The 57,671-nt window shown below is 73.3% G+C and carries 45 protein-coding genes and 1 riboswitch (1 of these 46 cut by a window edge); of the genes, 16 read left to right on the top strand and 29 right to left on the bottom strand.

Annotated elements, in window-relative coordinates:
- The 8 genes from ACIA6B_RS18575 to ACIA6B_RS18540 all read right to left on the bottom strand — a co-directional run.
- Positions 1 to 615 carry the 5' portion of an FAD-dependent monooxygenase gene (locus ACIA6B_RS18575; protein ID WP_396774770.1) on the bottom strand. It extends 1,653 nt beyond the left edge of the window, so 615 of the gene's 2,268 nt are visible here — the first part of the coding sequence; its start codon is at positions 613 to 615; the stop codon falls past the left edge of the window.
- 162 nt (positions 616 to 777) lie between these two features.
- Complete coding sequence (locus ACIA6B_RS18570; protein WP_396775065.1) at positions 778 to 1,908, bottom strand: glycoside hydrolase family 26 protein; 1,131 nt, start codon at positions 1,906 to 1,908, stop codon at positions 778 to 780.
- 2 nt (positions 1,909 to 1,910) lie between these two features.
- Complete coding sequence (locus ACIA6B_RS18565; RefSeq protein WP_396774769.1) at positions 1,911 to 3,770, bottom strand: glycosyltransferase family 2 protein; 1,860 nt, start codon at positions 3,768 to 3,770, stop codon at positions 1,911 to 1,913.
- A gap of 79 nt (positions 3,771 to 3,849) precedes the next feature.
- Complete coding sequence (locus ACIA6B_RS18560; RefSeq protein WP_396774767.1) at positions 3,850 to 5,379, bottom strand: glycosyltransferase family 39 protein; 1,530 nt, start codon at positions 5,377 to 5,379, stop codon at positions 3,850 to 3,852.
- Between the two features lie 182 nt (positions 5,380 to 5,561).
- Entirely contained in the window at positions 5,562 to 7,871 is a 2,310-nt protein-coding gene (locus ACIA6B_RS18555; RefSeq protein ID WP_396774765.1) for a glycoside hydrolase family 3 N-terminal domain-containing protein, read from the bottom strand.
- 39 nt (positions 7,872 to 7,910) lie between these two features.
- Positions 7,911 to 8,777: a carbohydrate ABC transporter permease gene (locus tag ACIA6B_RS18550; protein WP_396775063.1), complete on the bottom strand. Its 867-nt coding sequence runs from the start codon at positions 8,775 to 8,777 to the stop codon at positions 7,911 to 7,913.
- Positions 8,774 to 9,772 (bottom strand): carbohydrate ABC transporter permease, encoded by a 999-nt coding sequence (locus ACIA6B_RS18545; protein ID WP_107157348.1) that lies wholly within the window; start codon positions 9,770 to 9,772, stop codon positions 8,774 to 8,776. The genes ACIA6B_RS18550 and ACIA6B_RS18545 overlap by 4 nt, the downstream gene beginning before the upstream one ends.
- Entirely contained in the window at positions 9,769 to 11,040 is a 1,272-nt protein-coding gene (locus ACIA6B_RS18540) for an extracellular solute-binding protein (protein WP_396774764.1), read from the bottom strand. Before ACIA6B_RS18540 ends, ACIA6B_RS18545 begins: the two co-directional genes overlap by 4 nt.
- Before the next feature lie 176 nt (positions 11,041 to 11,216).
- Here ACIA6B_RS18540 and ACIA6B_RS18535 point away from each other — a divergent pair, with 176 nt between their 5' ends.
- Positions 11,217 to 12,221 (top strand): LacI family DNA-binding transcriptional regulator, encoded by a 1,005-nt coding sequence (locus tag ACIA6B_RS18535; RefSeq protein WP_107157346.1) that lies wholly within the window; start codon positions 11,217 to 11,219, stop codon positions 12,219 to 12,221.
- A 7-nt stretch (positions 12,222 to 12,228) separates the two neighbouring features.
- Here the strand turns inward: ACIA6B_RS18535 and ACIA6B_RS18530 are convergent, their stop codons facing one another.
- Complete coding sequence (locus ACIA6B_RS18530; RefSeq protein ID WP_396774761.1) at positions 12,229 to 13,710, bottom strand: RICIN domain-containing protein; 1,482 nt, start codon at positions 13,708 to 13,710, stop codon at positions 12,229 to 12,231.
- 165 nt (positions 13,711 to 13,875) lie between these two features.
- Here ACIA6B_RS18530 and ACIA6B_RS18525 point away from each other — a divergent pair, with 165 nt between their 5' ends.
- Positions 13,876 to 15,069, top strand: a complete 1,194-nt coding sequence (locus ACIA6B_RS18525; protein WP_396774759.1) for an endo-1,4-beta-xylanase — start codon at positions 13,876 to 13,878, stop codon at positions 15,067 to 15,069.
- Positions 15,070 to 15,076: 7 nt separating this feature from the next.
- Here ACIA6B_RS18525 and ACIA6B_RS18520 read toward each other — a convergent pair whose 3' ends face one another.
- The 4 genes from ACIA6B_RS18520 to ACIA6B_RS18505 all read right to left on the bottom strand — a co-directional run bounded on the left by ACIA6B_RS18520 (position 15,077) and on the right by ACIA6B_RS18505 (position 17,590).
- Positions 15,077 to 15,634 carry a DUF5872 domain-containing protein gene (locus tag ACIA6B_RS18520; protein WP_396774757.1) on the bottom strand — a complete coding sequence of 186 codons (558 nt, stop codon included), beginning with the start codon at positions 15,632 to 15,634 and terminating at the stop codon, positions 15,077 to 15,079.
- A 72-nt stretch (positions 15,635 to 15,706) separates the two neighbouring features.
- Positions 15,707 to 16,213: a hypothetical protein gene (locus ACIA6B_RS18515; protein WP_396774755.1), complete on the bottom strand. Its 507-nt coding sequence runs from the start codon at positions 16,211 to 16,213 to the stop codon at positions 15,707 to 15,709.
- An 83-nt stretch (positions 16,214 to 16,296) separates the two neighbouring features.
- Positions 16,297 to 17,010: a hypothetical protein gene (locus ACIA6B_RS18510; RefSeq protein WP_396774753.1), complete on the bottom strand. Its 714-nt coding sequence runs from the start codon at positions 17,008 to 17,010 to the stop codon at positions 16,297 to 16,299.
- Entirely contained in the window at positions 17,003 to 17,590 is a 588-nt protein-coding gene (locus ACIA6B_RS18505; RefSeq protein WP_396774752.1) for an RNA polymerase sigma factor, read from the bottom strand. The genes ACIA6B_RS18510 and ACIA6B_RS18505 overlap by 8 nt, the downstream gene beginning before the upstream one ends.
- 63 nt (positions 17,591 to 17,653) lie before the next feature.
- On the opposite strand from ACIA6B_RS18505, the gene ACIA6B_RS18500 reads away from it, so the two are divergent.
- Complete coding sequence (locus ACIA6B_RS18500; protein ID WP_396774750.1) at positions 17,654 to 19,228, top strand: glutamate synthase-related protein; 1,575 nt, start codon at positions 17,654 to 17,656, stop codon at positions 19,226 to 19,228.
- A gap of 16 nt (positions 19,229 to 19,244) precedes the next feature.
- Here the strand turns inward: ACIA6B_RS18500 and ACIA6B_RS18495 are convergent, their stop codons facing one another.
- Together ACIA6B_RS18495 and ACIA6B_RS18490 are read right to left on the bottom strand one after the other, a co-directional pair.
- The gene (locus ACIA6B_RS18495) at positions 19,245 to 20,486 is read right to left on the bottom strand and encodes a DUF1501 domain-containing protein (protein WP_396774748.1); all 1,242 of its coding nucleotides are present in this window, start codon (positions 20,484 to 20,486) and stop codon (positions 19,245 to 19,247) included.
- 12 nt (positions 20,487 to 20,498) lie between these two features.
- The gene (locus ACIA6B_RS18490) at positions 20,499 to 21,800 is read right to left on the bottom strand and encodes a DUF1800 family protein (RefSeq protein ID WP_396774746.1); all 1,302 of its coding nucleotides are present in this window, start codon (positions 21,798 to 21,800) and stop codon (positions 20,499 to 20,501) included.
- An 88-nt stretch (positions 21,801 to 21,888) separates the two neighbouring features.
- Here ACIA6B_RS18490 and ACIA6B_RS18485 point away from each other — a divergent pair, with 88 nt between their 5' ends.
- Entirely contained in the window at positions 21,889 to 23,127 is a 1,239-nt protein-coding gene (locus ACIA6B_RS18485) for a sugar efflux transporter (RefSeq protein ID WP_396774745.1), read from the top strand.
- Here ACIA6B_RS18485 and ACIA6B_RS18480 read toward each other — a convergent pair.
- Complete coding sequence (locus ACIA6B_RS18480) at positions 23,079 to 23,738, bottom strand: SAM-dependent methyltransferase (RefSeq protein WP_396774743.1); 660 nt, start codon at positions 23,736 to 23,738, stop codon at positions 23,079 to 23,081. The genes ACIA6B_RS18485 and ACIA6B_RS18480 overlap by 49 nt on opposite strands.
- 153 nt (positions 23,739 to 23,891) lie before the next feature.
- Positions 23,892 to 24,944, bottom strand: coding sequence for a S1 family peptidase (locus tag ACIA6B_RS18475; RefSeq protein ID WP_396774741.1), 1,053 nt, complete (start codon positions 24,942 to 24,944; stop codon positions 23,892 to 23,894).
- 592 nt (positions 24,945 to 25,536) lie between these two features.
- Here ACIA6B_RS18475 and ACIA6B_RS18470 point away from each other — a divergent pair.
- From ACIA6B_RS18470 to ACIA6B_RS18460, 3 genes are all read left to right on the top strand, one after another.
- Positions 25,537 to 25,767: a DUF2188 domain-containing protein gene (locus ACIA6B_RS18470; protein WP_089154306.1), complete on the top strand. Its 231-nt coding sequence runs from the start codon at positions 25,537 to 25,539 to the stop codon at positions 25,765 to 25,767.
- A 219-nt stretch (positions 25,768 to 25,986) separates the two neighbouring features.
- Positions 25,987 to 31,446, top strand: a complete 5,460-nt coding sequence (locus ACIA6B_RS18465; protein ID WP_396774739.1) for a carboxyl transferase domain-containing protein — start codon at positions 25,987 to 25,989, stop codon at positions 31,444 to 31,446.
- A gap of 147 nt (positions 31,447 to 31,593) precedes the next feature.
- Positions 31,594 to 31,986, top strand: a complete 393-nt coding sequence (locus ACIA6B_RS18460; protein WP_396774737.1) for an SCO5389 family protein — start codon at positions 31,594 to 31,596, stop codon at positions 31,984 to 31,986.
- A 63-nt stretch (positions 31,987 to 32,049) separates the two neighbouring features.
- Here ACIA6B_RS18460 and ACIA6B_RS18455 read toward each other — a convergent pair whose 3' ends face one another.
- Positions 32,050 to 32,631 carry a TetR/AcrR family transcriptional regulator gene (locus ACIA6B_RS18455; RefSeq protein ID WP_281942027.1) on the bottom strand — a complete coding sequence of 194 codons (582 nt, stop codon included), beginning with the start codon at positions 32,629 to 32,631 and terminating at the stop codon, positions 32,050 to 32,052.
- Between the two features lie 68 nt (positions 32,632 to 32,699).
- On the opposite strand from ACIA6B_RS18455, the gene ACIA6B_RS18450 reads away from it, so the two are divergent.
- The 3 genes from ACIA6B_RS18450 to ACIA6B_RS18440 are packed head-to-tail and all read left to right on the top strand — an operon-like array spanning position 32,700 to position 34,992.
- Positions 32,700 to 33,713, top strand: a complete 1,014-nt coding sequence (locus ACIA6B_RS18450; protein WP_396774735.1) for a hypothetical protein — start codon at positions 32,700 to 32,702, stop codon at positions 33,711 to 33,713.
- A 56-nt stretch (positions 33,714 to 33,769) separates the two neighbouring features.
- Positions 33,770 to 34,312, top strand: coding sequence for a hypothetical protein (locus ACIA6B_RS18445; RefSeq protein WP_396774733.1), 543 nt, complete (start codon positions 33,770 to 33,772; stop codon positions 34,310 to 34,312).
- The gene (locus ACIA6B_RS18440; protein WP_396774731.1) at positions 34,264 to 34,992 is read left to right on the top strand and encodes a cytochrome P450; all 729 of its coding nucleotides are present in this window, start codon (positions 34,264 to 34,266) and stop codon (positions 34,990 to 34,992) included. Before ACIA6B_RS18445 ends, ACIA6B_RS18440 begins: the two co-directional genes overlap by 49 nt.
- Here the strand turns inward: ACIA6B_RS18440 and ACIA6B_RS18435 are convergent.
- Positions 34,982 to 35,812, bottom strand: a complete 831-nt coding sequence (locus ACIA6B_RS18435) for a PrsW family glutamic-type intramembrane protease (RefSeq protein WP_396774729.1) — start codon at positions 35,810 to 35,812, stop codon at positions 34,982 to 34,984. The genes ACIA6B_RS18440 and ACIA6B_RS18435 overlap by 11 nt on opposite strands.
- A gap of 132 nt (positions 35,813 to 35,944) precedes the next feature.
- Positions 35,945 to 36,154, top strand: a riboswitch (cobalamin riboswitch).
- A 121-nt stretch (positions 36,155 to 36,275) separates the two neighbouring features.
- Between ACIA6B_RS18435 and ACIA6B_RS18430 the strand changes: the two genes are divergently transcribed.
- The 4 genes from ACIA6B_RS18430 to ACIA6B_RS18415 all read left to right on the top strand — a co-directional run bounded on the left by ACIA6B_RS18430 (position 36,276) and on the right by ACIA6B_RS18415 (position 42,583).
- Complete coding sequence (locus ACIA6B_RS18430; protein ID WP_396774727.1) at positions 36,276 to 38,657, top strand: ribonucleoside-diphosphate reductase subunit alpha; 2,382 nt, start codon at positions 36,276 to 36,278, stop codon at positions 38,655 to 38,657.
- A gap of 5 nt (positions 38,658 to 38,662) precedes the next feature.
- Positions 38,663 to 39,676: a ribonucleotide-diphosphate reductase subunit beta gene (locus ACIA6B_RS18425; RefSeq protein WP_396774726.1), complete on the top strand. Its 1,014-nt coding sequence runs from the start codon at positions 38,663 to 38,665 to the stop codon at positions 39,674 to 39,676.
- Between the two features lie 151 nt (positions 39,677 to 39,827).
- Complete coding sequence (locus ACIA6B_RS18420) at positions 39,828 to 42,062, top strand: hypothetical protein (RefSeq protein WP_396774724.1); 2,235 nt, start codon at positions 39,828 to 39,830, stop codon at positions 42,060 to 42,062.
- Positions 42,056 to 42,583: a hypothetical protein gene (locus ACIA6B_RS18415; protein WP_396774722.1), complete on the top strand. Its 528-nt coding sequence runs from the start codon at positions 42,056 to 42,058 to the stop codon at positions 42,581 to 42,583. The genes ACIA6B_RS18420 and ACIA6B_RS18415 overlap by 7 nt, the downstream gene beginning before the upstream one ends.
- On the opposite strand, the gene ACIA6B_RS18410 is transcribed toward ACIA6B_RS18415, so the two are convergent.
- From ACIA6B_RS18410 to ACIA6B_RS18365, 10 genes are all read right to left on the bottom strand, one after another.
- On the bottom strand, positions 42,580 to 43,344 hold the full coding sequence (locus ACIA6B_RS18410; RefSeq protein WP_396774721.1) for a response regulator transcription factor: 765 nt from the start codon (positions 43,342 to 43,344) through the stop codon (positions 42,580 to 42,582). The genes ACIA6B_RS18415 and ACIA6B_RS18410 overlap by 4 nt on opposite strands.
- Before the next feature lie 127 nt (positions 43,345 to 43,471).
- A complete protein-coding gene (locus ACIA6B_RS18405; protein WP_396774720.1) occupies positions 43,472 to 44,473 on the bottom strand; it encodes a hypothetical protein in 1,002 nt (333 codons plus the stop codon).
- A gap of 265 nt (positions 44,474 to 44,738) precedes the next feature.
- Positions 44,739 to 45,659 carry an ROK family protein gene (locus ACIA6B_RS18400; protein WP_396774718.1) on the bottom strand — a complete coding sequence of 307 codons (921 nt, stop codon included), beginning with the start codon at positions 45,657 to 45,659 and terminating at the stop codon, positions 44,739 to 44,741.
- Positions 45,656 to 47,107, bottom strand: a complete 1,452-nt coding sequence (locus tag ACIA6B_RS18395; RefSeq protein ID WP_396774716.1) for a lyase family protein — start codon at positions 47,105 to 47,107, stop codon at positions 45,656 to 45,658. Before ACIA6B_RS18395 ends, ACIA6B_RS18400 begins: the two co-directional genes overlap by 4 nt.
- Positions 47,104 to 48,075: an amidohydrolase family protein gene (locus tag ACIA6B_RS18390; RefSeq protein ID WP_396774714.1), complete on the bottom strand. Its 972-nt coding sequence runs from the start codon at positions 48,073 to 48,075 to the stop codon at positions 47,104 to 47,106. Before ACIA6B_RS18390 ends, ACIA6B_RS18395 begins: the two co-directional genes overlap by 4 nt.
- Entirely contained in the window at positions 48,072 to 48,899 is an 828-nt protein-coding gene (locus ACIA6B_RS18385) for a creatininase family protein (protein ID WP_396774712.1), read from the bottom strand. Before ACIA6B_RS18385 ends, ACIA6B_RS18390 begins: the two co-directional genes overlap by 4 nt.
- The gene (locus tag ACIA6B_RS18380) at positions 48,887 to 50,668 is read right to left on the bottom strand and encodes an ABC transporter permease (RefSeq protein WP_396774710.1); all 1,782 of its coding nucleotides are present in this window, start codon (positions 50,666 to 50,668) and stop codon (positions 48,887 to 48,889) included. Before ACIA6B_RS18380 ends, ACIA6B_RS18385 begins: the two co-directional genes overlap by 13 nt.
- 55 nt (positions 50,669 to 50,723) lie before the next feature.
- On the bottom strand, positions 50,724 to 51,797 hold the full coding sequence (locus ACIA6B_RS18375; RefSeq protein WP_396774709.1) for an ABC transporter ATP-binding protein: 1,074 nt from the start codon (positions 51,795 to 51,797) through the stop codon (positions 50,724 to 50,726).
- A gap of 109 nt (positions 51,798 to 51,906) precedes the next feature.
- Positions 51,907 to 52,956 carry an extracellular solute-binding protein gene (locus tag ACIA6B_RS18370; RefSeq protein WP_396774707.1) on the bottom strand — a complete coding sequence of 350 codons (1,050 nt, stop codon included), beginning with the start codon at positions 52,954 to 52,956 and terminating at the stop codon, positions 51,907 to 51,909.
- A 37-nt stretch (positions 52,957 to 52,993) separates the two neighbouring features.
- Entirely contained in the window at positions 52,994 to 54,157 is a 1,164-nt protein-coding gene (locus tag ACIA6B_RS18365; protein ID WP_396774705.1) for an ROK family protein, read from the bottom strand.
- A 438-nt stretch (positions 54,158 to 54,595) separates the two neighbouring features.
- Between ACIA6B_RS18365 and coaD the strand changes: the two genes are divergently transcribed.
- Complete coding sequence (gene coaD / locus ACIA6B_RS18360) at positions 54,596 to 55,027, top strand: pantetheine-phosphate adenylyltransferase (protein WP_396775061.1); 432 nt, start codon at positions 54,596 to 54,598, stop codon at positions 55,025 to 55,027.
- A 270-nt stretch (positions 55,028 to 55,297) separates the two neighbouring features.
- Complete coding sequence (locus tag ACIA6B_RS18355) at positions 55,298 to 57,532, top strand: ricin-type beta-trefoil lectin domain protein (RefSeq protein ID WP_396775059.1); 2,235 nt, start codon at positions 55,298 to 55,300, stop codon at positions 57,530 to 57,532.
- Positions 57,533 to 57,671: the final 139 nt, after the last annotated feature.

Below are 57,671 nucleotides of genomic sequence, written 5' to 3'. Positions count from 1 at the left end.
GGCCTCCCTGCCCGTGGTGTGGTGTCGCCGGTCGTCCGCGTCGGGCACGACGTGGAAGAGGCGGCGTCGGATGTCGAGGAGGAACGGGGCGATCGGCCCGGCCTGCGCCGAGGCGTGCGCCGGGTCGGCGATCCAGTCGAGGAACTCGGCCGCGCCGTCCCATTCGGCGAAGATGTGGTGCACGTCCGACCCGGGTTCGCGGAGCAGCCGTTCCCGCCGGTAGCCCGGCACGGCAGCCATCCGCCGCACCACCTCGGGGTAGCCCCGGTGGAACTCGGCGAGGCGGGCGCTCGGCACGATCAGCTCCACGTCGACGTAGACCGGCCCGGCCCCGTCGACGTCCTCGGTCATCGTCGGGTAGGCGGGCGGGCCGGCCGGCTCGGTCAGCGGCCGGAGCAGCTCGGTCAGGCGCGCCGCCACCGGCCCGTCCCGGTACGCGCGCAGCGCCGCCTCGTCGACCCACTCGGTGACCACGACGAAGCCGTACGGGTCGAGGGCGTCGCGCAGCAGCTCGTGCCGGAGGCTGCCGGGCAGCGCGCTGACCTGGCCGGCGACGGTCTCCCAGGCCGGCCCGACGGCGGGTTCGCAGCCGGGGCGCGCGCGTCTGAAGAGCATCGTCCTGACCATGCCGCCCCCTCGCGCCGTGCCGCCTCGTGCCGCGACCCTGCCGGAGCCGGCGTCACCCGGTCGTCACCGGCGCACCGGGTGGTGTCTGCGTGCGGTGACGCCGCCGGGACGCCACCCGTTCCGGGCTTGTTGCACTGCCTCGGGCCGGGCTCAGGGCCCGGCGCGGGGCCGCGACGAGGGTGACCAGGTCACGTCGTACCGGTCGGTGGCGACCGCCTCGGCGAACGCCGCCGCCGCAGCCGGCGAACCAGCGATCCGCCAGTCCTGCTCCTTGTCCACCTCGAACCAGATCAGCCCGATCAGGTTCGGGTAGCGCGGCAGCGAGGCGAACGTCTCCCGGATCCACCGGGCCTTGTGGCCGCTGCTCTCGGCGGCAGCGGTCTCGGTGACGACGAGCGGCTTGCGGGTCATCGCGCGGATCTCCGCGACGGTCGGCCCGAAGATCTGGTCGAAGGGCGAGTAGGTCTTCGTGAAGGCGCCCATGCCGTAGTAGCCGGTGACACCCACCCAGTCGACGTAGTCGTCGCCGGGGTAGAGACCGGTCAGCCCGGCGGTCGTCTTGTCCCACCTGGCGTTCGGGCTCCACACCCAGGTGACGTTCGTGGCGCCGGCCGCGGCGAAGACGTCGTGCACGTGCCGCCAGGCGCGCACGTAGTCGCCGGGGTGGTTGCCGTTGGCCCGCTCGCTCCACGGGTACCAGTCGCCGTTCATCTCGTGCGCGAACCGGATGGCGATCGGGTAGCCCAGCGTCCGCACCCCCTCGGCCCAGGAGCGCAGATAGCCGTCGAAGTCGCCGGCGGTGACGCGGGCCAGCCGGTAGTCCGGTTGGGTGGACCGCAGCCGGTCGACCTGGCGGGCCGGCAGGCCGGTGTCCCGGGCCGCCTCGTCGACGGCGTGGTCCCAGGGCTCCCAGCCCAGCATCGGCATCATGCCCCGCTCGGCGATCCGGTCGAACAGGGCGCGGTCGAAGGTGGCCGACGCCCAGGACGCGCCGAAGAGCATCACCTGCGGCGCCCGACCGGCGGCGGCGGCGAACCGGTCCACGGCGCCCAGCTCGTAGGGGCCGGTGTCGGTCATCACCCCGACGAACGCCCGGCCGACCGGCGGAAACGCGACACCGGCGACGGCCGCCGGGGCGTCCGCGGTCGCCGGCGCCCCCGACGCCGCCGGCCGCGCCGGGTGGCCGGGATCCGGAGCGCGCCACACGCCGGGCGCCACCACGAAGGCGTACGCCAGCAGCAGCGCACCGGCCAGCGCCAGGCCGACCCGGGGCACGGTCATCCTCAGCACGGCGCTCCCTCGCGGACCGGCCTCGGCCGCTCGGGCGCGGGCGCCGGCTCGTCCCGGCGGGCACGCGCGTTCTCCGCCCAGGCGATCAGCGGCGGCGCGAGCCCGGTGACCAGCGTCAACGCCGGCCAGACCCGCAGCAGCGGGTGGTCGTGGTCCAGCACGAAGCTGGCCCCGAGCAGGCCGGCGGCGCCCGCCGCCCAGCAGAGGTGCAGCCGGAAGGTACGCGGCGACTCGGCGGTGCGCAGCGTCCCCTTGGCGGTCACCACGAAGCCGAGTCGACGGCGCAGCACCGTGCTGACCGCCGCGGCCAGGTAGACCGGCCCGGCGAACAACGCGAGCGCCATGCCGGCCATGCCCACCTCCTCCCGCTCGTGCGGGGCGATGTTGAAGCGGCGCAGCCAGAGCCAGAGCAGGAACCAGGTGCCGATCGTCGAGCCCCACAGCGAGCCCCACACCTGCGGGTCGAGCCGGCCCGCGTCGACGCCGGTGAGCAGGTACAGCGCGGTGGCCGCGTTGCCCAGCAGCAGGCTGACCGCCACGCTCGGGTAGTAGAACTGGAGCAGGCGGTACTGCCAGCGACGGCGCGACGGCAGCTCGCGCGGCGCGCGCAGCTCGCGGCGGAGCAGGATCTCGCAGATGCCGGCCGCCCAGCGGCGCTGCTGGTTGAAGTAGTCGGCCCAGGAGGTCGGCCCCTCCCCCAGCGCCACCACGTCCGGGGTGTAGACGCCCTTCCACCGGCGGCCGGTGGCCGGGTTGACGGCGGCGTGGATCCGGATGCTGGTGAGGTGGTCCTCGATGATCGAGTCCTGGTAGCCGCCGATGGTCCGCCACGCCGCCGGCCGGTAGAGGTGCCCGGTGCCGGTGAGCAGCGGCGCGTCCAGCCCGTTGCCGCCCCGGGCGATCAGGCCGTTGTAGAGGTACTGCTGCACCGACGCGCCGTGGGCGACGAAGTTCTGGTGCATGTTGCCGTACACCTGGGGGGTCACCACGAACGCGACGTCGGGGTCGCGGAAGTAGCCGAGCGTCCGTTCCAGGAAGTGCGGCAGCGGCACGTGGTCCGGGTCCACGTTGGCCACCACGTCGTAGCGGTGCTCGTGTTCGGCCCGCCAGGCGTTGTGGTTGCCGGACTTGGTCCGGGCCCGGAACTCGCCGCGCGGCTGGTTGTACTCCGGCCGCCCCCGGCGGGTGAAGTGCCGGACGCCCAGCCGCGCCGCCATCGCCCGCACCGCCGGGTCGTCGCCCTCGTCGAGGATCCACACGTCGACCCGCCCGCAGTAGACGATCTCCCGGAGCCGACGCAGCGTCCGCTCCGCGACGTCGAGCGGCTCCTTGCTCGGCACGATCGTGGTGAGCAGCGCCACCCGCAGGCCGACCGGCGGATCGACCGGCACCGGATCCTTGGCGTGGAAGGCGAACACCCACACCACCACGTTCTGCGCCAGCCGGATCAGCTCGACGCCGACGACCACGCAGAACGCGAGCCGGGCGGCGAGCGTCGACCAGCCGCCCGGCCCGACGACGCCCGGTCCGGGCACGTGCTGCGGCAGCAGCAGCCAGCCGACGAGGAGCAGGCCGGCGGCGCTGTTGACGAGCACCAGCAGGGTGAGCACCGCCCGCGCGGCGACCGAGGCGGCGGGACGGAGCTCGACGGGCGCGTCGGGTCGTCGGGGCGGGCGCAGCGGTCCGGCGGTGGCGCCGCAGCGCGCGTACGCCAGGCGGGCGCGGATGTTGCGTTGCCGGCGGTCGGCTCCCGGCGGGACGGGCCGTCCGGGCGGGACGCCCGGCCGAGCACGGTCACCCGACGACGCCGGCGGGAGGGCGCGGGACAGGCGTGTATCGGCGGCGACAGCCACATTTCCCCCATGGTCTGCATCGGGTTCGCCAGGAACCCGGACCGATGCTAAGCGGACAACCAGGTGGGAAAGGCGTGAATCAGGGCGATGTCCGCCGTTGGTCGGTCAGCAGGACCACGGTGAACCCGGCCGGCCGCCAGACCTGCGCCGGCCGGTACCCGAGCCGCAGGGCCTGCGCCGCCGCGCCGTCGCCGTCCCCGGGCGCCCACGGGCCGGTCGGGTGACCGGGCTGGATCAGCCACAGCCGGCGCGGGGCCACGTCGCACCCGCCGCAGTCGGCCCCCGGCCGGGTGGTGAACACGTCGACCGACCGGGTGGTGGGCACGTCGACCGACCAGGTGGCGAGCACGTCGACCGGGCGGCGGTCGGCCGGCACGTACCGGGCCACCAGCGTCCGCGCCGCCGGGTCGCCGTAGAGCACGCCGTCCCCGCCCCGCCCCAACCCGTCGACGATCGCCGCGACCCGGCGGGGGTCCTGGCCGTGCCCGTCCGGCCCCCGCACGGCCACCTGGGCCGGCGCGCCCAGCAACGCCACCGCCGCCAGCCCGGCGACCGCCCCGTGGGCCCGCAGCCGGGACAGCGCCACCGCGGCGAGCACCGCCCAGGCCGGCACCGTGAAGAGCAGGCCGGCCGGCGACCAGACCGGGACCACCCGCGCCACCAGCAGCAGCCCGAGCGCCGGGACCAACGCCCACGCGGTGCAGATCGCGGCGGCGTACCGGAGCGGAAGACTGAACAGCGCCAACCCGGCCAGCACCGCGCCCAGCGCGGCGACGCCGAACAACTCCCGGGGCGTGGCCGCCAGCACGCCCGGATCGACGCGGACGCCGGGCGGCAGCAGCCCGCCGTCGACCCGCCCGCCGGACCGGAGCAACGCCGCGACGACGAGCAGGCCCGGCAGCGCGGCGGCCAGCCAGCGACCGGCCGTCGCGCGCCGGAACGCCAGCACCACCCAACCGTGGCCGGCGAGCAGCAGCACCGCCCCGGCCTGACACAGGCCGAGCAGGACCACCGCGCCGGCGTACGCCGCGAGCCGCCGCCCGGTCGGCCGGTCCAGGACCGGCAGCAGCAGCCAGGTGGCGAGCACGGCGGCGAACAGCGCCGACGCGTGCGGTTGGGCCTCCTGCGCGTACCGGGTCGCGGACGGCAGCACCGCGAACAGCGCGCCGGCCAGCACCCCCGTGCCGGGCGCGAACATCCGCGCGGCCAACGCGCCGACCAGCGCCGCGGCCGCGGTCATCGCCAGCAGCGACGGTACGCGCAGCGCGACGTCGCCCGCGCCGAACAGCTCCGCCCAGCCGCGCATCAACAGGTGGTACGGCGCCAGCGTCCGGTCCCTGGCCCACGCGTCACGCCACGGGGCGGTGGCGGCGCGCCAGGTGGCCAGTTCCTCGGTCCGCAGCCCCGGCGTCCCGAGCCCGGCCCCGCCGAGCCCGCCGGTCAGCAGCGCCGGCAGCAGCCAGGCGGCGATCCGCCACCGGGCGGCGCCGGTCGCGCCGCGGGCGACGGACCGGCGCGGGCGTGGTGACCGGTCCTCTCCCCACGGGTCCTCGACGCCGACGTCGGCCGGCCCGAGCCGGGGCAGGACCATGGTGTCCGCGTCCATCATCGTGACTCACGCATCCCCTGCGGCCCGGCACCAGGAGCCCACCTCGCGCGGGCTGAACGACGTCCGGAGCCTACGGAGCGGAAAACCGACGTCGGGCCGTTTTCCGGCGAATTACCCACCGCGGGGACATGCGGGTGGGCCGGGCCGCCGGTCGTCCCCGTGGACGACCGGCGGCCCGGAGGTCAGCTCAGTTCCGTGGTCGTCCAGCGCGCGGACGCGTTGGTCACCGGGACCGTGGGCCCGGTGAGCGTGGTGGACGCCGCCACCTCCCGCCGCACGCTCGTGCCGACCCACACCTCGACCTCGCCGGGCTCCACCACGCGGGTGAGCGTGCGGTCGGAGAACGCCAGGCGGGTGGTGGGCACCGTCAACGCGACGGTGGCCGACTCCCCCGGCTCCAGGCGGATCCGCCGGTAGCCCAGCAACTGCGCCACCGGCCGGGTCACCGAGGCCACCACGTCGTGGCCGTAGAGCTGGACCACGTCGTCGCCGGCGACCGCGCCGGTGTTGGTCACCCGCACCGTGACGCGCAGCGCGCCGTCGGTCGGCACGGTGGCCGGCACCGCGAGATCGGTGTACGCGAACGTGGTGTACGACAGGCCGTGGCCGAACGACGCCACCGGCGTCGCCGGCAGGTTGGTGCCGTTGCTGCCCTCGCCCAGCGTCGGGTGCAGATAGGAGTACGGCTGCGCGCCGGCCGAGCCGGGCAGGCTGACCGGGAGCCGGCCCGACGGGTTGACCCGCCCGGAGAGCACGGCGGCGATCGCGCCGGCGCCCTCCTCGCCGGGGAAGAACGCCTGCGCCACGGCCGCGCAGCGGGACAGCGCCCAGCCGACCGCGTACGGCCGGCCGGTGAGCAGCACCAGGACCACCGGCGTCCCGGTCGCCAGCACCGCCTCGACCAGCTCCCGCTGGACGCCGGGCAGCTCCAGGTCGTCCCGGTCGCAGCCCTCCCCGACCGTGCCGCGCCCGAAGAGACCGGCGTGGTCGCCGACGACCAGGACGGCGACGTCGGCCGCGGACGCGGTGGCGACCGCCTCGTCGAAGCCGGACCGGTCGTCGCTGTCCACGTCGCAACCGCCGGCCCAGGTCACGAGTTCCGGGCCGAACTCGCCGCGCACCGCGTCGAGGACGGTCGGCACCTCGATGCCGGTCTCCACACCGGCATGCTGGACGAGCACGTGGTTGAGGAAGGAGTAACACCCGAAGAGCGCGCCCTCCCGGTCCGCGTTCGGGCCCACGACCGCCACCCGCCGGCCCGGCGCCAACGGAAGCACGCCCTGGTTGGCGACCAGGACGACCGACTCCTCGGCGAGTCGGCGGGCGATCGACCGGTGCTCCGGCGGATCGAGGTCGATCACGCGGGGCGGCTCGTCGTCGAACGTCGCGTCGAGCAGCCCGAGGTCCCGCTTCTGGCGCAGCACGCGCAGCACCGCACGGTCGACGAGCGCCTCGTCGACGGCGCCGGCCCGCACCGACTCCCGCAGCGTCAGGTACGCGTCGCCGGTGGGCAGCTCGATGTCGAGGCCCGCGGCGAGCGCCTGCGCCGCCGCGTCGGCGTTGTCAGCCGCCACGTGGTGCAGCAGGTTCAGGAAGGCGACCGCGTAGTAGTCGGCGACCACGGTGCCGTCGAAGCCCCAGCGGTCCCGCAGCACGCCGGTCAGCATCGTCGGATCGGCGGCCACCGGCACGCCGTCGATCTCCGTGTAGGAGTGCATGACGCTGCGCGCGTCGCCGTCGAGGATCGCCATCTCGAACGGCGGCAGCAGCACGTCGGCCAGCTCTCGGGGACCGGCGTGCACCGGCGCGAAGTTCCGCCCGGCGCGCGACGCGGAATAGCCGGCGAAGTGTTTCAACGTGGCGTGCACACCCTGCGACTGCAACCCCCGCACGTACGACGTGCCGATGGTGCCGACCAGGTACGGGTCCTCGGCGATGCACTCGTCGACCCGCCCCCAGCGCGGGTCCCGGATCACGTCCAGCACCGGGGACAGGCCCTGGTGGATGCCGAGCGCCCGCATCGAGGCCCCGATCGCCGCCGCCATCTCCGCCACGAGCTCGGGATCCCACGCGGCGCCCCAGGCCAGCGGCGTCGGGAAGGTCGCCGCCTTCCACGCCGCCAGGCCGGTGAGGCACTCCTCGTGCACCAGCGCCGGGATGCCCAGCCGGGTGCCGGTCACCAGGTCCCGCTGGAACTTCCACAGCCAGGCCGCGCGGGCCGCCGCGTCGACCGGACGGGTGCCGTAGGCGCGGGTGAGGTGACCCAGCCCGTGCCGGGAGAAGTCCTCCAGCCGGCCGGAGTCGGCGAACTCGCCCTGTAGGGGCGCGACCGCCTCGCCGTCCTCCTTCTCCCAGAACCCGACGAGCTGCGCGATCTTCTCGTCGAGCGTCATCCGGCCGAGCAGCTCGCGTACGCGTGTCTCGCCGGCCTGCCCGTCCCGGCGCTGCTGGGCCGGTGCCGGCCCGTCCACCACCGCGTGGACCTCTGTCATGGTGTGCCTTTCCCTCGGTTGTGCCCGTACCGCTGCCGCTCAGCCCTTGACCGCACCCTGCAGGCCACCGACGATCTGCTTCTCGGCGAGCGTGAAGAAGAGCAGTGCCGGCAGCATCGCCAGCGAGGTGAAGGCGAGAACGCCCGCGGTGTCGGTGGTGTACTGGCTGGAGAAGTTCTGCACCCCCAGCGGCAGGGTGTGCAGGCTGACGTCGCCGAGGACGAGCAGCGGCAGCAGGAACGCGTTCCAACTCGCGACGAACGCGAGGATCCCGACGGTGACGAGCGCGGGCCGCGACAACGGCAGCACGATGCGCCAGAGGAAGCCGAGCCGGTCCGCGCCGTCGATCGCCGCCGCGTCCTCCAGCTCCCGGGGGATGGCCGCCAGGAAGGGCCGCAGGATGACGATCGTGATCGGCAGCGAGAAGGCGACCTGCGGGAGGATCACCGCGTAGTACGAGTTGATCAGGTTCAGGTCCCGCAACATCAGGTAGAGCGGCAGGATGGCCGCGCCGGCCGGAAAGAGCAGGCCGAGCGTGAAGAACGTGTTGAGCGCCTCCCGGCCGCGGAACGTGTAACGGGCGATCACGAACGCGGCGCACAGGCCGAGCACCACCACGCCGAGCGTGGTGCCGAACGCGATCACCGCGCTGTTGAACGCCTGCCGCCAGAAGTCGCTCTGGGTCAGCACCCGCGCGTAGTTGTCCCACACCCACGGGTCGGGCAACCCGGCCGGGTCGGCGACGATCTGCGGCGTGGTGCGGAAGCCGCCGACGATGACGTAGACGATCGGGGCGATCGACACGGCCGCGACCGCGAGCGCGAGCGCGTACGTCAGCGGCGTGCCCCACGAGATCGGCCGGCGTCCGGCGGACGGGGGCAGGACGGAGTTCGCGGTCACGGTCAGTTCGCCCTTCTGGTGATGGCGCCCTCGATGTCGCGGCGGAGCAGGAAGCGCTGGAACAGCAGCGCCGCCACGAAGGAGATGACGAACAGGATCACGGCCACCGCGTTGCCGTAGCCCCACAGCCGGGCGAAGAAGCCGTTGTCCACCATGTAGGTGGCCATGGTGGCCGACGCGCCGAGGGAGCGCACCGCGGGCACCGAGGTCACCCAGACCACGTCGAAGACCTGGAGCGAGCCGATCACCGACAGGAACATCCAGATCCGGATCGTCGGGCCGAGCAGCGGCAGCGTGATGTGGCGTTGGGTCTGCCACCAGCTCGCGCCGTCGATCGCGGCGGCCTCGGTCAGCTCCTCCGGCACGTTGGACAGGCCGGCGAGCAGCAGGATGATGGCGAAGCCGACGTACTTCCAGGTGAGGACGAACAGCAGGGTCCAGATGACCACGTCGAGGTCGGCGAGCCACGCCTGGACCAGGCCGCCCAGGCCCAGTGCCCGCAGCAGTTCGTCGGCCGTGCCGTCGCCGGTCAGGATCAGCTTCCACATGATGCCGACGGTGACCTCGGCGAGCACGTACGGCACGAACGCCAGCAGGCGGAACGCACCGCGCCCGCGGAAGCGGCGGTTGAGCAGCAGCGCGACGCCGAGCGCCAGCGGGCCCTGGACCAGCAGCGACCCGAACACGACGATCGCGTTGTTGCGCAGCGCGTCGAGGAAGATCGGGTCCTGGAAGGCGAGGACGTAGTTCTTGAAGCCGACGAACTCGGTGGGTGGGCCCACCCCGCGCCACCGGAACAGGCTGTAGTAGAACGCGAAGCCCATCGGCACCAGCACGAACGTCACGTAGACGACGAGCGCCGGCGTGGTGAGCCCGACGATCTCGTACCACTTGCGGCGGGTCTCGGCCCGGCGGGAGGAGGCGCGTCCGGTGGGCCGGGAGCCCGCCGGCGGCGCGGTGACGCCGCCGGCGGGGAACCGGGTCTGGTCGGTGGAGGTCACTTGCTCGCGGCCGCCTTCATGGCGGAGACGACCTTCTCCGGCGTGCCGTTGCCGGCGAAGATGGCGACGATGGCGTCGTTCATCGCGCTGCCGACGGTGCTGCCGTAGGCGGTGTCCAGCCAGAGCTGCACGTAGGTGGCCTCGGAGGTGGCCGTCAGGATGGACTTCAGCGCGGGGTCGGTCACGCCGTCCGCCGCGCCCTTGGCGACCGGGAGGCCGGTGCCGGTGGCGGCGTAGCCCTTCTGCACCTCGGGGCTCACGAGGTACTTGAGGAACTCGACGCACTCCGCCGGAGCCTGCTTGGCGCAGGCGAAGCCGTCGCCGCCGCCGAGGGCCGCCTTCGGGTCACCGGCGGACCCGGAGATCGCCGGCACCGGGAACCAGCCGAGGAACTTGCCGAGCTTCGCCTTGTCGGTGGCGACCGTGTCCAGGGTGCCCCGGTTCCAGTCGCCCATCAGCTCCATCGCGGCCTTGCCGTTGGCGAGCAGGCCGTTGGCGCTGGTCGGGTCGTTCTGGCCGGGCGTGGCGATGAAGTTGTTCTGGAACGGCTTGGTGTCGATGAAGGTCTTGAGGTCCTGGCCGGCCTTCACGAAGCACGGGTCGTCGAAGTTCCGGTCGGTGGAGGCCTTCTTCAGCGTGTCCACCGAGCAGGCGCGCAGCGCGAAGTTGTACCACCAGTGCGCGGCCGGCCACTTGTCACCGGCGCCGAGGGCGATCGGGATGACGTTGGTGGCCTTGAGCTTGGTGACCGCGGCGTTGAGTTCCTCGAAGGTGGTCGGCGGCCCCGAGATGCCCGCCTTGGCGAACATGTCCTTGTTGTACCAGACGCCCTCGATGCCCATCCGGTACGGCAGGCCGTACTGCTTGCCGTTGACCTGCCAGATCTCGGCCGCGGAGCCGATGTCGGCGACCTCGGTCTTGACCTGGTCGGTGATGTCCTTGAGGTAGTCGGCCTCCACCTGCTCCCGCATCTCGCCGCCGCCCCAGGCCTGGAAGACGTCCGGCGGGTCGTTGCTCAGCAGCGCGGCCGGGAGCCGGGTGCGCTGGAGCTGGTTGGTCTCGATCGCCTCGATCTCGATCTTGACGGTCGGGTGGGCGGTGGAGAAGTCCTTGGCGACCTTCTCCCAGTACGTCTTGCCGGGGCCGTCCTGGGAGGCGTTGTGCCACCAGGTCAGCGTCACCGGGTTCTTGTACAGCTCGCTCTCCGGAGCCGCCTTGTCGTCGTCGCCACCGCCGCTGCATCCGGCGGCGACGAGGGCGCTTGTCATCAACAGTGCCAGTACGGCACCGGCGCGGCGTTTCATCGCCATTAGATGTCTCCTCGACCACTCAGTCGGGTTGCCTGTCGGGGAGTGTTACAGCCACGTAACTCGATGTCAATCGGTATCGATAACGTTTTCGAACCGTCGCGCCGGAGCCCCACGAGACCTCTATCATCGTCGTCGTGACCTTCCCGCAGCGCGTCAAGATGTCGGACGTGGCCCGTACCGCCGGCGTCTCGGTGGCGACCGTATCAAAGGTCGTCAATGGGAGGTACGGCGTCGCGCAGGCCACCGTCGAGCGCGTGCGACAGGTCATCCACGACCTCGGGTACGAGGCCGACCTGGGCGCGCAGAGCCTGCGCAGCCACCGGACGAACGTGCTGGGCATCCTGGTCGCCGAGTTCGAGCCGTTCTCGACCGAGCTGCTCAAGGGCGCCTCGCGCGAGGTGGCCGGCAGCGGCTACCAGTTGCTGGCCTACTCCAGCGGCGACGGCGAGGGCGCCGCCATCGGGTGGGAGCGTCGGTCGCTGGCCCGCCTGTCCGGGACGCTCATCGACGGCGCGGTGATCGTGACGCCGACCGTGGTCGAGACCAAGCACGGCTTCCACGTCGTGGCCGTCGACCCGCACACCGGCCCGTCCGGGCTGCCCACCGTCGACTCGGACAACTTCGCCGGCGCGGTGCTCGCGACCAACTACCTGCTGTCGCTGGGCCACCGCCGGATCGGGCACATCAGCGGTCGGCCCGACCTGGAGTCGGCGCGCCTGCGGGAGGCCGGGTTCCGCCAGGCCATGGCCGACGCCGGCGTGGCGGTGGACGAGCGGCTGGTGCGCGTCGGCGGCTTCCGGATCGAGGGCGCGGCCGGCACGGCGGCGGAACTGCTCGCGCTCCCCGACCGGCCGACCGCGATCTTCGCCGGCAACGATCTCTCGGCGATCTCCACGCTGGACGTGGCCCGGAGCATGGGCATCCCGGTGCCGGACGACCTGTCGGTGATCGGCTTCGACAACGTCCCCGAGTCGGCGCTCGTCGACCCGCCGCTGACCACGATCCGGCAGCCGCTGCAACGGATGGGCGCGGAGTCGCTGCGCCTGCTGATCGACCTGATCGCCGGCGTCGAACGCGACGCGCACATCCGGCTGCCCACCGAGCTGGTGGTGCGGGCCTCCTGCCGCCCGCTCGACTAGACCACGGTCAGACGGGCGTGCGCGACCACTGCTGGTTGGCGCCGGTGTTGCAGGGATACTGCTTGAGGACCACGCCGTCGGCGGTCGACAGGGCCGGCACGTCCACGCACTTGCCGCTGTGCCGGGCCCGGAGCTGGAACCAGGTGCCGTTGGCCACCATCTGGAACTGCTGGTTCGTGCCGCTGCCGCAGGTGTACTGGATGAGTTCCGCGCCGTCGGCGGTCGACGCGCCCGTCACGTCGAGGCACTTGCCGCTGTGCCGGCTGACGAGGCGCCACCAGCCGCTGCCGGCGTCGACGAACTGCCACTGCTGCCACGGGTTGCCGCCGTACGTGTACTGGCCGACGCGCGCCCCGTTGTCGGTGTTCGGCGCCTGGACGTCCATCGCCTTGCCGCTGTGGCGCACCGTGACCCGGTAGAACGTCCCGGTCGACGGCGGCGGCGTGGTGGTCCCGCCGCCGACCGTGTCGCCCCACCCGTAGCGGATCCGGTCCGCGCCGGAGGGGTTGCGGACGGTCAGGTCGAGGTTCGTTCCGCTGCCGCTGAGCGAGAACATCGAGTACCAGTCGTACCCGATGGTGCCGGGCTTGCCGCCGAGGGCCGGCCAGTAGGTGCCGCCCATCCGGTTGTCGCGCATGACCTGGGCCATGGCGCGGATGTGGCGGACGAAGTTGTCGGTGCTGGCGGCGTCGGCGTAGTCGCGGCCGTCGTTCATCGGCGCGCCGAACTCGGTGGCCACCGCACGGGAGGCGCAGTTGCCGAGGCGGGTCTGGATGTGGCTCCGGAAGGCGTCGTAGCTCATCGCCTCGTAGAAGAACGCGTAGTGGTGGAAGGAGAACAGCGTCCCGGCGAAGCGGGGGTCGTTGCAGACGTCGCGCAGGTCCTGGCTGAAGCCGGTGCCGCCGACGAGCACCCGGCCGGGCACCGCCGAGTAGTGGTAGCTGAGCCAGTTGGCCGCGACGTCGCGCCACTCCGCCGAGCTGTAGCCGTGCGGCTCGTTCATCGGCTCGAAGTAGACGTTGGGGTTCGCGCCGTACGTGTTGGTCACCGTGGACCACATCGCGTTCCAGGCGGCGAGGTTCGTGATCCGGCCGCCGGAGGCGGCGCCGTCCTCCCAGTAGGCCAGGATGACCTTGAAGCCCCGCGCGGTGGCGGCGTCGATCGCGCCCCGGTACGCCTCCCACCACGCCGTGCCCACGGTGTGCGTGTTGATCGGCAGCCGGACGGTGTTGACGCCCATGGTGGCCGCCATGTCGTCGTAGAGGGCGTTGGCCTTGGCCCGCACGGTCGCGTTGCTGTCGGACATGCTCAGGCCCTGCACGACGAGCGGCCCGGTGCTGAAGTTGTCCCCCAGCACCGCCCAGTTCATGCCCCGGAACCCGTCGGTGGCGGCGGCGGCCGGCGTCGGGGCGAGCGCCACGCCACCCACCAGCGCGATCAGCGCGCCCACCAGCGCGATCAGCAACCGACTACGCCGCACGTCGTTCACGCGAGAACCTCCTATACAGACAACGATCTATGTTCACGTTCACAAAAGCGGGTGTCAAGACACCGGCGCACCAGGCGATTGACGACGCCGCATCGACGGCCGTAATGTTCCGGCCGAGTTTCGGAAAAGTTCCCGGAAGTTTCGCCCGCTGCCGGAAGGACACCTGTGAAGCCGAGCCGTTGGATCGCCGCCGGCCTGGTCGCCGTCGCGACCGCCGCCGCCCTCAACGCCGTACCCGCCACCGCCGGACGCCCCTACGACCCGACCGCGCAGAGCCTGCGTGCCCTGGCCCAACGGCACGGCCTGTACGTCGGCACCGCGGTCGACATGGCCGCGCTGGACAACACCGCCGAACCCCGCTACCGCGAGCTGGTCGGGTCCGAGTTCTCCACCGTCACCGCCGAGAACGTGATGAAGTGGGAGAGCCTGGAGCCCACCCGCGGCACCTACGACTGGGGGCCGGCCGACGAGCTGGTCGCGTTCGCCCGCCAGCACCACCAGCGGGTCCGCGGTCACGTGCTGGTCTGGCACAACCAGTTGCCGGCGTGGCTGACCAGCGGCGTCGAGGACGGCTCCATCGACACCGCCGAGCTGCGCCGCATCCTGCGGGACCACATCACCGCCGTGGTCCGCCACTTCAGGGGCCAGATCTGGCAGTGGGACGTGGTGAACGAGGCGGTCAGCGACCCCTGGGACACCCCGTCCACGCTGCACTACAAGGGCTTCTGGGCCGAGCACCTCGGCCCCGGCTACATCGCCGACGCGTTCCGCTGGGCGCGTGCCGCCGACCCGAACGCGCTGCTGTTCTACAACGACTACAACATCGAGGCGTTCGGCTCCGGCAACCCGGCCGACGACAAGACGCAGTTCGTCTACGAGATGGCGCGGGACCTGCGGGCCCGGGGCGTGCCGATCGACGGCGTCGGCAGCCAGGGCCACCTGGGCACCCAGTACGGCAACTACGACACGCTCCAGGTCGCCGCCGCGCTGCGGAAGTTCGCCGGCCTGGGCCTGGCCACCGCGTTCACCGAGGTGGACGTGCGCAGCCAGCTCACCGCCGGGGTGCAGGCCGGCGACTCCGCCGAGATCAACCCCCGGTTGCAGGCGTCCGCGGCCAACTTCAGCACGCTGCTGCGCGCCTGCCTGGCCGAGCGGCACTGCCTGTCGTTCACGCTCTGGGGCTTCACCGACAAGCACTCCTGGGTGCCGGGTGCGTTCTCGGACCCGCCGGAGGGCCTGGCCACCGTGTACGACGAGAACTACCAGCCGAAGCGGTCGTACCAGGAGTTGAAGGCCGACCTCATCTTCGCCGGGCCGCCGTTCGTGCTGCCCCGCGTCCCGCAGCAGCCGCGCCGGTAGTCGGTGCTCACGCGGTCCGACGGCGGAGTTCCGATTCCAGCCGCCGGATCAGCGTGCTGCGGGCCTTGCCGCCGCGTTCCCGACGCAACGCCGCGTCGAGCTGGCGCTTGTCGAGGTCGCGCACCAGCTTCGCCGCCTCCGCCACCGGCAGCTCGTTCACCTGCTCGGCCGCGGTCGCGTCCCGGCGGGCCCGCTTCGCCGGGCCGGTGTTCGGGACGTACTGCCGGCCGGTGCGCGACGCGCGCCGCTTGCGGCGGTCGGTTTCCCGCCGGTCCTGCTCCGACAGCTCCTCCCATGCCTGTTTCGGAAGGTAACGGTCGGTTTCACCGTTGTGTCGGGCACGGGTGTCACCGGACCGGGTCTGCCACTGCTCGCCGCCCCAGCGTTGCAGGGAACGCTGCCGCGCGTCCTTCGGCCCCTCGAAGCCCCCGCCGCGCTTCTTGTACTCGTTGGTCAGCAACTGCGACTTGCGGGCCGACCACTGCCCCGGCCGGCCGCCCTTGTCGGAGGCCCTGATCTCCTCCTTCAGCCGCTCCCGCAGTTCCGGCTTCGTGTACTTCGCCATGACCCGGCGTTACCCGGACCGCACCGGCCCATGCCCCGCCGCCGGGGCACGAACCCGTCGCCGACCCCGGTCTCAGCCGGCGGCCCGGTAGACCAGGTCCATCGTGTCGGACCGGCCGGACCAGGCCAGCCGCAGGTGCCAGCAGCCGGCCGCCGGCAGGTCGACGGTGGAGGGTCCGGGACCGCCGGCCACCTCCCGGGTGACCGCGGTGCCGACGCCGTCAGGCGTCGCGGTGATGACCAGCGTGGTCGACGCCGTCGGGTCCGGCGAGGTGGACGTCGGGCGACCCACCCAGAGGATCTTGTTGGTCGGTCCCTCGCTCCGGGCGTACGTCAGCGGGTGCCCGAACAGGATCGCGACGATCTCCCCCCGGTCGCCGAGGACGTGCGGCATCCGGGTGTCGCCGTGGAACCCGGCGTCCGCCCAGTCCGGCAACCGGCCGGTCGTCACCGCCGCGCGGCACCCCGTCGCGGCGGGCGCGGCGGCGGTCGTACCGGCCGGACCGGCGTCCGGCGGCGGGGCCGGGCGGCCCGCCCTCGTGCAGCCGGCCAGCAGCAGCACCGGCACCAGCAGAACCATGCCCGGACGGGACATCCGACACCCCCGATCGACGACGTACGCTCCACCAGCAGGACACCGCCCGCGCCGGCCGGGTTCCCGACTCAGTCCAGCGAGCCCGCCACGTCGAGCGCCTCGTCCCGGGTCAGGTCGCCCTCCAGCCGGTAGCTCACGCCGCCCTCCTGCCAGATCAGCGTCGCCGCGCTCAGACGCGCGGTGGCCATCCGCACGCTCCCCCGCCGGTCGATGTACGCCAACGCGTGCGGGCCGCCGACCCAGATCGCGAAGTTGCCGTGCACCGACGTGAACGTCACGTCCGCGCCGGCCGTCCGCTTGCGGAACACGGTGTCGAGCGCGCCGTCGAACGCGTCCAGCCGCAGCGTCCCGCCCCGGTAGAGCAGGCTGGCGACCCGGTGCGCGCCGGCGCCGTCCGGGTCGGCGACCAGCACCCGCTCGGGGGCGCCGAGCCGGGTCGGCACCCGGATCGGGAAGCGGACCTGCCGCTGGGCCTCGGTGAGCGCGACCGGACGCTGCGCCGGCCACGGCGCCGGGGTGCCGGTGGGCGGCGCGGACGCCGGCGCGGTGTCGATGACGACGCCGGAGAACCGCAGCAGCCCGGTCACCGCGTCGGCGAGCGCGGCCCGGCCCGGCGGCAGCGCCACCACCAGCAGGGCCGCGAGCGCGGCGGCCAGCCAGTAGCGCCACCGTCGACGCGGCGGCGCGGCGAGGCGGGCCCGGACCCGGGCGGTCACGTCCGGCGGCCCGCCCGGCTCCAGCCAGGCGCCCAGGTCGCGTAGTTCCCGCTCCAGGTCATCCACGGCGCACCGCCTCGTGGTCGAGCAGGCCACGCAGCTTGGCCAGGGCGCGGTGGGCCCGCGACTTCACGGTGCCCCGGGGCAGCCCCAGCACGGTGCCGGTCTCGTCCTCGGTGAGGTCGAGCAGGTACCGGCAGGCGATCACGTCACGGTCCCGGTCCGGCAACCGGCGCAGCGCCCCGACCAGCGCGGCGCGGCGTTCGGCGGCCAGGACCGCGTCGAGCCCGTCCCCGGCGGTGGCCTCCGTCGCCGGGTCGGCCGCCGCGGCCCGCAGCGCCAGCCCGTCCCGCCGGCCCCGGGAGCGGTGCAGGTTCCGGCTCTCGTTCGCCACGATGGCCAGCAGCCAGGACCGGAACGACGCCTCGCCCCGGTACCGGGACAACTTCCGGTACGCCTTCACGAACGCCTCCTGAATGACGTCCTCCGCGTCCGACCCGGCGCCGAGCAGCACCGCCGTCCGGTACGCGGACGCGGTGTGCCGGGCGACCAGGAGGTCGTACGCCCCCCGGTCACCGGCGCGTACGCGGGTGACGATCTCGTCGTCGTCCAGGGCTACCTCCACCTCGGTCCACTTTCCTGACACCGCTCGCGCCGCTCGGGTTCCCGCCCGAGTTTGATCGGCGGCCCGGGCGGAAAGAGTGGCGTGATGAGCTGGGCCAGAAGAGCCGTACCCGCCGCCGTCGCCGCCGTCGCCGCGCTCGCCGCACGGGACCTGCTGCAACGTGACCACGCGCTGCGCCGTAACTTTCCCGTCCTCGGCCGCGCCCGCTACCTGATCGAGTCGATCGGGCCCGAGCTGCGCCAGTACGTGGTGGCCGGCAACGACGAGGAGCGGCCGTTCACCCGCGACCAGCGGCGCTGGGTGTACGCCTCGGCGAAGCAGGAGAACAACTACTTCGGGTTCGGCACCGACAACGACATCGAGCACACCCGCGGCTACCCGATCATCAAGCACCGCACGTTCGGGCGGGCCGTGCCGCCGTCCGCGCCGGCCGCCGGGCACGACGTGGCGTTGCCCTGTGCCAAGGTGCTGGGCGCGGCGCGCGGTCGGGCGCGGGCGTTCCGGCCGGAGTCGGTGGTCAACATCTCCGGGATGAGCTTCGGCTCGCTCTCCGGCAACGCGATCGAGGCGTTGAACCGGGGCGCCGCGCTGGCCGGCTGCCTCCAGAACACCGGTGAGGGCGGCCTGTCGCCTTACCACCGCAAGGGCGGTGACCTGGTCTTCCAGCTCGGCACCGCGTACTTCGGCTGCCGCGACGCCCACGGCCGGTTCAGCCTGGACCGGCTCAAGGAGCTGGTGGCGGGCGCGCCGGTGCGGGCGTTGGAGATCAAACTCAGCCAGGGCGCCAAGCCCAGCCTGGGCGGTCTGCTGCCGGCGGCGAAGGTCTCCGCCGAGATCGCCGCCACCCGGGGCATCCCGGCCGGGCAGGACTGCGTCAGCCCGTCGCGGCACGCCGAGTTCTCCGACTGCGACAGCCTGCTGGACTGGGTGGAACTGCTCGCGGCCGAGACCGGCCTGCCGGTCGGCATCAAGTCGGCGGTCGGCGACCTGGGCTTCTGGGCGGACCTCGCCACGCTGATGCGGGACACCGGCCGGGGCGTCGACTTCGTCACCGTCGACGGCGGCGAGGGCGGCACCGGCGCCGCCCCGCTCATCTTCAGCGACTCGGTGTCGCTGCCGTTCCAGCAGGGCTTCTCCCGCGTCTACCGGACGTTCGCCGAGCGCGGCCTGCACGAGCAGGTGGTCTTCGTCGGCGCGGGCAAGCTCGGTCTGCCGGACAACGCGGTGGTCGCGTTCGCGCTCGGCGCCGACATGGTCAACGTCGGCCGGGAGGCGATGCTGGCGATCGGCTGCATCCAGGCGCAGAAGTGCCACACCGACACCTGCCCGACCGGCGTCGCGACCCAGAACGCCTGGCTGGCCCGGGGCCTGGACCCGGCCCGCAAGTCGGTGCGGGCCGCCAACTACGTGCGGACGCTGCGCCGGGACCTGGTCAAGGTCGCCGAGGCGTGCGGCGTGGAGCATCCCGGCCTGATCGGCACCGACTCGGTCGAGATCGTCGACGGCCGGACCGCCGCCACCCCGCTGGACGAGGTGTACGGCTACCGGCCGGAGTGGGGGCTGCCGTCGGAAGCCGACCGGGCGGAGATCATCCGGCTGATGACGGCCGAGGCTCCGCGCGGCGGCAGCGCGCCGCCGTCGGCCACCGCGGTCGGCTGAGGCCGGCGTCGCCGGCTCAGAGCGCGTCGGCGAGCCGCCCCCGCCAGCCCCCGAGGACCGCCCCGGCGTCGGTGTCCAGCACCCGCTCCAACAGCGTGGCGTAGACGTCCCGGAAGTCGGTGGTGAACTTCAGGTCGCCGTCGTCGAGGTCGGTGAGGCTGGGCGGCTCGCCGTACAGGCCACCGTCGACCGGCGCGCCCAGCAGCAGCACGTTCGAGGCGGTGCCGTGATCGGTGCCGTCGGAGGCGTTGGCCCGGACCCGGCGGCCGAACTCCGAGTAGACCGCCACCACCACCTTGCGGCCGGCCTCGGTGCGGGACATCCGGTCGGTGAAGCGGCTCACCGCGCCGTCGAGCTGCCCGAGCAGCACCTCCTGGAGCTGCTTCTCGTCGGCGTGCGTGTCGAAGCCGCCGAGCGAGACGGAGAAGACCCGGGTGACGACGCCCGCCTCGACACAGCGGGCGACCAGGTCGAGCTGCGCGTCCAGGGAGGCCCGGGCGCCGCCGGTCGCGGTGGCCGCCGGGGTCTCCCCGTCGTCCTCGGCGTCCTCGGCCGCCGGCGTGGCCCGAACCTGCCGGACCATCGCGTCCACCGCGCCCAGGTCGGCGAAGCAGGCCGCCGCGCGGGCCCGGGCCGGTGAGTCGTCCGGCGCCCCGGCCGCGAGCGCGGCAAGCGTCTCGGCGGCGAGCCGGGGCGGCCCCTCCCGCTCGGTCACCGGCACCGACGCCCCGGCCCCCCGTTCCCCGGCCAGCAGTGGCGGCAGCGCCGGTTCGAACGACACCGCCAGCCGGGGATCCGCGCCGGCCCGGTCGAGCCAGCGGCCCAGCCAACCCGTGGTGCCCGGCCGGTCCGGCTGGGCGGTGTGCCAGATGTCCATGGACCGGAAGTGGCTCCGGTCCGGCTTCGGGTAGCCGACGCCGCGCACCACCGCGAGCCGTCCCGCGCCGTACGCGCGGTGCAGCCCGCCGAGCGCCGGGTTGAGACCGGTGCCGTCGTCGAGTCGCAGCACCTCCTCGGCCGAGTACGCCAGGTCGGGCCGGGCGTTCCGGTAGGCGGGGTCGGCGTGGGGCACGACGGTGTTCAGGCCGTCGTTGCCGCCGTACAGGGTGACCAGGACGAGCGTGCGGGCCTGCGGGTCGCGGTCCCCGGCGGTGGCGAGCAGGTCGTTCAGGCGGTACGCGGCGGCGCCGCCGGCCAGGGCGCTCGCCCCGACCACGCCGCTGGCCACCAGGAACCGCCGTCGGGTCAGGACGTCCACGGATCGCTCCTCTCAACTGACCGCGTACTCGGGGCTGACCAGTCCGGCGACCAGCAGCCGGCGGGGTTGTCCGGCCAGCGGGGCCAGGGCGGCCCGGGTGCGATCGCTCCACCGGTCCACGACCAGCAGCCGTGCCAATGCGTCCGGCCGACCCGCCGGCGGCGCGGCGGCGAGCCGGGCCAGCACCGCCGGATCGGCTGCGCCGGCCAGCTGGTCGGCGACCCGCATCCGGGCCTGCAACGACGAGGTGGTCAGCCAGGCCGTGCCGGCCGGCCAGCCGCCGACGCTCGGTGGCCGCAGCGGCACCTGGTCCAGGGCGTTGAGCCCGGCCAGCAGCCGGCGCCGGCCCGCCTCCGACAACGCCGCCGGGCGCACCCCGAGCTGCCGGGCCGCGCCGACCAGCCACTCGACGGGTTGTTTGACGAGCGTGTCGCGGGTCTGCGCGAACGCCGGCGCGGTGAAGATCCGGCGCAGCGTGCCGACGGTGTCCGGGCCGGCGAGGTCCGCCGGCGGCGGCACCTGCGCGCCGGCGTAGCGGAACCACAGCCGGCCGGCGACGAACCGGGCGGTCTCCGGGCGGCCGGCGAGCAACGCCGCGTACGAGCCGGCGTCGAACGCGGCGCGGCTGCCGAGGATCGTCTTCGGCCCGGGATCGTGCCGCCGGGCCACGAACCGGGCGACGCCGGTACGCCGGTCCACGGTCCAGCCGGTGAGCGCCCGCGCGCCCTCCTTGACGTCGGCCTCGCGGTAGCCGCCGCCGATGCCGAGCGTGAACAGTTCCAGCAGCTCACGGGCCAGGTTCTCGTTCGGCGCCCGCCGGGTGTTCTGCTGGCCGTCGAGCCAGAGGATGAGCGCCGGGTCCCGGACCATGGCGTCGACAAGCGGCGCCAGCGGGCCTCGACCGAACCGTCGGAGCGTCTCCAACTGACGCAGCATCAGCGGCGCCGACCGGACCTTGCGCACGCTGGTGGCCCAGTGCCCGTGCCAGAAGAACAGCAGCTTCTCGTCGCCCTGGTGCTCGGCGGCGATCATCCGCGCCAACCACCAGGCGGTCAGCGTGCCCACCTGCTCCCGACGTTCCCGGTTGACCTGTTGGCGCTGCTCACGGGTGGCGTCCTGGTCGAGCGCCGCCGCCGGGTCGGGGCCGAGCGCGGGCGGCGGGGTGGCCGCCGCGCCCCGGTCCGGCCCGGCGGGGTCGAGCAGCCGGTCGAGGGTGGCGGCGAGCCCGGCCCGCTCGGCGTCGTCCACCTCGTCGGCGGTCGGCCCGAACGTCGCCCGGCGCAACAGGTGCGCCACCGCTTCCCGTTCCCTCATGCCGCCGACGTTAGCGGCGTGGTGTTCGAGGACGGTAAGAATCACGTCCGGGCCGGGTTTGTCACCGGTAGGGCGTACCGTGCGCCGCATGGCTGTCGACACCAGGCCGGCGGTGCGCGCCGGCCGCTTCCGGCTGCTTCCGCTGGCCCTGCTGTTCCTGACCGTCGGCACCTCCGTCTCCGTGGTGATGCCCTTCCTGTCGCTGTTCCTCGACACCGAGGTGCGGGCCGATCCGGTGCGGGTCACCGTGTTCCTGGTCGTCACGCCGCTGTCCGGGGTGGCGGTGGCGGTGCTGGTGGGGCGGCTGTCGGACCGGTGGCCGATCCGGCGTCGGCTGCTGATCGGCGCGTCGCTGGCCGGGATGGTGGGCGCCGGCCTGATCGCGTTCGTCCGCGACTACTGGGTCCTGATGGTGCTGACCGCGACCGTCATGGCGCTGGCCAACTCGCTGTTCCCGCAGTCGTTCGCCTACACCCGCCAACTGCTCGACCGGGACAGTCCCGGGCGGGCCGCGCTCGGCGTCAGCGTGATGCGTACCGTCTTCTCGCTGTCCTGGGTGGCCGGGCCGCCGCTGGCCGCGATCCTGCTCTCCGTCGGCGGCTTCCGGCTGGTCTACGGCGCGGCCGCGGTCATGTACGCGCTGGCCGCGCTGATCGCCGTGCTCCGGCTGGAGGAGCTGCCGGTGCCGCCGCGGCCGGCCCCGGACGAGCCGGCCGCCGGCCCGCCGGGCGCGTCGCGGTGGCGGTTGGCGCTGACGGTGGCCGCCTTCACCATGTTGCAGTGCCCGCTGACGCTCGGCGTGCAGGTGCTGCCGCTGTTCATCGGCCGGGTGCTGCGCGGCGACCCGGCGGACGCCGGCCTCGTGCTGGGCCTCTGCGCCGCGCTGGAGATCCCGCTCATGTTGGGGTTGGGCGCGCTCACCGCGCGGGTCCGGCTCCGGCCGTTGATCCTGGTCGGGGCCGGCTGCGGCATCGCCTACTACGCGGTTGCCGCCGGGGCGACGAGCGTGCCGGTGCTGCTCGTCGCGCAGCCGGTCAACGCGCTGTTCATCGCCGCGGTCTCCGGGGTCGGCATCTCGTACGTGCAGGATCTGCTGCCCGGTCAGCCCGGCCGGGCCACCACGCTGTTCACCAACACGTTCCCGATCGGCGCGGTGCTCGCCGGCCCGCTGCTGGGGCTCTCCGCACAGGTCGGCTTCCGCTGGGCGTACGCCATGGCGGCGACGCTGTGCGCGGCCGGCACGCTGGTGCTGCTGTTGACCCGGCCCGGGGCGGACGGTCAGCGGCGGTGGGCCAGGACCACGTGGTCGACCAGCTCTCCCGGGTGACCGTCGGGGCCGGTGGCGGTGCGGTGTGCCGCGCCGAGCCGCTCGATCCGCCAGCCGTCCGGGTCGAGGTCGATCGCGGCGAGGATCCGCTCCGGGCTGGCGAACCGCGGGTCGTCGGCGTCGAGCCCGGACCACGGCGGCGGCGCGCCGTGCTCGACGACGAGCAGCCGGCCGCCGGGCGCCACCGCCCCGGCCGCCCGGGGCAGCACCTGTTCCCGGGGCAGCACCAGCGGGGACTGGAAGAACTGCGCCGACACCAGGTCGAAGCGGCCGGCCGGGAAGTCCCGGGTCACGTCGTGCCGGGCGGTGGTGATCCGGTCCGCCACGCCGGCGCGCGCGGCCTCGACCGCGAGCCGCTCCAGCGCCACGGTCGAGATGTCCACGGCGGTGACGTGCCAGCCCCGGGTCGCCAGCCAGACCGCGTCGCCGCCCTCCCCGCTGCCCAGGTCGAGCACGGTGCCCGGGGACAGGTCGGCGGCCACCTCGGCGAGCACCGGGTTGACCCGGCCGCTCCAGATCCGCTCCGCCTGCCCGTACCGCTCGTCCCAGAACCGGGCCGGGTCGGTGTCCGCCGGCGGGTCCTGGTGGTGCTGGTGGTGGTGCCCGGTCATGCCTGCCTCCTTCGCCGCCGGGCACGTCGGCGGCCCGGCTCCGCCATCGTGCGTGGGGACCGGGCCGGCGGCAAGGATCCTTGCCGTTCCGGCAAAAACGCACGGCAAGGGGCCGCCGGTTTCCCGACGACCCCTTGCCGTGCGCGGACGCGGTCAGGCGATGCTGACGCCGTAGACGCTGAGCGCCTCGGTCACCGGCTGGAAATAGGTGGTTCCGCCGGAGGAGCAGTCACCGTTGCCGCCGGAGGTCAGGCCGATGGCGCTGCTGCCGCTGAACAGCGAGCCGCCGCTGTCGCCCGGCTCGGCGCAGACGTTCGTGCGGATCAGGCCGGAGACGCTGCCCTCGGCGTAGTTCACCGTGGCGTCGAGCGCCTCGACCGTGCCGCCGTGCAGGCCGGTGGTGCTGCCGGAGCGCTGCACCGACTGCCCGACGAACGCGTCGGCCGCGCCGGTGATGGCCTGCGTGCTGCCGTTGTAGAGCGAGACGCTGCTCTCGGCCGCGCCCGCGTTCGTGTGCTGCACGATGCCGTAGTCGTTGCCGGGGAAGCTGCCGGTGCCACCGGCGCCGAGCTGGCTGCTCTGCCCGGAGTCGGCGTACCAGTTGGCGGCGATCGCGGTGCAGTGCCCGGCGGTCAGGAAGTAGTAGGTGCTGCCGCTGCGCACGTTGAAGCCGAGCGAGCAGCGTCCACCGCCCTGGGCGTAGATGGCCTCGCCGCCGGCCGTGCGGGTGCCGAGCGTGCCGGCCTCGCGCTCGATCCGGATCGTGCCGTCGAGCTGCTTCGCGACGGCCTTGACCCGGTCCAGCTTCGCGCCGGTGACGGTGCTGTCGACCGAGACGACCACCTGGTTGGTCGCCGGGTCGGTCCACCAGGCGGTGCCCGGGATGCGGGCGGACTTGTCGAGCGCCGAGGTGGCACGGGCGAGGTCGTCCGCGCCCCGGGTGACGAGCTTGGGGGTGGCGCCGGCCGCGCGGACCTTCTGGGCGGCGGCGTCGTCGGTCACCGTGACGACCATGGCGCCGGCGGCGTCGGCGTACGTCCCGGCGGAGCGGTCGCCGAGTGCGGCGGCGAGCGCGGTGGCTTTCTCGGGGGTGGCGGACGTCTCGGGTGCGGCGTTTGCGGGAGCGCCGGCCAGTGAGCCGACGATCAGCGCGCCGGCCACGGTGAGGGCAGTGGCGGTACGCCGCGATGACCCGGAGAGTCGCATATGGATACCTCCTGGAGCTGAGCACGGGCGGCCTTTCGGCAGCCCCGGGCAGCCGTTCGGCCGGTGAGGCTCGGCCGATCGGGCTTCGTCGAAGTTGTCACACGTTTGTCATTGATGGCAAGAGTTCCGCTTGCGCCGACTGGCCCCGATCTCAGCACTTGGGTCGGGTAGGACCGAACGGTTGCGACTCGGGCGGTTGGCGGCATTCACGCGCGTCCTTACTGGTCAGTAACACGTTTTCGTACCACCCCGCCGGACTCCCGACCCGGCTCGCCGACCAGATACCGGGACGAGATCGAAACCCACAGAATCGCGCCGCCCCGGGCGCCCACCACCCCCCACCCGAGGCCTGTTTCACGGAAAGAGTGGCTGTTGCCGCCGGAATGGCCACTCTTTCCGTGAATCTGCGCGCGACGGGGGTGGGGTGGGGGCGCGCGGCGGGGGTGGTGGGGGTGGGGGGTGGGGGCGCGCGGCGGGGGTGGAAGTGGGAGGGGTGGGGGGCGGAGGGGGTTGGGTGGGGGCGGGAGGATTAGGGGGGCGGGGGTGGGGGCAGACATTTGTCATCGACCACGGATTCGAGGGAGCTGACGACATGGCGAAGGGTGACATCGACACCTACCAGCAGGACGGGCAGTGGAAGAACCGTCCGGAGGGCAACGAGCGCGCCAGCAGCCGGCACGACACGAAGGCCGAGGCGGAGGCCGCCGGTCGGGAGATGGCGGCCGAGCGCGGCACCGAACACGTGATCAAGAAGCAGGACGGCACGATCGGAGAGAAGAACACCTACCCGCGCAGCCGCGACCCGCGCGAGATCCCGGGCTGAACCGCCCACGTCACCGCTGGACAGCGCCGGACCCGCTCGGGGACGGCGCTGTCCAGCGTATTGGCATAAAAACTTTTGTGTGGTTCCTACAACGGTCGCGGCTCAGGGTTCGGCGATTACGACATGGCGCGGCCCGCTGGCAGACGGCAGGGTGAGGCAAGCCGGGGGCACCGCCGCCACCCGGCGCAACACCGTGGGTCTACCGAAGGGGACGGTCACGTGTTCACCCGTGTCGCCATCGTCAACCGTGGTGAGGCCGCCATGCGGCTCATCCACGCGGTCCGGGAACTGGCCGCGGAGACCGGCAGCCGGATCGAGACCGTCGCGCTGTACACCGACGTCGACCGCACCGCCACCTTCGTCCGCGAGGCGGACGTCGCCTACGACCTCGGGCCCGCGTCCGCCCGCCCGTACCTCGACCTCAAGGCGCTGGAACGCGCGCTGGTGGAGACCCGCGCGGACGCCGCGTGGGTGGGTTGGGGCTTCGTGGCCGAGGACCCGGCCTTCGCCGAGCTGTGCGAGAAGGTCGGTGTCACGTTCGTCGGCCCGAGCGCGGACGCGATGCGCAAGCTCGGCGACAAGATCGGCGCCAAGCTGATCGCCGAGGAGGTCGGCGTGCCGGTCGCGCCGTGGAGCCGCGGCGCGGTGGAGAGCCTGGAGGCGGCGGTGGCCGCGGCGGCGCAGATCGGCTACCCGCTGATGCTGAAGGCGACCGCCGGCGGCGGCGGGCGCGGCATCCGGGTGGTCCGCAGCGACGCGGAGCTGGCCGACGCGTACGAGCGCACCAGTCAGGAGGCGGCCCGGGCGTTCGGCAGCGGCGTGGTGTTCCTGGAGCGCCTGGTCACCGGCGCCCGCCACGTCGAGGTGCAGGTGATCGCGGACGGGCAGGGCACCGCGTGGGCGCTCGGCGTCCGGGACTGCTCGGTGCAGCGGCGCAACCAGAAGGTGATCGAGGAGTCGGCCTCGCCGCTGCTCGACCCGGCGCAGGTCGCCGAGCTGAAGACGTCGGCGGAGCGGCTGGCGGTCGCGGTCGGCTACCGCGGCGCGGCCACGGTGGAGTTCCTCTACCACCCCGGCGACCGGCTGTTCGCCTTCCTGGAGGTGAACACCCGGCTCCAGGTCGAGCACCCGATCACCGAGTCGACCACCGGATTCGACCTGGTCAAGGCGCAGCTGCACGTGGCCGGCGGGGGCCGGCTCACCGGTGCGCCGCCGGCCGAGCGCGGGCACGCCATCGAGGCGCGGCTCAACGCGGAGGACCCGGACCGGGACTTCGCCCCCTCCCCCGGGCGGATCACCCGCCTGGACCTCCCGGCCGGCCCCGGCATCCGGGTGGACACCGGGGTCAGCGAGGGCGACACCATCCCCGCCGACTTCGACTCCATGATCGCCAAGATCATCGCGTACGGCCGGGACCGGGACGAGGCGCTCGGCCGGCTGCGCCGCGCCATGGCGGACACCACAGTGGTCATCGAGGGCGGGGCGACCAACAAGAGCTTCGTGCTCGACCTGCTCGACCAGCCCGAGGTGATCGACGCCAGCGCGGACACCGGCTGGATCGACCGGGTCCGCGGCGAGGGCCGGCTGGTCGGGCACCGGCACTCCGCGGTGGCGCTGGCCGCCGCCGCGATCGAGGCGTACGAGGAGGACGAGAGCGCCGAGCGGCAGCGGCTGCTCTCCACCGCGGCCGGCGGCCGGCCCCAGGTGCAGCACCGCAGCGGCCGGCCGCTGGACCTGAAGCTGCGCGGCGCGAGCTACCGGATGCGGGTGGCCCGGGTCGGCGCGCACCGGTTCCGGGTCGGCATCGAGGCCGGCGGCGACGCGCGTACCGCCGACGTCGAGCTGGACCGCTTCGACCGACACACCGGGCAGATCGCCGTCAACGGCGTCCGCTACCGCCTGCTCACCGGCACCCACGGGCCGGTCCACCTGGTCGAGGTGGACGGCGTCACGCACCGGATCAGCCGGGACGAGGGCGGCGTGCTGCGCTCCCCGATGCCGGCGCTCGTCGTCGCCACGCCGCTGGAGGTCGGCGCGGAGGTCGAGGCCGGCGCGCCGGTGCTGGTGCTGGAGGCGATGAAGATGGAGACGGTGCTGCGGGCGCCGTTCCGGGCCCGCCTGAAGGAGTGCGCCGTCGCGGTCGGCACCCAGGTGGAGGCCGGCGCGCCGCTGCTGCGCCTGGAGCCGGTCGCCGAGGAGGGCGACGAGGCCGCCGCCCCGGACGAGGCGGCCGTGGAGCTGGACCTGCCGGACGCGCCCGCGGACGTCCCGGCGCGCACCCGGGTCGAGCGTGGCCAGGAGGACCTGCGCGGGCTGCTGCTCGGCTTCGACGTGGACCCGCACGACGAGCGCCGGGTCCTCGACGACTACCTCGACGCGCGGCGGGCGGCCACCGAGGCCGGGCACCGGCCGCTGGCCGAGGAGCTGGAACTCGTCGACGTCTTCGCCGACCTGGCCGAGCTGAGCCGCAACCGGCCGGGCGGGGACGACGGCCCCGGCGGGCACCTGCACAGCGCCCGCGAGCACTTCCACATCTACCTCCAGAGCCTCGACGTGGAGCGGGCCGGTTCCCCGGAGGCGTTCCGGGCCCGGCTGGCCAAGGCGCTCGGCCACTACGGCGTGAGCGAGCTGGACCGCTCCCCCGCGCTCGAGGCCGCGGTGTTCCGGATCTTCCTGGCCCAGCAGCGGGCCACCGTCGACGCCGCCGTGATCGCCGCGCTGCTCCGCGCCTGGCTGCGGGAGCTGCCGCCGGACGAGGCGCTGCGCGAGCCCGCCGGCCTCGCGTTGGAGCGGCTGATCGCGGCCACCCAGGTCCGCTTCCCGGTCGTCGCGGACCTGGCCCGGGGCGTGGTGTTCGCCTGGTTCGCCCAGCCGCTGCTGCGCCGCAACCGGGCCCGGGTGTACGCGCGGGTCCGGTCGCACCTGCGTCACCTCGACCGCCAGCCGGACGCGCCGGACCGTGACGAGCGGGTCGCCGAGATGGTCCGCAGCACCGAGCCGCTGGTCCGGCTGCTCGGGCAGCGGCTGGTCCGGGACAACCTGGACAACGCGACCATGTTGGAGGTGCTGACCCGCCGCTACTACGGCAACAGGGCGCTCACCGGCGTCCGCACCCGTACCGCCGGGGGTTGCGTGTTCGTGGTGGCCGACCGCGCGGAGTCGAGCGTGGTGTCGGCCGCGGTGCGGTTCGACGCGCTCGGCGACGCGCTGCGCGGGCTGGCCGAGGTCGCCGCGGACCGCACGGCCGTCGACGCGGACGTCTACCTGGCCTGGGAGAACCAGCCCGAGGAGTTCGACGCCACCGCCGCCGCGCTGCTCGACGTGATCAACGCGCATCCGCTGCCGGACCGGGTACGCCGACTCACCACCACGGTGGCCGGGCGCGGCGGCGCGGTGATGCACCACCACTTCACGTTCCGTCCGGACGGCGCCGCGATGGTCGAGGAGCGGCTGATCCGGGGCCTGCACCCGTACATCGCGCAGCGGATGCAGTTGGAGCGGCTGCACCGGTTCGACCTGACCCGGCTGCCGTCGCTGGACGAGGAGGTCTACCTCTTCCAGGCGGTCGCCCAGGAGAACCCGACGGACCAGCGGCTCGTCGCGTTCGCCCAGGTCCGGGACCTGACCGAGCTGCGTGAGCAGGACGGCCGGCTGGTGGCGCTGCCGACCACCGAGGACGCGGTCACCGCCTGCATCGACTCGATCCGTCGGGCGCAGTCCCGGCGACCGTCGAAGGTCCGGTTCCCGACCAACCGGATCGTCATCTACGTCTGGCCGCCGAGCGAGCTGACCCGCGAGGAGATGGAGCGGATCGCGGCCCGGGTGCGCCCGACCACGGTCGGCGCGGATCTGGAGGAGATCCTGTTCATCGGGCGGCAGCGGGACCGCCGCACCGGGGAGCTGACCAAGGTCGGCGTGCGGATCGCGTTCGACGTCACCGGGCAGGCCCGGCTCTCCGTCGGGGAGCCGCCGACCGAGCCGGTCGAGCCGCTCGACGACTACCGGCTCAAGGTGCTGCGGGCGGCCAGCCGCAACACGGTCTACCCGTACGAGCTGACCGGGCTGCTCGGCGAGTTCACCGAGCACGACCTGGACGCCGGGCACACGCTGGTGCCGGTGGACCGGCCGAAGGGGCGCAACACCGCCGCGATCGTGGCCGGCGTGGTCCGGACGGCGACGCCCCGGCACCCGGACGGGGTGACGCGGGTGGTGCTGCTGGGCGACCCGACGAAGTCGCTCGGCGCGCTCTCCGAGCCGGAGTGCCGGCGGGTGATCGCCGCGCTGGACCTGGCGCAGCGGATGGGCGTGCCGCTGGAGTGGTACGCGCTCTCCGCCGGCGCCCGGATCTCGATGACCTCGGGCACCGAGAACATGGACTGGGTGGCCGCCGCGCTCAAGCGGATCGTCGAGTTCACCCAGGACGGCGGCGAGATCAACATCGTGGTGGCGGGCATCACCGTCGGCGCCCAGCCGTACTGGAACGCCGAGGCGACGATGCTCATGCACACCAAGGGTGTGCTGGTGATGACGCCGGACTCGGCGATGGTGCTGACCGGCAAGCAGTCGCTGGACTTCTCCGGCGGCGTGTCCGCGGAGGACAACTTCGGCATCGGCGGCTACGACCGGGTGATGGGTCCGAACGGGCAGGCGCAGTACTGGGCGCCGAACCTGCCGGCCGCGCACGAGGTGCTGATGGCGCACTACGACCACACGTACGTGGCGCCGGGTGAGGACGCGCCGCGTCGGGCCACCACCACCGACCCGGTGGACCGGGACGTGTCGACGTTCCCGCACACGGTGGCCGGCAGCGACTTCACCACGGTCGGGGAGATCTTCTCCGCCACCGCGAACCCGGACCGGAAGAAGCCGTTCGACATCCGTACCGTGATGCGGGCCCTCGCCGACCAGGACCACCCGGTGCTGGAGCGGTGGGCGGGCATGGCCGACGCGGAGACCGCGGTGGTGCAGGACGTGCACCTCGGCGGCATCCCGGTGTGCCTGCTCGGCATCGAGTCCCGGTCGGTGCCCCGGCACGGTTTCCCGCCCACCGACGGCCCGGACACCTACACCGCCGGCACGCTGTTCCCCCGGTCGTCGAAGAAGGCCGCGCGGGCGATCAACGCGGCCAGCGGCAACCGGCCCCTCGTCGTGCTGGCCAACCTGTCCGGCTTCGACGGCTCGCCGGAGTCGATGCGCAAGCTGCAACTGGAGTACGGCGCGGAGATCGGCCGGGCGATCGTGAACTTCCGCGGCCCGATCGTGTTCTGCGTGATCTCGCGCTATCACGGCGGCGCGTTCGTGGTGTTCTCCAAGGCGCTCAACCCGGCCATGACGGTGCTGGCGATCGAGGGCTCGTTCGCCTCGGTGCTCGGTGGCGCGCCGGCCGCCGCCGTGGTCTTCGCCGGCGAGGTCGCCGCGCGCACCGCCGCCGATCCCCGGGTACGCGAGCTGGAGAGCCGGGTCGGGGCCGCCACCGGCACCGAGCGCGCGACGCTCACCGGGGAGCTGGACGAGCTGCGGTCGTCGGTGCGGGCCGAGAAGCTGGGCGAGGTGGCCACCGAGTTCGACCGGGTGCACAGCATCCAGCGTGCCGTCGAGGTCGGTTCCGTGGACGCGGTGATCCGCGCCGCCGAGCTGCGGCCCCGGATCATCGAGGCGATCGAGGCGCGCCTGGGCTGACCCGGGACGCGTCGACGGCGGCGGACGGGCCACGGGGCCCGTCCGCCGCTTCGCGTGTGGCGGTGCTTGACCGGTGGTGACCCGCCGTGATGTGCTCACCACGTCAGCTTAATGGAAACGGTTGTCGTTTCCTGAAGTGGAGGAGACATGTCGCTCACCGTGCCGCCCGCCCTGCTCCGCGCCGCCGAGTCCGGCCCCGTCGACGAGGAGGCGTTCGTCGCCTGCGTCCGCGACTCCCTGCCGTACGCCTGGGAGACCGTCAGCCGGGTGGTCGCCGACCTGGCGGCGTCCGACGCCGACTTCACCGACAACGTCGTCCCGCCGCCGGGCGAGAGCGAGCGCGGGCAACTGCTGCGCGCGCTGGCCAGCGACGCGATCCGCGCCGGCCTGGAACGCCACTTCGGGGTGCGGCTGGCGTTCCAGAACTGTCACCGGCTGGCCGCGTTCCGGCCGTCCGCCGCCGGCTCCGAGGCGTACCGCCGGTTCACCTCCAGCCGGGGCCAACTGCTGAACCAGTCCCCGACGCTGCGCAACTGCTGAGCCACGCGGCGGGCCGGTGCGCCGGCCCGCCGCCGGCCCACGCCCCGGCGCGGTCGCGCCGGGTCAGCCGTGGCCGCGCACCAGGGGCAGGAACACCTCGTCCACGATCTCGACAAGCACCTCGTCGGGCACCGAGGGGATGCCGCGCATCGCGTACTCGGCGCGGAGCAGCATCATCGGCGCGGTCGCCACCCGGGGCCGGGCCGCCGCCGCCGGCGCCTCGCCCCGGGCCGCGGCCCGTTCCAGCATCCCGAGCCACGCGCGGTCCATGGTGTCCGCGCCGGACCGCTCCCGCATCAGGGTGAGCAGCTCCGGGTCGTCGGCCGCGGCGGCGAGCAGGCCGCGCAGGATCGTCCCGTGCGGCGAGGACCACGTCTCGTTGGCCCGCCGGAGCATCTCCAGCGCGTCGCCGCGCAACGTTCCGGTGTCCGGGTTCGGCATGGCGGCGTCGGACAGGTGGCGGTACGCCGCGATGCCCAACGCCGCCCGGTGCGGCCACCGGCGGTAGATGGCGTTCTTGTTGGTGCCGGCGCGGGCGGCGACCCGGTCCATCGTCATCCCCGAATATCCGGATTCGCGCAGCTCCGCCGCGGCGGCGTGCAGGATCGCCCGCTCCAGTTCCTCGCCCCGGCGCCTCGTGCCCATGCCTTGCAGGGTACTCGACGTACCCTGTAGGGTACGCGGCGTACCTTATGAACGGGGAGGAACGCGAGATGCGCGTCTTCGGCATGAACTACGACACCGGCTTCGTGAGCGCCGGGTCCACCACCCACGAACCCTTCGACCCGGACACCGTCCGGCGCGACCTGCGGGTCATCCGGGACGAGCTGCACTGCGACGCGGTGCGGATCACCGGCGGCGTCCAGGACCGGCTGGAGCTGACCGCGCGCCTGGCGGCCGAGACGGGGCTGGAGGTGTGGTACTGCCCGTTCACCAACGGCCTGGACCGCGCCGGGCTCATGGCGTTCCTGCTCGACGGCGCCGAACGGGCCGAACGGCTGCGGCGCGAGGGCGCCACGGTCGTCTACCTCACCGGCTCCGAGATCTCCATGTTCACCGAGGGCTTCCTGCCCGGCCGCGACCTGACCGAGCGCCTGGCGCTGTTCACCGATCCGATGCGGATGCGGGAGGCGGTCCCGGCCGCGCGGGCCGCGGTGCGCGACTTCTTCGCCGACGCGCTTCCCGCGGTGCGCGAGCGGTTCGGTGGCCCGGTCGGATACGCCTCGATCCCCCTCGAAGGCGTCGACTGGACGCCGTTCGACATCATCGCCAGCGACGCCGGCTACCGCGACGCCACGAACGCGGCGGCGTTTCCGCAGAGCCTCGCGGCGGCGGTGGGCCAGGGCAAGCCGTACGCCGCCACGGAGTTCGGCTGCTGCACGTATCGGGGTGCCGCCGACGTCGCGGGCGCGACCGAGCCGGTGACCTACGACGAGCACGGCCGGGCGGCGAAGCTCACCGCGACACTGGAGCGTGACGAGGAGGGCCAGGCCCGCTACCTCGTCGACCTGCTGCGCGACTACGAGGCGGGCGGGGTGGAGGCGGCGTTCGTCTACACGTTCGCGAACCGGCACCTGCCCACCACCGGGGACCCGGAGCACGACTACGACCTGGCGGCCCGGGGCATCGTGCGCGTGCTGCCGGACGGCTCGTGGACGCCCAAGGCCGCCTTCCACGCCCTCGCCGAGTACGGCCGCGCCCGCGCGTCGAACCGGCCCGCCGGCTAGGCGTCCGCCCCGACGGCGGGCCCGCGCCGTCGGGGCGGAACTGGCAGTGTGGACGGATGACGGACATCGACGCCCGCCGGCCCCACCCCTTCTACCAGGACGCCGACGGCGTCAACCGGCCACCCGGCCCGCGCAAGCACCCCGACTACGCCCGGTTCGCCGCCGGCTCTCCGGTGGTGCCGATCGTGCGCCGGGTCGGCGGCGAACCGGTTCCGGCGCTGCTGATCTGCCGGTACGCCGACGTGCGCGAGGTGCTGCGCCGACAGGACGTCTTCTCCCGGGCCGCCGCCGCGTACGCCGACGAGGTCGACGTGTCCGGCACCATGCTCGGCATGGACGGGGCCGAGCACGCCCGGGTGCGCGGCACCGTGAAGGACGCGTTCACCCGGCCGGCCGTCGACGGGCTGCGCGACACGGTCCGGGCCGCGGCGCAGGAGCGGCTCACCGCGATGGTGGGCCGGGGCGCTCCGGCGGACCTGGTCCGCGACTTCGCCGTCCCGTTCGCGCTGGACGTGATCTGTGACCTGCTCGGCCTGCCGCCGACGACCGGATGCGGTTCCGCCGGTGGGGCGACATGTTCCTCGGCGCCGGCGACCTGAGCCGCGTGGAGGCGGCCCGGTCCGCCGAGGAGATGGGCGGCTACCTGTGGGAGCAGCTCGAACAGCGACGCGGCCGACCCGGCGACGACCTGCTCGGCCGGATCGCGACCGCCGCCGCCGACCAGCCGGTGGACGTCCAGATCAAGCTGCCGATCTCACTCGTGGTGGGTGGCTGGGAGACCACGGCCAGCTCGATCGCCACGTTCGTCCACGTGCTCCAGACCGAGCCGTACGGGCCGGCCGGCACCGGCTGGGCGTACCTTGTCGCGCACCCCGAACGGCTGGACGGCGCGGTCGCCGAGCTGGAGCGGCTGCACTCCACCGCGAACGGCGACGAGATGCCGCGGCGGGTGATGGCGGACGTGACGCTGCCCAGCGGTGCCCGGCTGGCGGCGGGCGACATCGTGGTCCCCTCACACGACGCCGCCAACCGCGACCCGGCGGTGTTCCCGGACCCGGAGCGGATGGACTTCGACCGCCCGCCCACCCCGCACCTGTCCTTCGGGCACGGCGCGCACTACTGCATCGGGGCCCACCTGGGCGCGCTGGAGGTCCGCACCGCGCTCGCCCTGCTGCTGCGGGAGCTGCCCGGCCTGCGCCTCGCGGTGCCGCCGGACGAGGTGCCCTGGAAGCCGGGCCACGCCATCCTCGGCCCGGTCGAGCTGCCGGTCACCTGGTAGCCGGCCCGCCCGCGACGCCGCCGACCGGCTCGGGCGCACCCGGCCACACCGTGGTCACCGCGCCCGGCCGCTCGCGGTCGAGGTGCAGGCGCAGCAGCAGCCAGCCCAGCGACACGCCGCCGATGAACAGGTACGCGGCCGGCGTGCCGAACGTGTCCCAGCAGGTGTGCAACGTGACCGCCGCGGCGAAGGTCAGCAGGAACGCGGCGAGCCGGCGTCCGCCGGGCGCGGCGGCGAGGGCGAACAACGCGCCGGCCGTGAGCCCGGTCCAGGACAGGTGCGCGGCCGGCGCGGTGAGACCGCGGATCAGCAGTGTCTGCTCGACCGCGCCGAGGTTGCCCTGCGACCCGACGAGCGTGGTGAACGCGTAGCCCATCGTCTCCAGCGCGGCGAAACCGGCGCCGGAGGCCACGCCGATCACCAGCCCCTCCCCCGGCGACCGGTGCCGCCGCCACAGCAGCAGGACGCCGACCGGCACGACGAGCTTCGCGGACTCCTCGATCAGGCCGACGAGGACCATCGGCAGCACGCCGAGCCGGTGCAGCGTGTCGTACTCCAACCAGCCGGCCGCGACGACACCGATCACCCCGCCGAGGAACGCGGCGAGGCCGACGATCGCGCCCGGGACCCGCCAGCGGCCGGACCGGCCCTCGGCGAACGTGAGGAACGTGGCCGGCGCGATCGCGGCGCCGAGCACGATCAGCGCGGGTACGAAGTTGATGTTCCGGGTGCCGATCAGGGTCTCCAGCACCAACAGGAACAGTCCGACGCCGACCAGCAGGACCAGGAGCCACGCCCAGCGGCGTCCGAGATTCGCCATGCCGCCCACTATCGTCCCCGGCCCCGGGGAGCGCCAACCGCGGGCGGCGTTCGTCCGGCATCGTGGACGGTGAGACGCAACCGACACGCCTGACCCGACATCTGGTGTTGCCCGCCGGGCATCACCGCCATATATGGTGTCCCCGCAGCTGGTTCGGCCGCGCCTCACCGGCGCGGCCGAGGCAAGAGGGAACCCGGTGGAAGTCCGGGACTGCCCCGCAGCGGTGAGTGGGAACGACCGCCGTCATCAGCACTGGGCCACCGGCCTGGGAAGCGACGGCCAGTAGGCGACCTCGTGTCACGCCCGCGAGTCCGAAGACCTGCCAGCGCGCCGTGCGCTGCCGCGTGCGGCGGTCGACGGTCGCGCGGGACGACCGACGCCAGCAGCCGGGCCGGTCCTGCGTGCCGTGCCCGTTGGCGTTCTCCCGCCGGCCGAGACCATCGGTGACAGCGAGGGAGAGGTCATGACGGTCGTACGGGAGAGTCAGCGGTCCGGTGTTACCGGGCCGGAGCAGCGCCGACTGGCGATGCGGGTCCGCAAGCGGGACGGCGACACCGAGCCGGTCGACGTCAACCGGATCGTCCGGGCGGTCGAGCGCTGGGTCGCCGACCTGGACGAGGTCGATCCGCTGCGGGTCGCCACCCGGACCATCAGCGGGCTCTACGACGGGGCGAGCACCGCGGAGCTGGACCGGTTGTCGATCCAGACCGCGGCGGAGCTGATCGGCGAGGAGCCGCAATATTCCCGGTTGGCCGCCCGGTTGCTGGCCGCGTACGTGGACGAGGAGGTCCGCGGACAGCAGGTGACGCGCTTCAGCGAGTCGATCGGGTACGCCCACGGGCTGGGGCTGATCGGTGACGACACCGCCGCGTTCGTGGCCCGCCACGCCGGTGAGCTGGACGACGCCGTGGACCCGGCCGGTGACCTGCGGTTCGAGTACTTCGGACTGCGTACCGTGGCGGACCGTTACCTGCTGCGGCACCCGGAGTCGCGGCTGGTGGTGGAGACGCCGCAGTACTGGCTGCTGCGGGTGGCCTGCGGGCTGTCGCACACCCCGGCCGAGGCGGTCGGTCTGTACCGGCTGATGTCCAGCCTGGCCTACCTGCCCAGCTCCCCCACGCTGTTCAACTCGGGCACCCGGCACACCCAGATGTCGTCGTGCTTCCTGGTGGACTCGCCCCGCGACGAGCTGGACTCCATCTACGAGCGCTACCACCAGGTGGCGAAGCTGTCGAAGTTCTCCGGCGGCATCGGCATCTCCTGGTCGAGGGTGCGTGGCCGGGGCGCGCTGATCCGGGGCACGAACGGGCGGTCGAACGGCATCGTGCCGTTCCTCAAGACGCTCGACGCCGGGGTGGCGGCGGTGAACCAGGGCGGCCGGCGCAAGGGCGCGGCCTGCGTCTACCTGGAGCCGTGGCACCCGGACGTGGAGGAGTTCCTGGAGCTGCGGGACAACACCGGCGAGGAGTCCCGGCGGACCCACAACCTCAACCTCGCCAACTGGATACCGGACGAGTTCATGCGCCGGGTCGAGGCGGACGAGGACTGGTCGCTGATCGACCCGTCCGACGCGCCGGAACTGCCCGACCTGTACGGCGAGGCGTTCGACGCCGCGTACCGGGCGGCCGAGAAGAAGGCGGTCCGCACGGTCCGGGCCCGCGACCTGTACGGGCGGATGATGCGCACGCTCGCGCAGACCGGCAACGGGTGGATGACGTTCAAGGACGCCGCGAACCGGCTGTCCAACCAGACCGGCGAGCCGGGCAACGTGATCCACCTGTCCAACCTGTGCACCGAGATCCTGGAGGTCAACGACGACGCCGAGACCGCGGTGTGCAACCTCGGTTCGGTGCACCTCGGCGCACACGTCACCGCCGACGGGGTGGACTGGGAGAAGCTGCGGGCCACGGTGCGCACCGCGGTGGTGTTCCTGGACCGGGTGATCGACATCAACTACTACCCGGCCGCGCAGGCGGCGGCGTCGAACCCGCGCTGGCGGCCGGTCGGGCTGGGACTGATGGGCCTCCAGGACGCGTTGTTCACGCTGCGCCTGCCGTTCGACTCACCAGCGGCGCGGGAGCTGTCCACCCGGGCGCAGGAGGAGATCCTGCTGACCGCGTTGGAGACCTCCGCCGGGCTGGCCGAGCGGTTCGGACCGCATCCCGCGTACCGGCAGACCCGGGCCGCGAAGGGCGACCTGCACCCGGACCTGTGGGGCGCGACGCCGACCCAGGTCGACAGGTGGGCGGCGCTGCGGGCGCGGATCGCCGCGTCCGGGCTGCGCAACTCGCTGCTGGTGGCCATCGCGCCGACGGCCACCATCGCCTCGATCGCCGGCTGCTACGAGTGCGTCGAGCCGCAGGTGTCGAACCTGTTCAAGCGGGAGACCATGTCCGGTGAGTTCCTCCAGGTCAACACGTACCTGGTGCGGGAGCTGAAGGCCCGTGGGCTGTGGACGCCGCAGGTCCGCGACCGGATCAAGCGGGCCGAGGGCTCGGTGCAGGGCCTCACCGAGCTGCCCGCCGAGGTGCGGGCGCTGTTCCGGACCGCGTGGGAGCTGCCGCAGCGGGCGCTGATCGACCTGGCCGCCGCGCGGGCGCCCTACGTCGACCAGTCGCAGTCGCTGAACCTGTTCCTGAGCGCGCCGACCATCGGCAAGCTCTCCTCGATGTACCGGTACGCCTGGCGGGCCGGCCTGAAGACCACCTACTACCTGCGGTCGCGTCCGGCGACCCGGATCCAGCAGGCCACCGTGGCCCCGGTGCTCGCCCCGGTGCCCGCCCGCGACGACGAGGCGCTCGCCTGCTCCCTGGAGAACCCCGAGAGCTGCGAGGCCTGCCAGTGACCACGATGCCCGAGACCCGCCCGATGCTGCTCGACCCGGGCATGGACCTGACCCTGCGGCCGATGCGCTACCCGCACTTCTTCGACCGGTTCCGCGACGCCATCCGCAACACCTGGACCGTCGAGGAGGTGGACCTGCACGCCGACCTGGCCGACCTGGAGCGGCTCTCGCCGGCCGAGCGGCACCTGGTGTCCCGGCTGGTCGCGTTCTTCGCCACCGGCGACACCATCGTCGCCAACAACCTGGTGCTCAACCTCTACCAGCACGTCAACTCACCGGAGGGGCGGCTCTACCTGTCCCGCCAGTTGTTCGAGGAGGCGGTGCACGTCCAGTTCTACCTGAACCTGCTGGACACGTACGTGCCGGACGAACGGGAGCGGTTCGCCGCGTTCGCGGCGGTGGAGAACATCCCGTCGATCGCCCGCAAGGCGGAGTTCTGCTTCCGCTGGATCGACTCGATCCACGAGCTGCGGGAGCTGCGCACCCGCTCCGACCGGCGGGCGTTCCTGCTCAACCTCGTCTGCTTCGCCGCGTGCATCGAGGGGCTGTTCTTCTACGGCGCGTTCGCCTACGTCTACTTCCTGCGGTCCCGAGGGCTGCTCAACGGGTTGGCCTCCGGCACCAACTGGGTGTTCCGGGACGAGTCGATGCACATGGCGTTCGCGTTCGACGTGGTGGAGACCGTCCGCGCCGAGGAGCCGGAGCTGTTCGACGCCGAGCTGGAACGGCAGGTCCGGGACATGCTCGCCGAGGCGGTGGAGTGCGAGGCGCAGTTCGCCGAGGACCTGCTCGACCAGGGCGTCTCCGGGATGTCGCCGGCCGACATGCGGCAGTACCTGCAACACGTGGCGGACCGGCGGCTGGCGGCGCTGGGCCTCGCGCCGATGTACGGCAGCGGCAACCCGTTCGCGTTCATGGAGTTGCAGGACGTGCAGGAGCTGTCGAACTTCTTCGAGCGGCGGGTGTCGGCGTACCAGGTCGGGGTGACCGGCAGCGTCACGTTCGACGACGACTTCTGACCCCGCGTCCCCGTCCCGGCCGCCCGCTGCGGCCGGGACGGGACCGTGCCCGGATACGCGCATGCGCGTATCGCCCGCGGCGCCCCCGATCCGCACAGTTGTCTGCGCCGATCCCCACCCGGGCGTCGGCGGACGAGGGGGGAACCGCACCATGAAACGGATACGTCGACGGCTGCGGCCGTTGCTGGCGGCGGCACTGGCCACGGTGGTCGGGGTGGCGTTCGCCGCCGCGCTGCCGGCCGCGCCGGCCGCAGCGAGTTACGGCTCCACGGTCACCGTCACGGCGAACGAGATGCACACCACCGAGTGCCTGGACCGGGTCTGGCTGGTCGTCTGCGACCCGCCGGAGCTGTTCGGCGTCGCGATCATCACGCAGGACGACGGCCAGCAGCAACGCTGTGAGATGGCCCTGCCGGCGGCCGCCGGCACGGACATCGTCGGCGACCGCACGGTCTGCTCCGGGCGGTCGGTCACCGGCAACTTCCGGGTCACCTTCGAGCTGTGGGAGGACGACTCCGCCGAGGGCGGCAGCCGTGAGCAGGCCGACCTCAACCCGGGCACGGCGAAGGACTGGGCCACCACGAACCTGCTCGGCGGCCGGGCCGGGGTGTCCCGGTGGACCACCAGCGGCGGGCCGTCCCGGGCGATCTTCACGGTGACGGTCGCGGCCCGACCGACGAGCATCGCCATCTCGTCGCCGCCGCCGACCGGCACGCCGCGCGAGTTCGACCCTCGGCTCGGCGAGCGGCTGATGATCAGCGGATCGCTGTCGGTGCCGTCGGCGCTGCGGTTCACCGTCACCTCGCAGGCGACCGGGGCGTCGATCGTGCTGGCCGAGGCGCCGTTCTACGGCGGCGCGTTCAACGTCGACTGGGACGGCCGCTGGTCCGACGGGTCGTACGCGGCCGTGGGCGGGTACACGATCACGGTGGTCGACCCGGTCGACGCCGGCTCGGCCCGGACCACCCAGGCCCGGGTCATCCAGCGGGTCGGGCTGGCGTTCACCGGCATGACCAGCCAGCCGGCCACGAACTGGCAGTACCGCAGCGGCCCGATCGTGGTGAGCGCGGTGGCGACGGCCGCCGGCACGTTCCGGATGCGGGTGACGCGCGGCGGCGTCGAGGTGTTCCGCAGCGCCGACCAGCGCCGCGCCGCCGGCCCGATCTCGTTCTCCTGGACCGGCCGGCACGCCGACGGCTCCTGGGCCACGCCCGGCAGCTACGTGTTCACGCTGGAGGGCACCGCCGACGACGGGCGGGCGTTCCCGGCCGCCTCGCGTACCGTGCCGGTCAGCGACCCGCCGCCCGGCCTGGAGGTGTACGCGCTGGCCGAGCCGGGCGTCCCGGCGGTCAACCCGCAGGCGGTGCCCGGCACGTCGATCCGCGCCAAGGTGGTCGCCACCGACCACACCGCCCGGCCGGCGGCCCGGATCACCGTGGAGATGAGCCCGGCCGGCTGGATCGGACGCCCGGTGACGCTCGCGCCCCGCGTGGTGAAGACCTGCGAGCAGACCGACGAGTGCCAGGCGGTGATCCCGGCGGACATCCTGGCCGGCGCGGCGGTCGCCTACCGGGTGACCGCCAGCGAGGCGGACGGGGTGCCGGAGATGCGCACCGCGACGGCGGACTGGCGGATCACCGACCTGAACCCGCCTGCGCCGTCGCAGACGCCGGAGGTGACCCTGGTCCCGCTGTGGCGGGCCAGCGTGCCGGCGGTGGTGGACGGGACCGGACGGGTGAACACCCGACCGCTGAACCAGACCATCGACGTGGCGTACGCGCCGGGCAGCGGCTACGACACCACCACGCTGGACGGCGCGCGGCAGTTCGGCAACGCGGTGGACGACAACGCGTGGCAACTGCTGGGCATCCGGTCGCGGGTGTTCCCCAGCTCGATCGGCACGCACTGGTCCCAGGTGGGGATCTGGGTGCAGAACGTGCCGGTCGAGGTGACGGTCAGCCCGGACGGCGACGCGTTGTGCCGGCGCGGCGCGTTCAGCCCGGTCAGCTTCGCCGAGACCAACGGCGTGCTGCACACCGTCAACTGCCGGGACAACGCCTCCGGCTCGGTGTTCAGCGCCGACTCGCCGATCGTGGGCTGGCACGAGCTGCACCACAGCGCCTACCACGAGGGCGACGAGTACTGCTGCGACGGCGGCTACTGGTACGGCGAGGGGAAGAACACCTACCACTCGTTGACGGACTGCCGGCGGAACGGGTCGGACGCGGGAACCTGCAACGAGATCACCGACGGCGTGTCCCCGACCGGCTGGTGGCGCAGCGACGGCCCGATGGGAGACGTCATGATCGACAACTCGGTCGAGCGGGCCGACGACATCCGGGCCGCCGAGGCGACCTTCGCACGATGCGGGAGAGGGCAATGCTGAACCGACGTCTCCGTACCCTGGTGGTGGCCGCGCTGGCGCTGCCGTTCCTGGGCGCCGTGGCGGTCGCCTCGCAGGCCGCGCCGACGGCGGCCGGCGCGGCGCCGGTGGTGCCGGCGCCGACCGTCGACCCGGCGAACCCGACCACCGGCGCCCACCTGCGGCTCGGGCTGCGCGTGTCGGCGCGGGCCGCCGCGCCGACCCTGCTGGAGATCGACCGGGGCTTCCCCTCGTCGCTGCGCGACTCCGGCGGGCCGTTCCAGCTCGTGGTGCGCGACGCCGCCGGGGCGGTGCTGGACACGCTGGCGCTCGACGACCCGCTCGCGGTCCGGGTGTACGACAGCAAGCGCAACGCGCACGACACACCCCGGGTCAAGGAGGCGGACGTGGTGGTGGACCTGCCGGTCGCCGACACCGCGGCCGTGGTGGACGTGATCCTGGCCGACCGGCGGGTCGGCCAGGTCGAGATCGGGTCGCTGATCCGGGCCTGCCAGGGCGCGCCGCTGCCCTGCGCCACCATCTAGGACCGCCGGCCGGGCACCTCCAGGATGCCGAGTTCGACCGCCTTCATGACGGTGGCCACCGGCCCGGAGGTGCCCAGCTTGCGGTGCACGTGTTCCAGGTGCTTGCGGACCGTGCCGGCGGCCAGGCCCAACCGGCGCGCGGTGGCCGGCACGGTCAGCCCGTCGGCGATGCCGCGCAGCACCTCCACCTCCCGCCCGGTGAGCGTCGCACCGCCGGGAAGGGCGACGCCGGCCGGCAGGCAGGCCCGCCGGTGCACCGGGATCAGCGCCGGTTGCAGGCGGGTGAGCAGGTCCATCTCGCGCGCGTCGAAGGCGCGGTCGCGGTTGAACTGGTACCAGCGCAGCACCGGGGTGGGCGCGACCACCAGGGTGACGGTGTGCGCGCCGATGCCACGCGGGGCGAGCACCTCGCGGTAGAGCGCGTGCTGCCGCCACTGCCGCTCCGACAGCACGTCGGTCACCTGCGCCGGCGCCCCCGGGTACCGGTGCGAGCGGCGGACTGTCGGCGCGAACAGCGGATGGTCGGTCACCTGGTGGTGCATCCGGTGAACCAGCGCCCGGTCCACCGGCCGGTCGGCGGCGAGGTCGGGTAGGCGCAGCGTGGCCAGGTCGAGTTCGGCGTAGGTGGACAGCTCGCTGTCGAGCCGGCGGGCGACGGCGGCCAGCACGGTGTCGACGAGCTCGGCGCCGCGCAGCGCCCCGATCCCGGTCGCCATCTCGCGTATCCACGCCTGGTCCGCCGCGGCGGTGGGAAGCGTCACGAGCGGCACCCTAGGAGCCAGCCTGGGATTCCCACGTCGCCAACCCGACACCCGTCACCTTCCCAACAGCAAAGGAGGGGCCCCGCTTGACGCATTCTGCATCAGCGGGGCCCCGGTCAACACCTGCCTACTTGAGGAAGCGGTCGAGCGCCGCCTCCATGGTGCCGCTGTCCGGCGCCGCGTACGACCTCATCGTCACCTTGTTGTAGGAGATGAAGCTCGGGCAGCGGGCGGCCGGCGCGGTCACGGTGCCGCCGTCGCCGATCTTCTCGCCGGTCTTCGCCGCGTGGAACGTCAGCGTGTACCGGGAGGAGATGTAGTCGACCGTGACGGCCTTGCCGTCGCTGGCCTTGTACTGGCACTTCTTCGGCGTGCCCTCGCTGCCGTCGACCATCTTGAGGCAGCCGATCACCGACACGGTGGCGAAGTCCGCCGACTTGGCGTAGTACGGCTTCTCCGAGCTGAAGGACTTCTGCGACCAGTACGACGGCCGGTCCGGGGAGTTCGAGAAGACGTACGCCTTCGCGTTCGCCGGGGTGGTGTACGGGGCGGCGTTGAGGATCGCCCCGCCGTCGCAGACCGCGGACATCTCGCTGGAGTAGCGGGCGGTCAGCGCGTCGTTGTTGGACGGCTCGTCCGGCCCGGTCGACTCCGGCCCGGACTGGCTCGGGACGGGCGTCGAGGCGCCGGGCCCGGGAGTCGCGCTGCCGGACGCGATCGGCGTCGGGTCGTCCTTGTCGTCCCCACCGAACGCGACGTAGGCGAGCCCACCGCCGCAGCACAGCAGCGTGAGCGTCACCGCGCCGGCGGCGAGGCCGACGATCAGCCCCTTCTTCGACTTGGCCGGCGGCGGGACCGGCGCGAACGGCGCCGGCGGGGGATAGCCGGGCTGCCCCTGGTACGGCGCACCCGGCTGGGCGCCGAACGGCGCACCGGAGGCCGGCTGCGTGCCGTAGGGCGCGCCGGACGCGGGCGGCGTGCCGTACGGGGCACCCGACGCCGGCTGCTGGCCGTAGGGCGCGCCGGAGGCCGGCTGTTGCCCGTAGGGCGCGTTGGGGTCGGGCTGGTTGCCCCACGCTCCGGCGTTCGGGTCCGGATAACCTCCGTAGGGAGGGTGATTGTCACTCATCTGAGGTTCTTCCACCTGTCGTCCGTGGTTCCGGCGATCAACCACCCCGCAGCGTAATGACGGGTGCAAATCCGCGATCACCGAAGTTCGATTGGTCTTCACCACCGGTGCCGGGTCGATTCCGGTGCGTGCCCGGCGCGGCGCGCGGCCCGCCCGGCGATCGCACCCCAGCAGGCTGGATCCGTTGCGGCACAACGGATGTCGGCATCGGGACCGGTCACCGGAGGTATACGAAAATGTGACACACGCTACATCGGTAAAGCGCTCAGTGTGGGACGGGCACCGTGTCCCGGGCCAGCGCCAGCGCGCCGTACAACGCCGAGTCGTCGGCGAAGCGGGAACGCACCACGTCGGGCGGGTGCGGCAGCGCCTCGGTCAGCCGGTCGACGAGCATCCGCCGGATCACCGCGCTGCGCGTCACGCCGCCGACCAACACGATCCGCTGCGGGTCGAGCAGCAGGCAGCAGGTCACCAGCGTCCGGGCCGCCTCGTCGACGCGGGCGGCCAGCGCGTCGCGCGCCGCGCCCGGCGCCTCGGCGGCGGCGGTGAGGCCGGCCGCTCCGTCCGGCACGCCGAGGTCGGCGGCGAGCCGGTCCAGCGCCCGGCCTGAGAAGTCCAGCTCCAGCATCGTCCCCGGCCAGGGCGCGCCGGCCACCGCGTACCCGATCTCGCCGGCCGCGCCGCGATGGCCCGGCAGCACCGCGCCGCCGACCGTCACGGCCGCCGCGACCCCGGTGCCGATGCCCACCACCAGCCCGGGGTCGACGCCACGCAGCGCGCCCAGCCGCAGCTCGGCCAGCGCGGCGGCGTTCAGGTCGTTGTCCACCGCGACCCGGGGCACGTCCAGCGCGTCGCGGACCGCGTCGGCCAGCCGCAGCCGTTCCCAGCCGGGCACGTTGGGCGCCAGGTCGATGCCGTCCGGACGTACCACGCCGGGCGACGCCACGCCCGCGGCGGCGAGCGGGCCGCCGACCTCGCCGACCAGGTCACCGGCGAGCTTCAGCGCCCGGGACAGCGCCTGCGGCGCGCCCTGCTCGGCGTGTGTGGGCACCCGCCGGTGGGCCAGCAGCCGGCCGTCGGCGTCGGACACCCCGACCGCCATCTTCGTGCCGCCGAAGTCGATGCCGAGCAGCAGCCCCGGGCCGCCCGTGCCGGTGGCGGACGGGTCGGACAGCCGCACGGTCACCGCGCCCCCAGCTCGGCGGCCACGGCGTCCAGCAGGTCGTCCGCCTGGCGCAGCAACCCCCGTACCGCGCTCAGCCGGTCGGCGACCGGGTCGAGCGCGGCGGAGAGCACCCCCACCTGGGTACGGACCGCGCGGGCGCCCGGCCCGTCGGCCTGCGCCCGCTGGAGCACCAGCTCCGGCCGGACCGCGGCGGCGATGAGGTCGGCGACCGCCGCGTCGTCGAGCGCGCCGGTGATCCCGTCGGCGGCGGCGCGGACACCGTCCGGGGTCCAGGTGTCCGGCCCGCCGTCGCGCACCAGCCGGCCGACGAGCGAGTGCGCGGCCCGGAACGGCACGCCGTGGCGGGTCAACGCGTCCGCCGCCGCGGTGGTGGTCGCGCCGGAGGCGACGATCTCCTCCCGGCTGGGCGGGCTCAGCGGCGCGATCTCGGCGAGGAAACCGCCGACCAGCGTGAAGAACCGCTCGGCCCGGTCGTTGCTCTCCCAGAGCCGCACCTGCACGTCGGTGGTCGCGTTGTTGGAGTCCTCCCACCAGGCGGCGCCCACGTTGTTGAGCACCGACGCGGCGTCCGCCGCGGCCTGCCCGGCGTACGAGACGAGGTGCTCCAGCACCACCGGGTTGCGCTTCTGCGGCATGATGCTGCTGCCCTGGGTGAAGTCCCCCGGCGTGGTGACCCACTGCCAGCTCAGCCAGTCCATCAGCGTCCGGGCCAGCCGGGCGCCGGTGGCCAGCGCCCGCGCGTTGAGCGTGCCGACGCGGACCAGGTGGTCGGCGCCGGCCACCGCCTCGTACGAGTTGGTGACCAGGCCGGCGAAGCCGAGCAGCTCGGCCACCCGGGCCGGGTCGATGTCCAGGTCGGTGCCGGCGAACGCGCAGGAGCCCAGCGGCGAGACGTTGAGCTGGTCGATCACGTCGGCGTACGCGGCGGCCTGGTTGACCAGCGCCTCGGCGTAGCCGGCCAGCGCGTGCCCGATGGTGGTGGGCTGGGCCGGCCGGCGGTGGGTGTAGCCGGTGATGACCACGTCGGCGTACCGGTCGGCCTGGGCCAGCGCGGTGCGGCCGGTGTCCAGCACCCGCTGGAGCACCTCGACGAGCTGGTCGCGCAGCAGCATCCGGAACACGCCGGCGTCCAGGTCGTTGCGGCTGCGGGCGAGCTGCACGTCCAGTTCGGAGGTGGGAATGCCGCACGCCGCGGCGAGGCGCTTCTCCAACAGGTAGTAGGTGTCCTCGAAGCTGCCGTCGTACGCCGGCAGGGCGGTGGGGTCGGCGCGCAGCTCGGCCAGGCCGCGCAGCAGCCGGGCCCCGCGGTCGGCGGGGATCAGCCGCTGCTCGGTCAGCATCACCACGTGCGCCTGGCTGGCGCGCACCATGGCCGGGTAGAGGTGACCGACGTGGTGGTCGTAGGTCGGGGCCAGGTGGTGGCGCTGGTAGGTGGTCAGCGTGCTCATCGGGTTTCCTTCCGGTTCGCGGTCAGGCCGAGCAGCCGCTCGGCGTTCCCGGCGAAGATCGCGCGCAGGTGGTCCTCGGGCAGGCCCAGCTCGTGGCAGACGCGGAGCTGGTCGTCGAGGTAGCGGGTGACGTAGCCGCGTGGGAACCAGGACGAGTCGCTGCCGTAGACGATGCGGTGCGGGCCGATCGTCTCGTAGGCGCGGCGGAACAGGTCCTCCAGCGTGAGCCGGTACGGCATCCATCGCACCCACTGGTTCGAGCCGGACGTGTCGATGGAGATGTTGGGGCAGCCCCAGGCCGCGAAGAACAGCTCCTGCACGTGCTGGACGCCGAAGTGCGGCACCACCACGTTCAGCTCGGGGAACCGGCGGGCCATCCGGACCAGCTCGTCCGGGCCGCCGTACCGGCCGACGGGCAGGCCGCCGGCGCTGCCGTAGTGACCGATGTGCATCAGCACCGGCACGCCGAGACGCTGGGCGGTGGCCCAGAGCGGATCGAGGTCGGCGTGGTCGAGCGGGCCGCGCAGCAGCGGCGCGAACAGCTTCAGCCCGCGCAGCCCCCGCTCGGTGACCGCACGCTCCAGCTCGGCCGCCGCGGCTGCGCCGTAGGGGTCGTGGTGGGCGAGGCCGAGCAGCAGGTCGGGGTGGCGGTCGACCACGTCGGCGAGCGCGTCGTTGCCGCCGCCGGTGACGAAGACGGCCCGGCGCACCCGCACCGCGCGCAGTTCCTCGGCCCACCGGTCCGCCTCGTCCTGCCAGCGTTCGGCGGGCGGCTCCGGGTCGGGGAAGCTCCAGGCCCGACGCCACTGCCGGGCGTACGGGGCGGACCCGGCGGCCCGCACCTCGCGTTCGTGCGGGCCGCCCGGGTGCATTCCGGCCGCGTCCTCGCAGGCGTGGACCGTCTCGTCGGCGCCGATGCGGAAGTGCAGGTGGAAGTCGACGACGTCCAGTCCCCGGTCGACGGTCATGCGTCCCCCTCGGGCAGCGGGTCGGCGGTGGGCGGGGCCGGCAGCGGGGCGGCCACCCAGGCGGCCACGATCTCGCGCAGCCGCGCGCCGGCCGTGGCGCGCACCGTCCGGCCGGCCTGCTCGGTGGCCCGCGACACGTGCCCGGACCAGCCCTGCCACGGGTCGGGTCGCGACTCGACGAGCACGTACGGGTGGGTCACCGGCAGCTTCGGGCGCGGCGGCAGGTCGGTGGCGGCGTCCAGGCGTACCGTGTGCGGCGCGAAGCCGAGCACGCCGGACGTCTCGTACGCGCCGCCGTGCCCGCGGGCGACCACGTCGCCGTAGAGCGCGCCGGTCTCCGCCGGGGTGACCAGTTGGAACCAGTTGACCAGCAGCAGGCTGGCGGTGCGCCGCCCGGAGACCCACTCCATGGCGGCCCGCACGGTGGACATGTTGGCGTCGTGGCCGTTGACCACCAGCAGCCGGGGGAAACCGGCCGCCACGATGCCCTCGATCACGTCGGCGAGGTAGCCGACCGCGATCTCCGGCCGGATCGCCACCGTGCCGGGCCAGGGGCGGGTCTGGCCGGGGCAGGCCGCGTACGCGACCGGCGGGAACAGCACGCCGCGCGGGCCGGGCCCGGGCGCGGCGCTCTCGGCGGCGAAGCCCTCGGCGAGGATGAGGTCGGCGCCGAGCGGCAGGTGCGGCCCGTGCCACTCGACGGCGCCGACCGGCAGCACCGCGAAGTCCGCCGCCGCGACGACGTCGGCCAGTTCGCCGCCGGGGATCTCGGCGGCGGGCAGCAGCCCACCGCCGGCCGGCCAGCGGTTCGTCACGCCGTCCACTTCGCCGCCTCCTTCGCGGCCCGGCCGCCGTTCTGCAGGCGGCCGGAGACCACCATCACCACGAAGATCAACACAACCTGGAGCATGCCGTACGCGGCGGCGGTGCCGACCTCGAACGAGTACATCCGGTTGTTGATCTCCACGGAGATCGGCGCGGTCTCCGAGGTGTAGATGAGCACCGAGGCGACGAACTCGCCGACGCCGTTGACGAACGCGAGCAGCGCGCCGGCCAGCACGCCCGGCAGCATCAGCCGCAGCGTGACCGTGCCGAACGCCCGCGCCCAGGACGCGCCGAGGTTGCGGGCGGCCTCCTCCAGCGACGGGTCGAGCTGGGCCAGCGTGGCCGAGCTGGACCGGAACACCAGCGGCAGGAACCGCACGAAGTACGCCAGCGGCATGATCCAGAACGTGCCGATCAGCACCTGACCGAAACTGAACGCGTTGCCGGTGCTGAACGCCGAGATCAGGTTGATCGCCACCACCGTGCCGGGCAGCGCCCAGGCCAGCATGACCGCGACGTCGAGCAGGCCACGCCCGCGGAAGTCGAGCCGGCGCACCGCGTACGCGATGAGCACGCCGACCACGACGCAGCCGACGGTGGCCAGCAGGCTCATCTGGAGCGAGTTGACGATCGGCCGGTACGCGTCCGGGTCGGAGAAGATGGTGACGAAGTTCTGCGTGGTGTAGCCGGACGGGATCACCTCGGTGGTCCACGTCCCGTCCTCGGAGAACGCCACCAGCGCGATGGTCGCCACCGGGGCGAGCAGCACCACCACGGCGAGCAGCGAGGCGGCCAGCGCCAGCCAGCGGGCGAACGGGTTGGTCAGCTCGCGGCGGTGGCTGGCCACGCCCTTGGACTGCGAGCGGTAGCTACGCCGCCCCTCGTACCAGCGCATGCCGAGCAGGAACAGCACCGACACCACCGCCAGCACCGACGCGTAGGTCGAGGCCATCGGCAGGTCGCCGTTGGTGCGGTTGATGTAGATCTGCATGGTCATCGTGCGGTCCACCCCGAACAGCAGCGGAGCGGTGTACGACGCCAGCGACGTCATGAAGACCAGCAGCGAGGCGGAGACCAGCGCCGGGGTGAGCATCGGCAGCAGCACGGTCCGCCACACCCGCACCCGGCCGGCGCCCAGGTTGTAGGCGGCCTCCTCCACCGACGGGTCCATGCCCATCAACGCGGCGGACGTGGCCAGGTAGAAGAACGGGTACATGGTGAACGTGTGCACCACCAGCACGCCGGCGATGCCGCTGAACGGCAGCACCGGGTTCTCGGTGCCGAGGAGCTGTTGCAGCGCCCGGGGCAGGATGCCGGTCTCGCTGTAGAGGAGCTGGAACGAGATCGCCCCGATCAGCGGCGGCAGCGCCGCCGGCACCAGGATGATCGCCTCGATGAGCCGGCGGCCGGGGAACGAGAACCGCTTCAGCAGGAACGCCATGGCCACGCCGACGACGCCGCAGAGGAACACGCTCGCGGCGGAGATCATCAGTGAGGTGAGCAGCGCGGAGCGGGCCACGCCGTCGCCGGTGAGGAAGCTGGCCCAGTTCTCCGGGCCGTCCACGCCGACGCTCTCGCCGAACGTGGCGAGCATCGGCTGCACCACGTAACCGAAGAGGACCAGCGCCAGCGGGAACACCAGCAGGTACGGGAACCAGCGCGAGTTGGCGTTGAGCTGCGGGCGGCGGGACCGCCGACCCGGCGGGGTGGGGTCCTCGGTGATCGGCGGGACGGTGGCCGCGCTCGGGGTCGCGGGGATGGTGCTCACCGCGTCACCTCCGTTCGCGACCGCGGGGCTCGCAGAACCGGCTCACGTCTCGCGCTCACGCCCCCACCACCCACATCCGCTCCGGCGGCAGACGCAGTCCGACCTGGTCGCCCACGGCCAGCCCGGCCGGGACGTCGATCGCGGCCACCTGCACCGGCTCGCCGGCCACGTCGACCAGCAGGTTGGTGGCCATGCCGGTGAACTCCAGCTCGGTGACCCGGCCGGGCAGCGCGCCCTCGTCGGTGGCCGCCCCGAGCGTGATGTGCTCGGGCCGCACGCTGACCAGCGCGGTGCCGCCCTCGCGGAGTCCGTGGTCGACCGGCGCGGCGACCGGGACCTCCCAGCCGCCGGGCAGCGCCACCGTCACCCGTTCCGGGCCGGCGGTCACCACCGGCAGGCTGAGCACGTTGCTGCGGCCGATGAACCGGGCCACGAACGAGGTGGCCGGCCGGTGGTAGATCTCCTGCGGCGTGCCGACCTGCCGGACCCGGCCGGACTCCATCACGGCGATCCGGTCGGACATGGCCATCGCCTCGGCCTGGTCGTGGGTGACGTAGAGCGCGGTGGTGCCGGACTCCTTCTGGATCCGACGGATCTCGACCCGGGTCTCCTCGCGCAACTTGGCGTCGAGGTTGGACAGCGGCTCGTCGAGCAGCAGCGTACGCGGCCGGATCACCAGCGCCCGGGCCAGCGCGACGCGCTGCTGCTGGCCGCCGGAGAGCTGGTCGATGCGGCGGTCGCCGTACCCGGCGAGGTGGACCTGCCCGAGCGCCTCGTCGATGCGGCGCTTCGCCTCGGCCCGGCCGACCTTACGGATCTTCAGGCCGTACGCGACGTTCTGGGCGACGCTCAGGTGCGGGAAGAGCGCGTAGTTCTGGAACACCATGCCGGTGTCGCGCTTGTTCGGCGGCCGGTTGGTGACGTCCTCGCTGCCGAACCGGATCCGGCCCGAGCTGGGAAAGTAGAAGCCGGCGACCATGCGCAGGGTGGTGGTCTTGCCGCACCCGCTCGGGCCGAGCAGGGTGAAGAACTCCCCCGCGCCGATGCGGAGGTCGACGTCGTCGACCGCCGCCGTGTCGCCGGCACGCGGGAAGCGCTTGCTCACCGACTCCAGCGTGACATCGATCATGATGTCTCTCCTTGCGTCCGGTAACCGGCTCGGACCGGTGACGGGGTGGGTGGTGCGGAACGGCGACGGCGGGACGCCGGGTGCGCGCGGCACCCGGCGTCCCGGCCGGTCAGCCCTTGTTCTTGATCTGGCTGTTCCAGTGGTTGATCCACTCGGTCTCGTTCTTGCCGATCACGTCCCAGTCGACGTCCAGCGGCTTGAGGTTGAGCTGGGCCAGCCACTCCGGCTTCTCCGCGATGTCCACGGCCGGGATCTGGTAGTAGTCCTTGGCCAGCTCGGCGCGGAGCGAGTCGTCGAAGAGGAACTCCAGGAACTTCTGCGCGCCCTCGCTGTTGCCGCCCTTGACCTGGGCCAGGCCGTCGACCAGCACCGGGGCGCCGGAGGCCGGCATCACGTAGCCGAACGGCATGTTGGCCTGGTTGGCCTGGAGCAGGATGTCCTGGAGGTTCCAGGCGCTCAGCGTGCCCTGCTGGCGGGACAGCTTCAGGTAGAGGTCGGTGGGGTTGGCGGCGTACGCGCCGGTGTTGGCGTCGAGCTTCTTCAGCCAGTCGTAGCCGGGCTGCGGGTTGCTGCCGTCCGGCGACTGCCGCACGATCATCGAGGCGTAGATCGACCGCATGGTGCCGGACGCGGCCACGTCCCGGATGATGATCTTGTCCTTGAACTCCGGCTTCAGCAGGTCGTCCCAGTCCTTCGGGGCCTGCTCCGGGGTGAGCGCCTTGTTGTTGTACATGATGACCTCGGGCAGCAGGATCTCGCCGAACCACCGGCCCTGCGGGTCCTTGTACTTCTCGTCCATCTTGTCGGCGAACGACGGCTTCCAGCTCGTGAGCAGGTCCTCGGACGCGCCCGACGCGAGACCCTGCTGGGTGCCGCCCCACCAGACGTCGGCCTGCGGGTTGGCCTTCTCCGCCCGGACCCGCTCCAGGATCTCCTGGGCGCCCAGGTTGAGCACCTCGACCTTGCCCTTGTACTCGGGGTACTTGGCGGTGAACTTGTCGACGACGAAGGTGGTGACCTTCTTGTCGCGGGCCGTGTAGATCGTCAGCTTCTCGGCCTCGCCGGAGCCGGAGCCGGAGTCACCGGAGCCGCCGCCGCAGGCGGTGCCGGCGGCAAGGACGGTGGCGAGCGCACCGGCGAGCAGGAGTCGACGTCTCATGGGGTACCTCCGAGGGGTGTTGTGGGGGATGGAGCGGTCAGGGAGCGGGTAGCAGGGTGGACAGGCCGGACGCGGCGGCCGAGAGCGCGTAGCTGACCGCGCCGTGCAGCACCGCCTGGTCACCGAGGACCGCGCGGCGGACCTCGGTCGGGCTGGGCGCGCCGGCGGACACCAGCGCCTGGAGCCGGTCCACGGCGGCGTCGTCGAGGTCGGCCGCGGCGCCGCTGAGCAGCACCCGACCCGGGTCGATCACGCAGGCGCAGGAGACGATGAGCCGGGCCCAGGCGGCGAGCACCTCGGCGAGGTACGCGCCGGCCCGCTCGTCGGTGGCGGCCAGCTCGACGAGCGCCCGTACCGGCGCGGCCGGCCGTCGGCCCGGGGCCAGGGCCACCACCCGCTCGGCGATGGCGCCGGCGGACCAGCGGGCCTCGAACGGGCCGATGCCGTCGTGCCCCCGGTCGGCCGGGTCGAGCGGCAGGAAGCCGACCTCGCCGGCCGCGCCGCCGGAGCCGCGTCGGACCTGCCCGTCCAGCACCAGCCCGGCGCCGATACCGTCGGCGACGTGCAGCAGGAGCAGGTCGGCGACGTCCGTCCCGGCGCCGGCCGCGTGCTCACCGGCGGCCATCAGGTTCACGTCGTTGTCGACCACCACCGGCACGCCGAGCCGCCGCTGCACCGACTCCCCCACCGGGCGCGCCTCGACCAGCCCCACCGAGGGGGCGAGCCGGACCGCGCCGCCGGTGGAGACGCCGGGCGCGGCGATGGCCACGCCCCGCAGCGCGGGCAGCCCGTCGCCGGCCAGTTCCGGCACGGCGGTGCAGATCAGGTCGACGATGTCGCCGGTACGCCGCACGGTGCGGTGGGCGATGACGGCGCCGTCGCTGTCGGCGATCTCGCAGCTGATCCGAGCCGGTTCCAACGCGACTGCGGCGACCAGCTCGGCACGGGGGTTGAACTCGAGGATGGCCCGGGGGCGGCCGGCGCGGGAGGCGCCGGGGCCGCGCTCGATCAGGTAGCCCTCGGCAATCAGGTCCCGGACCAGCGGGGTGAGCGTGGCGGGGCTCAGCCCGGTCAGCTCGGTCAGCTCGGCACGGGACAGCACCCGGGCGGAACGGGCGGCGGAGATCACGCTGCTGCGCTTGATCTCCTTCGACCGCTCCCGGCTCACCGGGCTCGTCGGTGGGGTCACCACGTCTGTCACACTTCCTTCCTACGGCGAACGAACTATTGCGTCAAGTCACGATCTGGTCTCGCGGGCTCGGCACCCCGGCGCGCGAACTGGACAAATGGCAGTGATGGGCACGTCCGGACGGGCCCGGTTCCGCCGATGCCACCACCTCGGCACCCACGATCAACCCGCCTTTAGTTCGAATCACGAAGAAATGCCGTCGCGCCCTTCTCCTGAGCGCCGTGATGACCCTGCCACTGAGGACAGTCACCCGTCCGGCCGGGGCGTCGACAACTCTCCGACGCGCCCCCTTTGGGTGCACCTGTTGTCGCTCCCGCGACAACAAACGCACCCACAGCTCTTGCCCCGTCGCCGCGACGGGCCGGGGCGCACGTCACCTACAGTCGGGCCATGCGGACCGACACGGCCGGGACAGCCGAACCAGCGGCAGGTTCACATCCGGCGTGGCCGATCGCGGGGCGCGCGCCGGTCCGGGCCGTCTATCCCGGCACGTTCGATCCCGTGACGCCCGGACACCTGGACGTGGTGGACCGGGCGCGCGGCCTCTTCGACGAGGTGGTCGTACTCGTCGCGGTCAACGGCGACAAACAGCCGGGCAGCGGCGAGGAACAGCGGGCCGCCGCCGTCCGGGCCGCCCTGCCGGCCGGGTGGACCAGCGTCACGGTGGCGGCGTGGCGCGGGTTGACCGCCGACTACTGCCGTCGCCACGGTGCGGGAGTGATCATCCGTGGCGTGCGGAACACCACCGACCTCCAGGCCGAACAGCGGCTCGCCGCGATGAACCAGTCGTTGGGCGTGCCCACCGTCTTCCTGCCGGCGCGGCCCGAGCTGGCCGCGACGTCGTCCACGGCAGCGCGCACCCGGGGACGGACGCCCGCGTAGCCAGCCCTCCGCACCCCGCCTCCCCAGCCGCTCAACGCGCTCCACCGCACGAGAGCACGGACCGCTGCCTCAGGCTGTCGACCGTCGACCCGACCCGCTGAACAGCGTCGCGCGACGGTGACCGAGCGTGTACCGAGTTCCGGAACCGTCCGAATTCATTGACTCCGGTCACTCTCACGCGGTTACGTGGCGGTAGCACCCCACCCCCACCACCCCCACGGCACACGTGCCGCCCGCGACGCGTGCCGGCGACGAAAGGTGCCCGACATGATGCGATTCGGAGCGGCGTACCGACGATGGCCCGGCCGGCTCACCGCGTGCGGCGCGGTCGCCGCCGTGCTCGGCGCGGTCGGCGCGGTCGGCGTCCTCGCCCCGACCGGGGCGTACGCCGCCAGCACCGGCTCGCTGGTGAGCGCCGCGAACGGCAAGTGCCTCGACGTGGCGAACAACTCCACCGCCGACGGCGCGACCGTGCACATGTGGACCTGCTATCCGACCGTCGTCAGTCAGAAGTGGACGCTCGCCGACGACGGCTCGGTGCGTTCCCAGGGCAAGTGCCTGGACGTCGCGAACAACGGAACCGCCAACGGCGCCGCCGTGCACATCTGGACCTGTTACGCCACGGTGACCACCCAGAAGTGGACGCTCACCGCCGCCGGGGACCTGGTCAACGCCGCGTCCGGCAAGTGCCTCGACATCCGCGACAACAACCAGGCCGACGGCGCGCCCCTGCAGATCTGGTCGTGCGCCGGCTCGGCCAACCAGAAGTGGACACTCACCGGCGTGAGCAACCCGACCACCCCGCCGCCGACCGCCACCCCCACCGGGCCACCCCCCTCGGACACGCCGGTGACCAACCCGGACCTCGGCCCGAACGTCAGCGTCTTCGACCCGTCGATGCCGACCTCGACCATCCAGAGCCGGCTGAACACGGTCTTCGCCCAGCAGGAGACCAACCAGTTCGGCAACGCCCGGTACGCGTTGCTGTTCAAGCCCGGCAGCTACGCGGTGGACGCCAACGTCGGCTTCTTCACCCAGGTCGCCGGTCTGGGCCTCACCCCGGGCCAGACCACCGTCAACGGCCGGGTGCACGTCGAGGCGGACTGGTGGCCGGACGGCTCGCAGAACGCCACCCAGAACTTCTGGCGCTCGGCGGAGGGACTGACCGTCAACCCGACCGGCGGGCTGGAGCGGTGGTCGGTGTCGCAGGCCGCGCCGTACCGCCGGATGCACGTGCGCGGCAACCTGGCGCTCTCCGACGGCGGCTGGTCCTCCGGGGGTTGGATCTCCGACACCAAGGTCGACGGGCAGATCCAGTCCGGGTCGCAGCAGCAGTGGATCACCCGCAGCTCGGAGATCGGCGGCTGGACCGGGTCCAACTGGAACCAGGTCTTCGTGGGCGTGTCGGGCGCGCCGGGCAACAGCTTCCCGAACCCGCCGTACACCACGGTCGGCACCGCGCCGGTGGTGGCCGAGAAGCCCTACCTGTACGTGGACGCGGCCGGCGCGTACCGGGTGTTCGTGCCCGCGAAGCGCACCGACACCGCCGGCACCACCTGGGCCGCCGGCGCCCCGGCCGGCCGGTCGATCTCGCTGAGCCAGTTCCAGATCGTGCGGCCGGGCGACACCGCGGCGAGCATCAACGCGGCGTTGGCCGCCGGCCGGCACCTGCTGGTCACCCCCGGCGTCTACCAGCTCGACCAGACGCTGAACGTGACCCGGCCCGGCACCGTCGTGCTCGGCCTGGGCCTGGCCACGTTCGTGCCGCGCAACGGGGTCACCGCGATGACGATCGCGGACGTCGACGGGGTACGGCTGGCCGGCGTCCTCTTCGACGCCGGCACCACGAACTCGAACGTGCTGCTCCAGGTCGGGCCCCCCGGGTCGAGCGCCGACCACGCCGCCGACCCGACCGTGCTCTCCGATGTCTTCGTCCGGGTCGGTGGCGCGATCGCCGGCCGGGCGACGGTGAGCATGCAGATCAACAGCGACGACGTGATCGGTGACCACGCGTGGATCTGGCGGGCCGACCACGGCAACGGCGGCACGGTCGGCTGGACCGTCAACACCGGCCGCAACGGGCTGGTCGTTGACGGCGACGACGTCACGTTCTACGGCCTCTTCGTGGAGCACTACCAGCAGTACCAGACCATCTGGAACGGCGAGAACGGGCGGACCTACTTCTATCAGAACGAGATGCCCTACGACCCGCCGAACCAGGCCGCCTGGATGAACGGGTCGACCCGGGGCTGGGCGGCGTACAAGGTGGCCGACTCGGTCACCAACCACCAGGCGTGGGGGTTGGGCAGCTACTGCTTCTTCAACGTCAACCCGGCCGTGGTGAGCGCCCGCGCGTTCGAGGTGCCGGCACGCCCGGGGGTGCGCTTCCGCAACATGGTGACGGTCTCGCTGGGCGGGGTCGGCACCATCAGCCACGTCATCAACGACACCGGGGCCACCGTCGACAGCGGTCACCAGGTGACGAGCATCGTCAGCGGTCCCTGACGGGACCGGTGTGGGGCGGCCCCCGCCCCGGGGCGGGCCCCCCCCCCCCACCCCCACCACGGTAGTGGAAATTTTGCGGTAAAAACCGCACCGGCAGACACACCCCCCCCCACCCACCCCCCCCCCCCACCCCCGCGGG

The sequence above is a fragment of the Micromonospora sp. NPDC051141 genome, from assembly GCF_044455765.1.
Lineage (GTDB): Bacteria > Actinomycetota > Actinomycetes > Mycobacteriales > Micromonosporaceae > Micromonospora.
The sequence above is the reverse complement of the archived record's forward strand: the minus strand, read 5'-3'. Positions and strand labels throughout refer to the sequence as shown.

What these genes read in the sequence shown, in the direction of transcription:
- ACIA6B_RS18390 (WP_396774714.1), bottom strand. Translation starts at nt 48,075, where the DNA reads ATGACCGTCGACCGGGGACTGGACGTCGTCGACTTCCACCTGCACTTC.
- ACIA6B_RS18470 (WP_089154306.1), top strand. Translation starts at nt 25,537, where the DNA reads ATGGCGAAGGGTGACATCGACACCTACCAGCAGGACGGGCAGTGGAAG.
- ACIA6B_RS18430 (WP_396774727.1), top strand. Translation starts at nt 36,276, where the DNA reads ATGACGGTCGTACGGGAGAGTCAGCGGTCCGGTGTTACCGGGCCGGAG.
- ACIA6B_RS18370 (WP_396774707.1), bottom strand. Translation starts at nt 52,956, where the DNA reads ATGAGACGTCGACTCCTGCTCGCCGGTGCGCTCGCCACCGTCCTTGCC.
- ACIA6B_RS18520 (WP_396774757.1), bottom strand. Translation starts at nt 15,634, where the DNA reads ATGGCGAAGTACACGAAGCCGGAACTGCGGGAGCGGCTGAAGGAGGAG.
- ACIA6B_RS18415 (WP_396774722.1), top strand. Translation starts at nt 42,056, where the DNA reads ATGCTGAACCGACGTCTCCGTACCCTGGTGGTGGCCGCGCTGGCGCTG.
- ACIA6B_RS18460 (WP_396774737.1), top strand. Translation starts at nt 31,594, where the DNA reads ATGTCGCTCACCGTGCCGCCCGCCCTGCTCCGCGCCGCCGAGTCCGGC.
- ACIA6B_RS18455 (WP_281942027.1), bottom strand. Translation starts at nt 32,631, where the DNA reads ATGGGCACGAGGCGCCGGGGCGAGGAACTGGAGCGGGCGATCCTGCAC.
- ACIA6B_RS18500 (WP_396774750.1), top strand. Translation starts at nt 17,654, where the DNA reads ATGAGCTGGGCCAGAAGAGCCGTACCCGCCGCCGTCGCCGCCGTCGCC.
- ACIA6B_RS18485 (WP_396774745.1), top strand. Translation starts at nt 21,889, where the DNA reads ATGGCTGTCGACACCAGGCCGGCGGTGCGCGCCGGCCGCTTCCGGCTG.
- ACIA6B_RS18480 (WP_396774743.1), bottom strand. Translation starts at nt 23,738, where the DNA reads ATGACCGGGCACCACCACCAGCACCACCAGGACCCGCCGGCGGACACC.
- ACIA6B_RS18375 (WP_396774709.1), bottom strand. Translation starts at nt 51,797, where the DNA reads ATGATCGATGTCACGCTGGAGTCGGTGAGCAAGCGCTTCCCGCGTGCC.
- ACIA6B_RS18450 (WP_396774735.1), top strand. Translation starts at nt 32,700, where the DNA reads ATGCGCGTCTTCGGCATGAACTACGACACCGGCTTCGTGAGCGCCGGG.
- ACIA6B_RS18560 (WP_396774767.1), bottom strand. Translation starts at nt 5,379, where the DNA reads ATGATGGACGCGGACACCATGGTCCTGCCCCGGCTCGGGCCGGCCGAC.
- ACIA6B_RS18490 (WP_396774746.1), bottom strand. Translation starts at nt 21,800, where the DNA reads ATGAGGGAACGGGAAGCGGTGGCGCACCTGTTGCGCCGGGCGACGTTC.
- ACIA6B_RS18475 (WP_396774741.1), bottom strand. Translation starts at nt 24,944, where the DNA reads ATGCGACTCTCCGGGTCATCGCGGCGTACCGCCACTGCCCTCACCGTG.
- ACIA6B_RS18420 (WP_396774724.1), top strand. Translation starts at nt 39,828, where the DNA reads ATGAAACGGATACGTCGACGGCTGCGGCCGTTGCTGGCGGCGGCACTG.
- ACIA6B_RS18570 (WP_396775065.1), bottom strand. Translation starts at nt 1,908, where the DNA reads ATGACCGTGCCCCGGGTCGGCCTGGCGCTGGCCGGTGCGCTGCTGCTG.
- ACIA6B_RS18540 (WP_396774764.1), bottom strand. Translation starts at nt 11,040, where the DNA reads ATGACAAGCGCCCTCGTCGCCGCCGGATGCAGCGGCGGTGGCGACGAC.
- ACIA6B_RS18425 (WP_396774726.1), top strand. Translation starts at nt 38,663, where the DNA reads ATGCCCGAGACCCGCCCGATGCTGCTCGACCCGGGCATGGACCTGACC.
- ACIA6B_RS18440 (WP_396774731.1), top strand. Translation starts at nt 34,264, where the DNA reads ATGCGGTTCCGCCGGTGGGGCGACATGTTCCTCGGCGCCGGCGACCTG.
- ACIA6B_RS18515 (WP_396774755.1), bottom strand. Translation starts at nt 16,213, where the DNA reads ATGGTTCTGCTGGTGCCGGTGCTGCTGCTGGCCGGCTGCACGAGGGCG.
- ACIA6B_RS18435 (WP_396774729.1), bottom strand. Translation starts at nt 35,812, where the DNA reads ATGGCGAATCTCGGACGCCGCTGGGCGTGGCTCCTGGTCCTGCTGGTC.
- ACIA6B_RS18395 (WP_396774716.1), bottom strand. Translation starts at nt 47,107, where the DNA reads ATGAGCACGCTGACCACCTACCAGCGCCACCACCTGGCCCCGACCTAC.
- ACIA6B_RS18405 (WP_396774720.1), bottom strand. Translation starts at nt 44,473, where the DNA reads ATGAGTGACAATCACCCTCCCTACGGAGGTTATCCGGACCCGAACGCC.
- ACIA6B_RS18445 (WP_396774733.1), top strand. Translation starts at nt 33,770, where the DNA reads ATGACGGACATCGACGCCCGCCGGCCCCACCCCTTCTACCAGGACGCC.
- ACIA6B_RS18555 (WP_396774765.1), bottom strand. Translation starts at nt 7,871, where the DNA reads ATGACAGAGGTCCACGCGGTGGTGGACGGGCCGGCACCGGCCCAGCAG.
- ACIA6B_RS18355 (WP_396775059.1), top strand. Translation starts at nt 55,298, where the DNA reads ATGCGATTCGGAGCGGCGTACCGACGATGGCCCGGCCGGCTCACCGCG.